The sequence below is a fragment of the Streptomyces coryli genome, assembly GCF_011044975.1.
GTDB lineage: Bacteria > Actinomycetota > Actinomycetes > Streptomycetales > Streptomycetaceae > Streptomyces > Streptomyces coryli.
Genome location: NZ_JAAKZV010000021.1, coordinates 1 through 54,575 on the forward strand (window position 1 = coordinate 1; position 54,575 = coordinate 54,575).

General features: G+C 67.7%; 62 protein-coding genes (1 of these 62 running past the window's edge). 5 read left to right on the forward strand and 57 right to left on the reverse strand.

Annotated elements, in window-relative coordinates; genetic code table 11:
- Positions 1–97 precede the first annotated feature (97 nt).
- Genes G5C51_RS07665 through G5C51_RS07680 form a run of 4 tightly spaced genes read right to left on the reverse strand, consistent with a single transcriptional unit; the run spans position 98 to position 3,076 of the window.
- Entirely contained in the window at positions 98–586 is a 489-nt protein-coding gene (locus G5C51_RS07665; protein ID WP_165233831.1) for an META domain-containing protein, read from the reverse strand.
- A gap of 51 nt (positions 587–637) precedes the next feature.
- Positions 638–1,006 carry a holo-ACP synthase gene (locus G5C51_RS07670; protein ID WP_165233834.1) on the reverse strand — a complete coding sequence of 123 codons (369 nt, stop codon included), beginning with the start codon at positions 1,004–1,006 and terminating at the stop codon, positions 638–640.
- Positions 1,007–1,021: 15 nt separating this feature from the next.
- On the reverse strand, positions 1,022–2,869 hold the full coding sequence (gene glmS / locus G5C51_RS07675; RefSeq protein ID WP_165233837.1) for a glutamine--fructose-6-phosphate transaminase (isomerizing): 1,848 nt from the start codon (positions 2,867–2,869) through the stop codon (positions 1,022–1,024).
- A gap of 30 nt (positions 2,870–2,899) precedes the next feature.
- Positions 2,900–3,076 (reverse strand): hypothetical protein, encoded by a 177-nt coding sequence (locus tag G5C51_RS07680; protein ID WP_165233840.1) that lies wholly within the window; start codon positions 3,074–3,076, stop codon positions 2,900–2,902.
- Positions 3,077–3,226: 150 nt separating this feature from the next.
- Here G5C51_RS07680 and coaA point away from each other — a divergent pair, with 150 nt between their 5' ends.
- The 3 genes from coaA to G5C51_RS07695 all read left to right on the forward strand — a co-directional run bounded on the left by coaA (position 3,227) and on the right by G5C51_RS07695 (position 7,319).
- Positions 3,227–4,234, forward strand: coding sequence for a type I pantothenate kinase (gene coaA / locus G5C51_RS07685; protein WP_165233843.1), 1,008 nt, complete (start codon positions 3,227–3,229; stop codon positions 4,232–4,234).
- A gap of 29 nt (positions 4,235–4,263) precedes the next feature.
- Positions 4,264–5,244: a DUF389 domain-containing protein gene (locus G5C51_RS07690; RefSeq protein WP_165233846.1), complete on the forward strand. Its 981-nt coding sequence runs from the start codon at positions 4,264–4,266 to the stop codon at positions 5,242–5,244.
- 101 nt (positions 5,245–5,345) lie between these two features.
- Positions 5,346–7,319 (forward strand): family 20 glycosylhydrolase, encoded by a 1,974-nt coding sequence (locus tag G5C51_RS07695; protein WP_165233849.1) that lies wholly within the window; start codon positions 5,346–5,348, stop codon positions 7,317–7,319.
- A gap of 4 nt (positions 7,320–7,323) precedes the next feature.
- On the opposite strand, the gene glmM is transcribed toward G5C51_RS07695, so the two are convergent.
- The 4 genes from glmM to G5C51_RS07715 form a co-directional block, all read right to left on the reverse strand.
- Positions 7,324–8,682: a phosphoglucosamine mutase gene (gene glmM, locus G5C51_RS07700; protein WP_165233852.1), complete on the reverse strand. Its 1,359-nt coding sequence runs from the start codon at positions 8,680–8,682 to the stop codon at positions 7,324–7,326.
- Between the two features lie 154 nt (positions 8,683–8,836).
- Complete coding sequence (gene rpsI, locus G5C51_RS07705; protein WP_165233855.1) at positions 8,837–9,355, reverse strand: 30S ribosomal protein S9; 519 nt, start codon at positions 9,353–9,355, stop codon at positions 8,837–8,839.
- A 41-nt stretch (positions 9,356–9,396) separates the two neighbouring features.
- Complete coding sequence (gene rplM, locus G5C51_RS07710) at positions 9,397–9,840, reverse strand: 50S ribosomal protein L13 (protein ID WP_165234005.1); 444 nt, start codon at positions 9,838–9,840, stop codon at positions 9,397–9,399.
- A gap of 214 nt (positions 9,841–10,054) precedes the next feature.
- On the reverse strand, positions 10,055–11,674 hold the full coding sequence (locus G5C51_RS07715) for an ABC-F family ATP-binding cassette domain-containing protein (RefSeq protein ID WP_165233858.1): 1,620 nt from the start codon (positions 11,672–11,674) through the stop codon (positions 10,055–10,057).
- Positions 11,675–11,752: 78 nt separating this feature from the next.
- On the opposite strand from G5C51_RS07715, the gene G5C51_RS07720 reads away from it, so the two are divergent.
- Complete coding sequence (locus G5C51_RS07720; RefSeq protein WP_165233861.1) at positions 11,753–12,562, forward strand: hypothetical protein; 810 nt, start codon at positions 11,753–11,755, stop codon at positions 12,560–12,562.
- Positions 12,563–12,566: 4 nt separating this feature from the next.
- On the opposite strand, the gene G5C51_RS07725 is transcribed toward G5C51_RS07720, so the two are convergent.
- Positions 12,567–13,124, reverse strand: a complete 558-nt coding sequence (locus G5C51_RS07725; RefSeq protein WP_240929465.1) for a PadR family transcriptional regulator — start codon at positions 13,122–13,124, stop codon at positions 12,567–12,569.
- Between the two features lie 47 nt (positions 13,125–13,171).
- Between G5C51_RS07725 and G5C51_RS07730 the strand changes: the two genes are divergently transcribed.
- On the forward strand, positions 13,172–14,584 hold the full coding sequence (locus G5C51_RS07730; RefSeq protein ID WP_165233864.1) for a carotenoid oxygenase family protein: 1,413 nt from the start codon (positions 13,172–13,174) through the stop codon (positions 14,582–14,584).
- 30 nt (positions 14,585–14,614) lie between these two features.
- On the opposite strand, the gene G5C51_RS07735 is transcribed toward G5C51_RS07730, so the two are convergent.
- The 48 genes from G5C51_RS07735 to nusG form a co-directional block, all read right to left on the reverse strand.
- On the reverse strand, positions 14,615–16,447 hold the full coding sequence (locus G5C51_RS07735; RefSeq protein ID WP_240929466.1) for a glycoside hydrolase family 3 protein: 1,833 nt from the start codon (positions 16,445–16,447) through the stop codon (positions 14,615–14,617).
- Between the two features lie 296 nt (positions 16,448–16,743).
- Entirely contained in the window at positions 16,744–17,589 is an 846-nt protein-coding gene (gene truA / locus G5C51_RS07740) for a tRNA pseudouridine(38-40) synthase TruA (protein WP_165233867.1), read from the reverse strand.
- A gap of 79 nt (positions 17,590–17,668) precedes the next feature.
- Positions 17,669–18,175 carry a 50S ribosomal protein L17 gene (rplQ, locus tag G5C51_RS07745; protein ID WP_165233870.1) on the reverse strand — a complete coding sequence of 169 codons (507 nt, stop codon included), beginning with the start codon at positions 18,173–18,175 and terminating at the stop codon, positions 17,669–17,671.
- Between the two features lie 177 nt (positions 18,176–18,352).
- Positions 18,353–19,375 (reverse strand): DNA-directed RNA polymerase subunit alpha, encoded by a 1,023-nt coding sequence (locus G5C51_RS07750; protein ID WP_165233872.1) that lies wholly within the window; start codon positions 19,373–19,375, stop codon positions 18,353–18,355.
- 123 nt (positions 19,376–19,498) lie between these two features.
- Positions 19,499–20,125: a 30S ribosomal protein S4 gene (gene rpsD, locus G5C51_RS07755; RefSeq protein ID WP_165233879.1), complete on the reverse strand. Its 627-nt coding sequence runs from the start codon at positions 20,123–20,125 to the stop codon at positions 19,499–19,501.
- Between the two features lie 30 nt (positions 20,126–20,155).
- Complete coding sequence (gene rpsK / locus G5C51_RS07760) at positions 20,156–20,560, reverse strand: 30S ribosomal protein S11 (RefSeq protein WP_165233882.1); 405 nt, start codon at positions 20,558–20,560, stop codon at positions 20,156–20,158.
- Between the two features lie 62 nt (positions 20,561–20,622).
- Positions 20,623–21,003, reverse strand: coding sequence for a 30S ribosomal protein S13 (rpsM, locus tag G5C51_RS07765; protein WP_165233885.1), 381 nt, complete (start codon positions 21,001–21,003; stop codon positions 20,623–20,625).
- A gap of 241 nt (positions 21,004–21,244) precedes the next feature.
- Complete coding sequence (gene rpmJ, locus G5C51_RS07770) at positions 21,245–21,358, reverse strand: 50S ribosomal protein L36 (RefSeq protein ID WP_003956441.1); 114 nt, start codon at positions 21,356–21,358, stop codon at positions 21,245–21,247.
- Between the two features lie 57 nt (positions 21,359–21,415).
- The gene (infA, locus tag G5C51_RS07775) at positions 21,416–21,637 is read right to left on the reverse strand and encodes a translation initiation factor IF-1 (protein ID WP_003948620.1); all 222 of its coding nucleotides are present in this window, start codon (positions 21,635–21,637) and stop codon (positions 21,416–21,418) included.
- 149 nt (positions 21,638–21,786) lie between these two features.
- Positions 21,787–22,623 (reverse strand): type I methionyl aminopeptidase, encoded by an 837-nt coding sequence (gene map, locus G5C51_RS07780; protein WP_165233888.1) that lies wholly within the window; start codon positions 22,621–22,623, stop codon positions 21,787–21,789.
- Between the two features lie 74 nt (positions 22,624–22,697).
- Positions 22,698–23,348, reverse strand: coding sequence for an adenylate kinase (locus tag G5C51_RS07785; protein ID WP_165233891.1), 651 nt, complete (start codon positions 23,346–23,348; stop codon positions 22,698–22,700).
- Positions 23,348–24,661: a preprotein translocase subunit SecY gene (gene secY, locus G5C51_RS07790; RefSeq protein WP_165233894.1), complete on the reverse strand. Its 1,314-nt coding sequence runs from the start codon at positions 24,659–24,661 to the stop codon at positions 23,348–23,350. The genes G5C51_RS07785 and secY overlap by 1 nt, the downstream gene beginning before the upstream one ends.
- Before the next feature lie 219 nt (positions 24,662–24,880).
- Positions 24,881–25,339, reverse strand: a complete 459-nt coding sequence (rplO, locus tag G5C51_RS07795) for a 50S ribosomal protein L15 (protein ID WP_165233897.1) — start codon at positions 25,337–25,339, stop codon at positions 24,881–24,883.
- Position 25,340: 1 nt separating this feature from the next.
- Positions 25,341–25,523 (reverse strand): 50S ribosomal protein L30, encoded by a 183-nt coding sequence (rpmD, locus tag G5C51_RS07800; protein WP_165233901.1) that lies wholly within the window; start codon positions 25,521–25,523, stop codon positions 25,341–25,343.
- A complete protein-coding gene (gene rpsE / locus G5C51_RS07805; RefSeq protein ID WP_165233904.1) occupies positions 25,523–26,128 on the reverse strand; it encodes a 30S ribosomal protein S5 in 606 nt (201 codons plus the stop codon). Before rpsE ends, rpmD begins: the two co-directional genes overlap by 1 nt.
- Before the next feature lie 14 nt (positions 26,129–26,142).
- Positions 26,143–26,526 (reverse strand): 50S ribosomal protein L18, encoded by a 384-nt coding sequence (gene rplR / locus G5C51_RS07810; protein ID WP_165233907.1) that lies wholly within the window; start codon positions 26,524–26,526, stop codon positions 26,143–26,145.
- Between the two features lie 3 nt (positions 26,527–26,529).
- Positions 26,530–27,069 (reverse strand): 50S ribosomal protein L6, encoded by a 540-nt coding sequence (gene rplF, locus G5C51_RS07815; RefSeq protein ID WP_165233910.1) that lies wholly within the window; start codon positions 27,067–27,069, stop codon positions 26,530–26,532.
- 21 nt (positions 27,070–27,090) lie between these two features.
- The gene (rpsH, locus tag G5C51_RS07820; protein ID WP_165233913.1) at positions 27,091–27,489 is read right to left on the reverse strand and encodes a 30S ribosomal protein S8; all 399 of its coding nucleotides are present in this window, start codon (positions 27,487–27,489) and stop codon (positions 27,091–27,093) included.
- Between the two features lie 154 nt (positions 27,490–27,643).
- Positions 27,644–27,829: a type Z 30S ribosomal protein S14 gene (locus G5C51_RS07830; protein WP_165233919.1), complete on the reverse strand. Its 186-nt coding sequence runs from the start codon at positions 27,827–27,829 to the stop codon at positions 27,644–27,646.
- A gap of 2 nt (positions 27,830–27,831) precedes the next feature.
- Positions 27,832–28,392, reverse strand: coding sequence for a 50S ribosomal protein L5 (rplE, locus tag G5C51_RS07835; RefSeq protein WP_165233922.1), 561 nt, complete (start codon positions 28,390–28,392; stop codon positions 27,832–27,834).
- Entirely contained in the window at positions 28,392–28,715 is a 324-nt protein-coding gene (gene rplX / locus G5C51_RS07840) for a 50S ribosomal protein L24 (protein WP_165233925.1), read from the reverse strand. The genes rplE and rplX overlap by 1 nt, the downstream gene beginning before the upstream one ends.
- 2 nt (positions 28,716–28,717) lie before the next feature.
- Positions 28,718–29,086, reverse strand: a complete 369-nt coding sequence (gene rplN / locus G5C51_RS07845; protein ID WP_165233927.1) for a 50S ribosomal protein L14 — start codon at positions 29,084–29,086, stop codon at positions 28,718–28,720.
- A gap of 94 nt (positions 29,087–29,180) precedes the next feature.
- Entirely contained in the window at positions 29,181–29,468 is a 288-nt protein-coding gene (rpsQ, locus tag G5C51_RS07850; protein ID WP_165233929.1) for a 30S ribosomal protein S17, read from the reverse strand.
- Positions 29,468–29,692 (reverse strand): 50S ribosomal protein L29, encoded by a 225-nt coding sequence (gene rpmC, locus G5C51_RS07855; RefSeq protein ID WP_165233931.1) that lies wholly within the window; start codon positions 29,690–29,692, stop codon positions 29,468–29,470. The genes rpsQ and rpmC overlap by 1 nt, the downstream gene beginning before the upstream one ends.
- Positions 29,692–30,111 (reverse strand): 50S ribosomal protein L16, encoded by a 420-nt coding sequence (rplP, locus tag G5C51_RS07860; protein ID WP_165233933.1) that lies wholly within the window; start codon positions 30,109–30,111, stop codon positions 29,692–29,694. Before rplP ends, rpmC begins: the two co-directional genes overlap by 1 nt.
- A gap of 5 nt (positions 30,112–30,116) precedes the next feature.
- On the reverse strand, positions 30,117–30,968 hold the full coding sequence (gene rpsC, locus G5C51_RS07865) for a 30S ribosomal protein S3 (RefSeq protein WP_165233935.1): 852 nt from the start codon (positions 30,966–30,968) through the stop codon (positions 30,117–30,119).
- Positions 30,968–31,315 carry a 50S ribosomal protein L22 gene (gene rplV / locus G5C51_RS07870; RefSeq protein ID WP_165233937.1) on the reverse strand — a complete coding sequence of 116 codons (348 nt, stop codon included), beginning with the start codon at positions 31,313–31,315 and terminating at the stop codon, positions 30,968–30,970. Before rplV ends, rpsC begins: the two co-directional genes overlap by 1 nt.
- A 43-nt stretch (positions 31,316–31,358) precedes the next feature.
- Positions 31,359–31,640: a 30S ribosomal protein S19 gene (gene rpsS, locus G5C51_RS07875; RefSeq protein WP_165233939.1), complete on the reverse strand. Its 282-nt coding sequence runs from the start codon at positions 31,638–31,640 to the stop codon at positions 31,359–31,361.
- Positions 31,641–31,652: 12 nt separating this feature from the next.
- A complete protein-coding gene (rplB, locus tag G5C51_RS07880; protein ID WP_165233941.1) occupies positions 31,653–32,489 on the reverse strand; it encodes a 50S ribosomal protein L2 in 837 nt (278 codons plus the stop codon).
- Positions 32,490–32,528: 39 nt separating this feature from the next.
- Complete coding sequence (gene rplW / locus G5C51_RS07885) at positions 32,529–32,948, reverse strand: 50S ribosomal protein L23 (protein WP_165233943.1); 420 nt, start codon at positions 32,946–32,948, stop codon at positions 32,529–32,531.
- Positions 32,948–33,625, reverse strand: a complete 678-nt coding sequence (gene rplD, locus G5C51_RS07890) for a 50S ribosomal protein L4 (protein ID WP_165233946.1) — start codon at positions 33,623–33,625, stop codon at positions 32,948–32,950. Before rplD ends, rplW begins: the two co-directional genes overlap by 1 nt.
- A gap of 8 nt (positions 33,626–33,633) precedes the next feature.
- On the reverse strand, positions 33,634–34,278 hold the full coding sequence (rplC, locus tag G5C51_RS07895; protein WP_165233949.1) for a 50S ribosomal protein L3: 645 nt from the start codon (positions 34,276–34,278) through the stop codon (positions 33,634–33,636).
- Positions 34,279–34,296: 18 nt separating this feature from the next.
- Positions 34,297–34,605, reverse strand: a complete 309-nt coding sequence (gene rpsJ / locus G5C51_RS07900; protein ID WP_014054162.1) for a 30S ribosomal protein S10 — start codon at positions 34,603–34,605, stop codon at positions 34,297–34,299.
- A gap of 381 nt (positions 34,606–34,986) precedes the next feature.
- On the reverse strand, positions 34,987–36,180 hold the full coding sequence (tuf, locus tag G5C51_RS07905; RefSeq protein ID WP_165233952.1) for an elongation factor Tu: 1,194 nt from the start codon (positions 36,178–36,180) through the stop codon (positions 34,987–34,989).
- Between the two features lie 161 nt (positions 36,181–36,341).
- Entirely contained in the window at positions 36,342–38,465 is a 2,124-nt protein-coding gene (fusA, locus tag G5C51_RS07910) for an elongation factor G (protein WP_165233955.1), read from the reverse strand.
- Positions 38,466–38,503: 38 nt separating this feature from the next.
- Entirely contained in the window at positions 38,504–38,974 is a 471-nt protein-coding gene (gene rpsG / locus G5C51_RS07915; protein WP_165233958.1) for a 30S ribosomal protein S7, read from the reverse strand.
- Between the two features lie 2 nt (positions 38,975–38,976).
- The gene (rpsL, locus tag G5C51_RS07920; RefSeq protein ID WP_003948652.1) at positions 38,977–39,348 is read right to left on the reverse strand and encodes a 30S ribosomal protein S12; all 372 of its coding nucleotides are present in this window, start codon (positions 39,346–39,348) and stop codon (positions 38,977–38,979) included.
- 236 nt (positions 39,349–39,584) lie between these two features.
- Positions 39,585–40,067 (reverse strand): DUF1707 and DUF4190 domain-containing protein, encoded by a 483-nt coding sequence (locus G5C51_RS07925; protein ID WP_165233961.1) that lies wholly within the window; start codon positions 40,065–40,067, stop codon positions 39,585–39,587.
- A 206-nt stretch (positions 40,068–40,273) separates the two neighbouring features.
- Positions 40,274–44,173 (reverse strand): DNA-directed RNA polymerase subunit beta', encoded by a 3,900-nt coding sequence (locus G5C51_RS07930; RefSeq protein WP_165233963.1) that lies wholly within the window; start codon positions 44,171–44,173, stop codon positions 40,274–40,276.
- A gap of 92 nt (positions 44,174–44,265) precedes the next feature.
- Positions 44,266–47,751 (reverse strand): DNA-directed RNA polymerase subunit beta, encoded by a 3,486-nt coding sequence (gene rpoB, locus G5C51_RS07935; RefSeq protein ID WP_165233965.1) that lies wholly within the window; start codon positions 47,749–47,751, stop codon positions 44,266–44,268.
- A gap of 603 nt (positions 47,752–48,354) precedes the next feature.
- Positions 48,355–48,741: a 50S ribosomal protein L7/L12 gene (gene rplL, locus G5C51_RS07940; RefSeq protein WP_165233967.1), complete on the reverse strand. Its 387-nt coding sequence runs from the start codon at positions 48,739–48,741 to the stop codon at positions 48,355–48,357.
- Between the two features lie 96 nt (positions 48,742–48,837).
- Positions 48,838–49,368 (reverse strand): 50S ribosomal protein L10, encoded by a 531-nt coding sequence (gene rplJ / locus G5C51_RS07945; RefSeq protein WP_165233969.1) that lies wholly within the window; start codon positions 49,366–49,368, stop codon positions 48,838–48,840.
- Positions 49,369–49,642: 274 nt separating this feature from the next.
- Entirely contained in the window at positions 49,643–50,536 is an 894-nt protein-coding gene (locus G5C51_RS07950) for an SCO4651 family lipoprotein (RefSeq protein WP_165233971.1), read from the reverse strand.
- 14 nt (positions 50,537–50,550) lie between these two features.
- Positions 50,551–51,438 carry an SCO4651 family lipoprotein gene (locus tag G5C51_RS07955; RefSeq protein WP_165233979.1) on the reverse strand — a complete coding sequence of 296 codons (888 nt, stop codon included), beginning with the start codon at positions 51,436–51,438 and terminating at the stop codon, positions 50,551–50,553.
- 79 nt (positions 51,439–51,517) lie between these two features.
- Complete coding sequence (locus G5C51_RS07960; RefSeq protein WP_165233981.1) at positions 51,518–52,444, reverse strand: SCO4651 family lipoprotein; 927 nt, start codon at positions 52,442–52,444, stop codon at positions 51,518–51,520.
- Between the two features lie 133 nt (positions 52,445–52,577).
- Positions 52,578–53,294, reverse strand: a complete 717-nt coding sequence (gene rplA, locus G5C51_RS07965) for a 50S ribosomal protein L1 (RefSeq protein ID WP_165233983.1) — start codon at positions 53,292–53,294, stop codon at positions 52,578–52,580.
- A gap of 92 nt (positions 53,295–53,386) precedes the next feature.
- A complete protein-coding gene (gene rplK / locus G5C51_RS07970) occupies positions 53,387–53,821 on the reverse strand; it encodes a 50S ribosomal protein L11 (protein ID WP_165233985.1) in 435 nt (144 codons plus the stop codon).
- A 161-nt stretch (positions 53,822–53,982) separates the two neighbouring features.
- Positions 53,983–54,575, reverse strand: the 3' portion of a protein-coding gene (gene nusG, locus G5C51_RS07975) for a transcription termination/antitermination protein NusG (RefSeq protein WP_165233987.1). The gene runs 268 nt beyond the window's last position; 593 of the gene's 861 nt are visible here — the last part of the coding sequence; the start codon falls outside the window, past its right edge; its stop codon occupies positions 53,983–53,985.

Below are 54,575 nucleotides of genomic sequence, written 5' to 3' on the forward strand. Positions count from 1 at the left end.
CCCGCAGCCCGGCAGCCCAAGGCCCCCCGCCTCACCCTCTCCCGTAGCCAGCCAACCAACCGGCACCGAGCCCATCCGCAGCCCGGCGACGCGAAGCTCACCCCGCCGCGGTGAACCGCACTACATCGCCGCCCGTGCCCTTCAGCGTCAGCTCGTTCCCATCACCGGCGATCTCGAGCTTCCCCTTCAGCACCTTGTGCAGCGTGCTCTCCAGCCGGTCCGCGGTCCCCCCGCAGGCCATCTTGGTCGACATCCAATTCCCGTCGAAGTCGACCGAGTCCGGGCCGACCTTCACCGCCGAGCCGGCGCCATTGCACACCCGCAGGCTGGCCTGGTCGCCCTTGATCTCGAGGGTCGCCGGCTTGCCCCGTACGGGCTCCGCCTTGAGCTCCTTGCCGCCGGCCGCCGTGACGCTCTGGATCTCCCATACGGTCCCGGCCACCGGCCGGGCCGGCTTCTCGCTCGCCGCGCCGACCGCGCCCTTGTCCTTGCCGCCGCTGCCGGCGCCGCCATCCACCTTCTCGTCCCCGCACCCGGCCAGCGACAGGGTCACCGCGCCGACGGCCGCGAGAACTGCACATGTCATCTTCCGCATGCCGCTGTGACGTACGCGCCCCGCTGCGGGTTCCACCCGGACTCAGCCTTCCGCGATGACCACCGCGGAGGCGATCCCCGCGTCATGACTCAACGACACATGCCACGCCCGCACCCCGAGCTCCGCCGCCCGCGCGGCCACCGTCCCGCGCACCCGCAGATACGGCCGGCCCCCGGCCTCCGAGCACACCTCGGCGTCATGCCAGTGCAGCCCGGCCGGCGCCCCCAGCGCCTTGGCCAGGGCCTCCTTCGCCGCGAATCGCACCGCCAGCGACGCGACCCCGCGCCGCTCCCCGCTCGGCAGCACCTGCTCCGAGGGCAGGAACAGCCGCTCGAGCAGCTCCGGCGTGCGCTCCAGCGCCGCGCCGAAGCGCTCGACCTCGGCGACGTCGATCCCCACCCCGATGATCACAGCTACGGCTCCAGCTCACTCCACCGTCACGGACTTGGCCAGATTACGCGGCTGATCAACCTCGTTCCCCCGAGCGGTGGCGAGCTCGCACGCGAACACCTGCAACGGCACCGCCGCCACCATCGGCTGCAGCAGCGTCGGCGTGCGCGGCACCCGCACCAGGTGATCGGCGTACGGCACCACCGCCTCGTCGCCCTCCTCCGCGATGACGATCGTCATGGCGCCCCGGGCCCGGATCTCCTGGATGTTCGACACGATCTTGTCGTGCAGCACCGACCGCCCGCGCGGCGACGGTACGACCACCACCACCGGCAGCCCGTCCTCGATCAGCGCGATCGGCCCGTGCTTCAGCTCCCCGGCCGCGAATCCCTCGGCGTGCATGTACGCCAGCTCCTTGAGCTTCAGCGCACCCTCCAGCGCTACGGGGTACCCCACGTGCCGCCCCAGGAACAGCACCGTCCCCTTGTCCGCCAAGCCCCGCGCCAGCTCCCGTACCGGCTCCATCGTCGCCAGCACCTCGTCGACCTGCTCGCCGATCCGCGCCAGCTCCCCGACGACCTCGCCGATCTCGTCGCCCCACTTGGTGCCGCGCACCTGCCCCAGATACAGCGCCACCAGATAGCAGGCCACCAGCTGCGTCAGAAACGCCTTCGTCGACGCGACCGCGACCTCCGGCCCGGCATGCGTGTACAGCACCGCATCCGACTCCCGGGGGATCGTCGACCCGTTCGTATTGCAGATCGCCAGCACCTTCGCGCCCTGCTCGCGCGCATGCCGTAGCGCCATCAGGGTGTCCATCGTCTCGCCGGACTGGCTGATGGCCACCACCAGCGTCCGCCCGTCCAGGATCGGATCCCGGTACCGGAACTCCGACGCCAGCTCGGTCTCGCACGGAATCCGGGTCCAGTGCTCGATGGCGTACTTCGCGATCATCCCCGCGTGATACGCGGTCCCGCACGCCACCATCACGATCTTGTCGACCTCGCGCAGCTCCGCGTCGTCGATCCGCAGCTCGTCCAGCGTGAGCTGCCCCTCGGCGTCGATACGGCCGAGCAGCGTGTCGGCGACCGCCTTCGGCTGCTCGGCGATCTCCTTGAGCATGAAGTAGTCGTAGCCGCCCTTCTCGGCGGCCGAGGCGTCCCAGTCGACGTGGTACGCCCGCACCTCGGCCGGCTCCCCGTCGAAGCCGGTGACCGAGACACCCGCCCGGGTCAGCTCGACGACCTGGTCCTGCCCGAGCTCGATGGCCTCCCGGGTGTGCGCGATGAAGGCCGCCACGTCGGACGCGAGGAAGGCTTCCCCCTCCCCGACGCCCACCACCAGCGGTGAGTTACGGCGCGCCCCCACGACCACGTCCGGCTGGTCGGCATGCACCGCGACCAGCGTAAAAGCGCCTTCGAGCCGCCCGCACACCTCCCGCATCGCCGCCGCGAGATCGCCGCACTCGCCGTACGACTCGCTCAGCAGATGCGCGACCACCTCGGTGTCGGTCTGCGAGCTCAGCTCGTGGCCGCGGTCGGTGAGTTCGGCCCGCAGCCGGGCGAAGTTCTCGATGATGCCGTTGTGCACGACCGCGACCCGCCCGGGGTTGTCCAGGTGCGGGTGGGCGTTGGCGTCGGTGGGCGGGCCGTGGGTGGCCCAGCGGGTATGGCCGAGGCCGCACGACGACTCCGGGAGCGGGCGCTCGCCGAGCTCCTTCTCCAGGTTGGCGAGCTTTCCGGCCTTCTTCTCCGCGGCCAGGCCGCCGTCCGCGAGGACGGCGACGCCCGCCGAGTCGTAACCGCGGTACTCCAGCCTGCGCAGCCCGTTCAGGACGACATCAAGGGCATCCTGATTTCCGACATACCCCACAATTCCGCACATAAAGTGAGGGTACGACGCACGTCCCGCAAGTCAGCGGCCCCACGCCAGACGCTCTATCGCGTCCTCGACGAGCTCGAGGTATTCCACCTCCTCGCAGCGCGGCTTGCTCCCCATCTCGTAGAGATCGAGCGACTCGACGAGGTTCTCCTCCAGGTCCTCGTCCGGCAGCTCGCCGGCGAGATCCTCCAGTACGTCGTGACCTGACATAAGCGCCCCCCTGGCGATTTTTCGGTGAGGGGAACGTATACGGAACAACCCCGGCAGGTATATACCTCCGGGACCATCGCTTCCCCTGCACCCCGTCCGGGCCGGGTACCCGAAGTGAGGTCGCTGATCGCCTCAGGCAGACTGGAGGCCGTGACCTCGCCCCCCACCGCCGCGTCCGCCGGGCATGCGCACCACCGCCGCCGGTCCGCAGAGACCACGCCGTACGTCGACCTCTCCCGCGCGGAGTGGAGCGCCCTGCGCGAGAAGACGCCGCTGCCGCTGACGGCGGAGGAGGTCGAGCGGCTGCGCGGCCTCGGCGACGTCATCGACCTGGACGAGGTCCGGGACGTCTACCTCCCGCTCTCCCGCCTCCTCAACCTCTACGTCGGCGCCACCCACGGCCTCCGGCACGCGGTGAACACCTTCCTCGGCGACACCGCGGGCGGCCGCGCCCAGTCCGGCACCCCCTTCGTGATCGGCATCGCGGGCAGCGTGGCGGTCGGCAAGTCCACCACCGCCCGCCTGCTGAAGGCCCTGCTGGCCCGCTGGCCCGAGCACCCGCGGGTGGAGCTGATCACCACCGACGGCTTCCTGCATCCCAACGCCGAGCTGCACCGCCGCGGCCTGATGTCGCGGAAAGGTTTCCCCGAGTCGTACGACCGGCGCGCCCTCACCCGCTTCGTGGCGGACGTGAAGGCGGGCAAGGAGGAGGTCACCGCCCCGGTCTACTCGCACCTGATCTACGACATCGTCCCCGGCGAGCGGCTGACGGTGCACCGCCCCGACATCCTGATCGTCGAGGGCCTGAACGTCCTGCAGCCCGCCCTCCCCGGCAAGGACGGCCGCACCCGGGTGGCCCTCGCCGACTTCTTCGACTTCTCGGTGTACGTGGACGCGCGGGCCGAGGACATCGAGACCTGGTATCTGCAGCGCTTCAAGAAGCTGCGGGAGACCGCCTTCCAGAACCCCTTCTCGTACTTCAGGAAGTACACCCAGGTCTCCGAGGAGGAGGCGCTGGCGTACGCCCGTAACATCTGGCGCACGGTGAACGAGCCGAATCTCCGCGAGAACGTCGCGCCGACGCGCGGCCGGGCGACGCTCGTACTCCGCAAGGGGCCGGACCACAAGGTCCAGCGGCTCTCCCTGCGCAAACTCTGAGGACCGCCGGGGCGGCTACGCTCGGCCGCATGCTGCACGTCCGTATCCAGACGCCGTCCGAGCGCACCGAGGAAGTCCTCGGCCTCATCCAGAAGACCGTGGGCACCACGCACGTGGGCCTGCTGCCCGGCGCCTCCCTCGACCCCGAGGGCGACATCGTCATGTGCGACATCGCCCGCGAGGCCGCGGACGTGCTGCTGCACCAGCTGCGCGAGCGCGGCCTGTGCGACGAGGGCGCGGTGATGGTGGACCACGTCGACCTCAGCCTGTCCAAGCGCGCCGACCAGGCGGAGAAGGACGCCCCCGGCGAGGGCGCGGACGCGGTGGTGTGGGAGTCGCTGGTCGAGGAGACGCACGAGGAGTCGACGCTCTCGGTCACCTTCGTCGCGATGCTGACGCTCGCCACGCTGCTGGCGGCGTGCGGCGTGATGATCGACAGCGCGATTCTGATCGTGGGCGCGATGGCGGTGGGTCCGGAGTTCGGGCCGGTGGCCGGGATGTGCGTGGCGCTGGTGCAGCGGCGGCCGCGGCTGGTGGGGCGGTCGCTGCTGGCGTTGCTGGTGGGGTTCGCGGCGGCGATGGTGCTGGCGATCGGCTTCAGTCAACTGATGGACGCCTTCGGGTACTTCACCGAGACAAGGCTGGACGGCAAGCGCCCGCAGACGGAGTTCATCTGGCACGCCGACGCCTTCTCCTTCATCGTCGCCCTCCTGGCCGGCGCCGCCGGCACCCTCTCCCTCACCTCGTCGAAGTCCGGCGCCCTGGTCGGCGTAGCGATCTCGGTGACCACGGTCCCGGCGGCCGCGAACGCGGCCATCGCCCTGAGCTACGGCGACTTCAGCCAGGCCCAGGGCTCCACCGAACAGCTCCTGCTCAACCTGCTCGGCATCGTGGTCGCGGGCACGCTCACGCTCCTGATCCAGAAGGCCTACTGGTCCTTCCAGCACGAGACGGTGGTCCAGCACCTGCGCAAGGCCGCCGTGCACCGCAAGTCCCACGGTCACCTCTAGCCACGAAAGTCCAACCCCCGCCCGCCTCCGGTGCATGGCCCCCGCGCCAACCCCCCTGATAATCCTGGTCGTTGCCGTGTCCACGACACCGGGAGCAGCCCATGCCCGCCGTACGCCTCGCCCTCGCCGCCGGCGCTCTGCTGGCCACCGCCGTCATCGCGCCGCCCGCACAGGCGGAGCCGGCCGCGTCACCCGCTCCCGTCACGGTCCCCGCCGTACGCCACTGGGAAGCCGCCGCGGGCACCTGGGAGTTGACCCCCGGCAGCCGGATCGTGGTGGCCGACCGGGCCCTCACCGGCGTGGCCGAGCAGCTCTCCGGCGAGCTTGCCGACCAAGAAGGAGTACGCCCCCGGATAGCGACCGGCGCCGCGCCCCGCCCCCACGACATCGCCCTGGCCCTCGGGGGCAAGGCCCCCGGCGACAGCCCCGAGGGCTACGAGTTGCGGCTCGCCGACGCCGCCCGCATCTCCGCCGCCGACCGCCGCGGCGTCCTCTACGGCACCCGCACCCTGCTCCAGGCGCTGCGCACGGCCAAGACCCCGCACACCGTCGCCCGCGGCACCATCCGCGACTGGCCCACCCAGGGCTCCCGCGGCCAGATGCTCGACGTGGGCCGCCGCTATTTCCCGGTCAGCTATCTGAAGCAGCAGATCCGCCAACTCGCCTGGTACAAGCTCAACACCTTCCACCTGCACCTCAGCGACTGGAACGGCTACCGCGTCGAGAGCGCCGAGCACCCGGAGATCGTCGCCGCCGAGCACTACACCAAGGCGGAGCTCCGCGACCTGGAGGCGTACGCCGCCCGCTACGGCATCACGATCGTCCCGGAGATCGACCTCCCCGGCCACGCCGTAGCCATCGGCGACGCCCGCCCCGACCTGGCCTTCGGCTGCGAGTCGATGTCCCGCCCCAACAACAGCTGGGAGGGCTCCGACCGCGGCCACTGGACCCTCGACTACACCAAGCAGGAGACCCGGGCCTTCGCCCGCGACCTGGTCGGCGAGGTCGCGGACATCTTCACCGACAGCCCGTACGTCCACATCGGCACCGACGAAATCCCGCTGACCGACGCGCAGAACACATGCCCGGAGCTGGTCGCATACCAGAAGCGGCAGGGCTATCCGCACCCCGGCGACGTCCTCGTCGAGTTCATCAACGACCTCGACGCCGCCGTCCGCGCCCAGGGCAAGACCACCCAGATCTGGCAGTGGTGGGACTACCAGCAGACCACCAGCATCGACCCCGACAAGCGCATCGTCGTCAACGAATGGCTGTCCCCGCCGGAGGAGCGCGCCAAGCAGGGCTATCCGACCATCGGCACCCAGGACGGCCAGCTCTACGTCTCCCCCGGCTTCGGCGCCAAGCCCGGCGACTACGGCTTCTTCGACATCCGCACCACCTACCGCGACTACGCCTTCACCGCCGCCCCCGGCATCCTCGGCTACCGCGTCTCCCGCTGGTCGGACCGCACCCAGACGCTGCCGCTGACCTGGGTGGACTACTTCGCCCGCCGCCCCGTGGCCGTCGTCGCCGACCGCACCTGGGCGACTCCGGCGGGCTCGGACGTACGCCCCTTCCTCGACCGCTACGACCAGGTCGGCGACGCGGGCCCGGTGGACGTCCACGCGGCGACCGGCGCCAATCCGGGCATGCTCTCCCAGGACGGCTGGGGCGCGAGTGCTACGAGCGAGGAGTCCGCCGCCGAGCCGGGCCAGGCGGCCCGCGCGCTCGACAACGCCCCGTACACCCACTGGCACAGCGCCTACGGCGCGAAGCTGCCGCAGCAGTTGAGCGTCGACCTGGGAGCCGGGCAACGTATCGCGGGCGTGCGCTACATGCCGCGCCAGGACGGCGGGATCAACGGCCGGGTGAAGGACTACGAGATCCTCGTCTCGGACGACGGCAAACAGTGGCGCAAGGTCGCCGCGGGCGCCTTCCCGGAGGAGCGGACGGAGCATCAGGTGCCGTTCGCGGCGACCGCGGCCCGACATGTGGCGCTGCGCGTGCTCAGCGAGCACGGCTCCTCGGGGACTTTTGCCTCGGTGGCAGAGCTCGATGTGATCCGCGCCCGCTGACGTACTAGCCGAGCGCGGACTTCACCACGTCGGCGAGCCGACCGGCGACCGACCGCGCCTGATCGATGTCGGCAGCCTCGACCATCACCCGTACCAGCGGCTCGGTCCCGCTGGACCGCAGCAGCACCCGCCCGGTCTCCCCGAGCTCCCGCTCCGCCTCCGCGACCGCCGCGCCCACCTCGGGCGAGGAGCCGACGCGCGACTTGTCCACGTCGGGGACGTTCACCAGCACCTGCGGCAGTCGCTCCATCACCCCGGCCAGCTCGGCCAGCGACCGTCCGGTCGCGGCCACCCGGGCCGCCAGCAGCAGCCCGGTCAGCGTCCCGTCGCCGGTCGTGGCGTGGTCGAGGACGATGACGTGCCCCGACTGCTCGCCGCCCAGCGCGTAGCCGCCGCGCTTCATCTCCTCCAGCACATAGCGGTCGCCGACCGCGGTCTGCAGGATCTCCACGCCCTCCCGCTCCAGCGCCAGCTTGAAGCCGAGGTTCGACATCACGGTCGCGACCACGGTGTTCTTACGGAGGGTGCCGGCGTCGCGCATCGCCAGGGCCAGTACGGCCATGATCTGGTCGCCGTCGATCTCCTGACCGGCGGCGTCCACGGCCAGGCACCGGTCGGCGTCGCCGTCGTGGGCGATGCCCAGGTCCGCACCGTTCTCGACCACGGCGGCCTGCAGCTTCTCCAGGTGCGTGGACCCGTACCCGTCGTTGATGTTGAGCCCGGTCGGATCCGTCCCGATGGTGATGACCTCGGCCCCGGCCCGCTGGAACGCCTCCGGCGACACCCGCGCCGCCGCGCCGTGCGCGCCGTCGATGACGATCTTCAGCCCGTCCAGCCGGTTCGGCATGACCCCGAGCAGGTGGGCCACGTACCGGTCGAAGCCCTCGTCGTACTTCCGCACCCGCCCCACACCCGCGCCGGTCGGCCGCGCCCACGGCTCGCCGTGCTCGTGCTTGTGGTACAGCTCCTCGATCCGGTCCTCGAGGTCGTCGGACAGCTTGTGCCCGCCGCGCGCGATGAACTTGATGCCGTTGTCGGGCATCGGGTTGTGCGAGGCGGACAGCATCACGCCCAGGTCCGCGCCCAGCGCGCCCGTCAGATACGCCACCGCCGGCGTGGGCAGCACGCCCACCCGCAGCACGTCGACACCGGCGCTCGCCAGACCCGCGACGACGGCCGACTCCAGGAACTCTCCGGACGCCCGCGGGTCGCGACCGACCACCGCCTTCGGGCGGTGATCGCCCTGCGCGTCGCTCTTGCCGAGCACATGCGCCGCGGCGACCGACAGGCCGAGCGCCATCTCGGCGGTCAGGTCGGCATTGGCGACCCCGCGCACGCCGTCGGTTCCGAAGAGTCGAGCCACTGGTGTTCCTCCGAGATCAGCTCGCGACAGGTTTTGATTACCTTCTGACAGATATACGCCCTTGAAGACCATACGCGAACGCCCCGGCGGCACTGAGGAGTGCCACCGGGGCGGTACGCGATAGGGACGCGCCTGATACAGCCAGTCGCTGGAATTAGCGCTTGCTGTACTGCGTGCCCTTACGGGCCTTCTTGAGACCGGCCTTCTTCCGCTCCACCGCACGGGCGTCACGGGTCAGGAAGCCGGCCTTCTTCAGCGGGCCGCGGTTGTTGTCGACGTCCGCCTCGTTCAGCGCACGGGCAACGCCCAGGCGCAGCGCGCCGGCCTGGCCGGAGATGCCGCCGCCGGAGATGCGGGCGACGACGTCGTAACGGCCGTCGAGCTCGAGCACCTTGAAGGGCTCGTTGACTTCCTGCTGGTGCACCTTGTTCGGGAAGTAGCCGTCCAGCGTACGGCCGTTGACCTTCCACTTGCCGGTGCCCGGGATGATCCGGACGCGGGCGATGGCGTTCTTACGACGGCCGGTGCCGGCGGCGGGCTGCGGGTCGCCGAAGCGGCCCGCGAGGGACTCGGACGTGTAGTCCGTAGCGGCCTCGGCCGGGGTCTCGGTCGTGTACTCCTCGGGAGCCTCGACGGGCTCCTCGATGGTCTCCTCGGCAGTGGTCTCAGCCACGAATGCTCCTCAGATTCTTTTCGTCTAGGGGGTGGCCGGACTTACTGCGCGACCTGGGTGATCTCGAACGGAACCGGCTTCTGAGCACCGTGCGGGTGCTCGGAGCCGCGGTAGACCTTCAGCTTCGAGAGCATCTGACGGCCCAGGGTGTTCTTCGGGAGCATGCCCTTGACGGCCTTCTCGATGGCCTTCTCCGGGGACTTCTCCAGCAGCTCCTCGTAGCGCATGGAGCGCAGACCACCCGGGTAACCGGAGTGGCGGTAGGCGAGCTTCTGGGTCCGCTTGTTGCCGGAGAGGTGCACCTTGTCGGCGTTGATGATGATGACGAAGTCACCAGCGTCGATGTGGGGCGCATACACCGGCTTGTGCTTGCCGCGGAGAAGCGTGGCGGCCTGGGTGGCCAGGCGGCCGAGGACAACGTCCTCGGCATCGATGACGTGCCACTGGCGCTCGACGTCGCCGGGCTTGGGGCTGTACGTACGCACGGTCGTAGCCTTCACTTCTTCAATGAATGGGTCCTGACAAGGCCACCAGGTGATCGAGACAGCCGTGGCGGCACGCGCGGGTGACGCAACCCGGGTGCACGCGGCTGTGATCAGCTGGTGAGCCGGTGTAAGGGCCCCTCACGTGAGAATGACAAGCCAATACACACAACGAACTGGCAGGATACCGGCTGTCCGCCAGGCAGGTCAAAACCGGTCAGCGGGACCGGGCCACCCGCCCCTCGTCCCACACCGCCTCGGACGTCTCGCGCACCTTCCCATCAGCCCCGAAGACCAGGAACCGGTCAAAACTGCGGGCGAACCACCGGTCATGTGTGACGGCGAGCACAGTCCCCTCGTACGCCTCAAGACCCTCTTGCAGCGCCTCGGCGCTCTCCAGGTCCAGGTTGTCCGTCGGCTCGTCCAGCAGCAGCGCCGTCGTGCCCTGCAGCTCCAGCAGCAGGATCTGGAACCGGGCCTGCTGGCCGCCCGACAGGCGGTCGAAGCGCTGCTCTGCCTGCTTGGTCAGCTCGTAGCGGCGCAGCGCGCTCATCGCGGCGCCCCGGTCCTTGGCGTGCTCCTTCCACAGGATGTCGAGCAGCGTCCGCCCCATCAACTCCGGATGGGCATGCGTCTGCGCGAAGTGCCCGGGCACCACCCGCGCCCCCAGCTTCCAGGCCCCGGTGTGAGCGACGTCATCGCCGGCCAGCAGGCGCAGGAAGTGTGACTTCCCCGACCCATTGCTCCCGAGGACGGCGACCCGCTCCCCGTAGAAGACCTCCAGCGAGAAGGGCTTCATCAGCCCGCTCAGCTCAAGGTTCTCGCAGGTCACCGCCCGTACGCCGGTGCGTCCGCCGCGCAGCCGCATCTTGATGTCCTGCTCGCGCGGGGGCTGCTGCGGCGGGCCCGCCTCCTCGAATTTCTTCAGCCGGGTACGGGCGGCCTGCAGCCGCGAGGCCATGTCGGAGTTGAAGGCGGCCTTCTGCTTGTACATCAGCACGAGCCGCTTCAGCTTCGCGTGCTCCTCGTCCCACCGCTTCCGCAGCTCCTCGAAGCGCTCGAAGCGCTCCTTGCGGGCCTCGTGGTACGTGTCGAAGCCCCCGCCGTGCACCCACACATCGCTGCCCGCGGCCCCCGGCTCCACACTCACGATCTTCTCCGCCGACCGCGCCAGCAGCTCCCGGTCGTGCGAGACGAAGAGCACGGTCTTCGGCGTCTCCCGCAGCCGCTCCTCCAGCCACCGCTTGCCGGGGACATCCAGATAGTTGTCCGGCTCGTCGAGCAGCAGCGTCTCGTCGGTCCCCCGCAGCAGCGCCTCCAGCACGAGCCGCTTCTGCTCGCCCCCGGACAGCGTGGACACCTCGCGCCACTGCGCCCGCTCGTACGGGGTCCCGAGCGCGGCCATCGTGCACTTGTCCCACAGCGTCTCGGCCTCGTACCCGCCGACCTCGGCCCAGTCCGCGAGCGCCTGCGCGTATTGCATCTGCGCGGCTTCGTCATCGCGGGTCATGATCCCGTGCTCGGCGTCGTCGACCGCCTTCGCCGCCACCTGGATCCGCGGCTGCGATACGGAGACCAGCAGGTCCCGCACCGTCCGCTCATCCCGTACGGACCCCACGAACTGCGGCATCACCCCGAGCCCGCCGCTCGCGGTCACGGTCCCGCCGTGCGGCTCCAGCTCCCCGCTGAGCAGCCGCAGCAGCGTGGTCTTCCCGGCACCGTTCGCCCCGACCAGGGCATACGCGGCACCCTCCCCGACCCGGAAGGAGACGTCGGCGAGCAGCGGCCTGCCGTCGGGCAGGTAGTACTCGAGGTGCGCGGCTTCCAGGTGACCCATGGGCGCGATTCTCCAGGGGGCGGATGCTCACGGCCACCGAATTCCGGGCGCCTCGGCCCAGCCGCTACAGTTCCGCCCATGAGTTTCGGGTACGGCGGGGGCCCGGCCCCCGACTGGGAGCAGCTGGCCTCGCAGGCCGAGGCCGCGCGCAAGCGCAAGCGCGCGATCCTCCTCATCGTCTCCGCCGTCGTCGCCACCCTCGTGGTCGCCGGCGTCGTCGCCGCCGCCGTGGTCACCTCGGGCGACGGCAGCCCGTCCGCCGACGACAGCAGCCTGCCGTCGCCGCAGAAGCTGGACGACAAGGACGCGGATCCGACGTTCTCCGACGTGAAGCCGCCGCCCGACCCGATGGACTTCATCTCCACCGCGAAGAACGACAAGGCGCCGCTCTCCGTCGGCAGCCTCTTCCCGGACAAGAAGGCCGACATCGCGGGCCGCGGCTACACCCGCGGCGCCACGTCCACCAGCAAGGACTGCGCGAAGGCCGGCCAGGAGGGCCTCGGCCCCGTACTCAAGAAGAACGGCTGCGACACCGTCTACCGCGTCACCTACACCCGCTCCGGCGTCGCCGTCACCATCGGCGTCGCGGTCTTCGACGACGCGACCAAGGCGGGCGCCGCCGCGAAGCAGGCGAAGGGCAACATCACCCCGCTCTCCGGCTCCGGCGTCCCGCAGTTCTGCCGCGGCACCGCCTGCCGGCTGACCGGCAACTCCCTCGGCCGGTACGCGTACTTCACCATCGCCGGCTACACCAACGGGAAGTCCGTCGTCGTCGGCGAGACCAAGTCCAAGACCGCGGTCAAGGACGCCGGCGAGCTGGTCAACGAGCGGCTGATGGACCGCGGCCGCACCCAGGCGAGCGCGGCCGCCGAGGCCGAGGACCAGTAGGCGCTCAGCGCTCCTCGAGGATCGCGGGCAGCTCGTCCATCCAGGCCAGGACCCCTTCCTCGTAACGGATGCCGAACGCGAGCGTGGCCTCCGTGAAGCGGTCGGGGCAGCCCGCGGCCCGCTGCTCCCGGTAGCCCGCGAGCCGCTTCTCGTGCACCGTGCGGTGCTCCGCGATGAACCCCATCAGCCGGTCCCGGTCCAGGGCCGAGCCGAAGGCGAGGGTGAGCAGCAGCGGGTAGCGGATCTGCTCGGTGCCGGGCGGCTCGGCGAGCCAGGCGCCGAAGGCGGCCCGGCCCTCGTCGGTGAGCCGGTACGGCTGCCGCGACCGGGGCCCGGCGGGTCCGGCCTCGACGAGGCCGCGCCGGTCGAGTGCGGCGAGCTCCCGGTAGACCTGGCTCCTGGTGAGGCTCCAGAAGTCGCCGATGAGCTGCTGCGCGGTGTGCACCAGCTCGTATCCGCTGGCCTCCCCGGCGTGCAGGAAGCCGAGCAGCGAGGCCGCGGTGGGGTTGAGGTCTGCCATCAGGTTCTTTCGCTTGACATTCCACTGTGGACGGTGTGCCATGAAAAGCACAGTCCACTGTGTCATGTCGACACAAGGAGGCGAAGACCATGAGCCCACCGGATCACGGCATCGGGTTCCGCACCCTGGACGCCGAGACCACCGTCGCGGAGCTGCCGGTCAAGGGCGCGCTCCCCGGCTGGCTGGAGGGCAGCCTGCTGCGCAACGGCCCGGCGCGCTACGACGCGGGGGACCGCTCCGTGCGGCACTGGTTCGACGGCCAGGCGATGCTGCACCGCTTCACCCTCGCCGACGGCAAGGTCTCCTACGCGAACCGGTTCCTCGACACCCCCGCCAACCGCGCCATCGCGGCGGGACGGATCTCCTACCCCGAGTTCGCCACCGACCCGTGCCGCTCGCTGTTCGCCCGCTTCTTCACCCGCTTCACGCGCAAGCCCAACGCGAACGCGAACGTCAACGTCACCCGCTTCGGCGACCGTTACGTCGCCCTGACCGAGACGCCGCTGCCGGTCGCGTTCGACCCGGACACGCTGGCGACGGCTGGAGTGGTCGGCTACGAGGACTCGCTGAGCGGCCAGTTGACCACCGCGCATCCGCACCAGGACCCCGCCACCGGCGACCTGGTGAACTACCTGCTGCATTTCTCGCGCACCAGCGAGTACCGCGTCTACCGGCAGCCGGCCGCCGGCACCACCCGCGAGCTGATCGGCAGCCACCAGGTCGCCCGCCCGTCGTACATGCACAGCTTCGCGATCACCCGGCGGCACGTCGTCCTGGCCGAGTTCCCGCTCGTGGTGAACCCGCTGAGCATCGTCCTCAGCGGCCGCCCGTTCATCGAGAACTACCGCTGGGAGCCGGAGCGCGGCACCCGCTTCACGGTCATGGACGCGCGCGACGGCACCGTGCGCGGCACGTACGAAGGGCCCGCCTTCTTCGCCTTCCACCACATCAACGCCTTCGACGACGGCGACGACGTGGTGCTCGACATCTGCTCGTACGAGGACGCCTCGGTCATCGACGCCCTGTACCTGGACCGGCTGCGCGCGGGCGGCGGCATCCCGGTCGCGCTCCCCACCCGCTACCGGATCAGCCTCGGCAGCGGCGAGGTCGGGGTGGAGCGGCTGGCGGAGGAGCCGCTGGAGCTGCCGCGCATCGCCTACGAGCGGCACAACGGCTCCCCGTATCGCTACGCGTACGGCGTGGGCGCCGGCGACCGCGACGGCGGCGGCTTCATCGACCGGCTCGTGAAGCTCGATGTGACCACCGGGGACACCCTGCTCTGGTCCGGGGAGGGCTGCTATCCGGGCGAGCCGGTCTTCGTGGCGGCGCCGGACGCCGCGGGCGAGGACGACGGCGTCGTGCTGTCGGTGGTCCTCGACGCGGCGGCGGACTCGTCGTTCCTGCTGGTGCTGGACGCGCGGACGTACGAGATGCTGGCGCGGGCGGAGGTGCCGCACGCGGTCCCGTTCGGCTTCCACGGGATGTTCAGCGGCCGCTCGTAGCGGATCAGTACGGCTGCCGCCCGTAGCGGATCAGTACGGCTGCCGCCCGTGCCCGTACTTGAACAGCGGCTCGCCCTCGCCGGTGCCGGCCTGAGCCTGCGCCACCGGCCCCGCCGCCGCCGTCCGCGGCCACGCCACCGGCAGCCGCCCGCTGAACCCGGCGCCGAAGAGCGCGTCCGTGATCCCCTGCCCCTCGGTGCCGGGCAGCCAGGAGGCCACAAAGGCGTCCGTCTGCTTCAGCTGCTCCCCGACCGCCAGCGGCCGCCCGGAGTACAGCACCCCGACGCACTTCTCCGCCCGCTCGCAGACTCCCGCCAGATCCCGCTCGTTCTCCGCCCCCAGCGACAGATCCTTCGCGTCGCCGAACCACTCCGCGTACGGCTTCTCCCCGCCGACCCAGATCCCGACGTCACCCCGCCCCTTGGTGACGACCTCGATCCCGGTCCCCCTGGTGGCCTTCCGCAGCGCCTCCAGGAAGGTCGTCCCCTCGGTGGTGTCGCCCTTGCCGCCCTGCCACCCCATTGACCATCCGCCGAGCTGCCGCCCGAGATCATCGGCGCCATTGCCGCCCACGACGATCCGGTACGACCCGCGCTTCTTCAGCGGCAGCACCCCGTCGTTCTCCAGCAGCACCTGCGACCGCCGCACCGCCTCCCTGGCCACCTTGCGATGCCCGGCCGAGCCCACCGCGCGGGTCAGCTTCCGGTCGGCGACGGGCTGCTCGAAGAGCCCCATCCGCTCCTTTACGGAGAGAATCCGCCGCACCGCGTCGTCGACCCGCTTCTCGGGGATGCTGCCGTCCTTCACCCCGCCGACGATGGCGTCCCGCACCCCGCGGTAGTCCTTGGACACCATCACCATGTCGATCCCGGCGTTGACCGCCCGGGCCACCTGCTCGGGCAGCCCGTTGCCGGGCAGCTGCTGCACGGCGTCGTAATCGCTGACCACGAAGCCCTTGAAGCCGAGCTCCCCCTTCAGCACCCCGCTGATCAGCTTCTTGTCCCCGTGCGTCTTCACCCCGTCCACGCTCGAATACGAGGCCATCACCGACCCGACCCCGGCCTCGACCGCCTCCCGGTACGGCGCCAGGTGGACGTCCCGCAGCTCCTTCTCCCCCACCCGCACATCACCCTGGTCGATGATCTTGTCGCCCTCGGCCGACCCGTACGCGGTCGCCCCGTCACCCACGAAATGCTTGGCGGTGGCCAGCACGGACCCGCGCCACAGCCGCTCCCCCTGCGTCGCCTTCACCGACGCCGCCCCGAGCTTCCCGACGACCGCCGGGTCCTGCGCGTATCCCTCGTACGTCCGCCCCCACCGCACATCGCGCGGCACGCACAGGCAGGGCGTGAAGTTCCAGTTCACCCCGGACCCGAGCACCTCGTCGCGGGTGACCCGCTCGGCCCGTGCGACCAGCCCGGCGTCCCGGGTGGCCCCCATCCCGATCCGGTGCGGGAAGATCACGGCACCCTTGACCCCGCTCATGCCGTGCACGGCATCGGCCCCGTAAAGGAGCGGAATCCGCAGCCGGCTCCGCATGGCCGCCCGCTGATATCCCTCGACCATCCCGGCCCACTCGGCCGCGGTCCCGCGCTTGCCCATGGGCCCGCCGTCATCGCCCCCGCTGAGCATGGCCCCGATGCCGAGCCGCCCCAGATCCTGCTCGTCCTCGAGGAAGGCGTTCTGCAGCTGGATCATCTGCCCGGCCTTCTCGCCGAGCGTCATCCGCTCCAGGCAGTCGTCGGCATCGGAGCAGCGGGACCGGGGAGCGGTGGTCCGCTCCCCGTCCGGCTCGGGGGTCCCGGCGCAGCCGCCGGCGACGAGAGCGAGCAGAACGGCACCAAATACGGATGGGACGCGCATATCACCATGGAACCGCCCCGCCGCGCCCGAGCGGCCGCGGCGCGCGGGGGGCATATGCCCGTCGTTGCCAAGCCGTCAAATTTTGAACAGAACCCTGTGACGTGTCCACCGCAACCCACTCGACCGCCGCCGGTGTCTCTATCCCCGTCCGCACCACCGCGGCCAAGCCGTACGGGGACTGGCTGACGAACTACTCCAGGCACCTCCCCGGCTGATCCGGCCGCACCGGCCGCGTAAAAGCCGACGGGCCCGCTCTCCCCGGGGGAAGAGCGGGCCCGTCACCTGTGCGGCCCCGGTCAGTCGCGCGGCAGCGTCCGCAGATTCCGGGCCTCGGCGTTACGGGCCGCCAGCTGCTCGTCCGCCGGGTAGCCGACCTCCTCGAGCGTCAGCCCGTGCGGCCGTACGACCTGCACCGACGAATCCCGCACCGCCGCCACCAGCACCTTCCCCGCCCACTCCGGCGGCCGGTGCCCGTCGCCGACGAAGAGCATCGCGCCGACCAGCGCCCGCACCATGTTGTGGCAGAAGGCGTCCGCCTTCACCGTGGCCTCGAGGATCCCGTCGGGGCGGCGCTCCCAGCGCAGCTCCTGCAGCGTGCGGATGGTGGTCGCGCCCTCGCGCTTCTTGCAGAAGGCGGCGAAATCGTGCTCGCCGAGCAGCCGGTCGGCCGCGGCGTTCATGGCCTCGAGGTCCAGCGTCCAGTTGTGCCAGAGGACGTGGTTGCGCAGCAGCGGATCCACCCCGCCGGGGTGATCGCTGACCCGGTACGCGTACCGCCGCCAGATCGCCGAGAACCGCGCGTTGAAGTGCGCCGGCGCCTCGCTGATCCGCCAGATCCGGATGTCCTGCGGCAGCTTCCCCGCCAGCCGCCGCAACAGATGCGGCCCGTGCTCGTCCCACAGCTCCCGCGGCAGATCCACATGGGCGACCTGCCCACGGGCGTGCACCCCGGCATCGGTCCGCCCCGCGACCGTCAGCTCAAAGCTCCGCTGCTCCCGCATCACCACCGGCAGCGCGGCCTCGATCTCCCCCTGCACGGTCCGCTGCCCGCGATTCTGCTTGGCCCACCCGGAAAACCCGCCCCCGTCATACGCCAGATCCAGCCGCACCCGCACAAACCCGGGCTCCACCTCGTCACTCACGCTGGCGATCCTCTCACTGCCGGCATACGCAAAAGGGCGGACCCGGCTCGTAATGAACCGGATCCGCCCCTGCGAAGGACTACGCGTCCTTGGACTCCTCGGCCGGGGCCTCGGCGGCGTCCGCCGGGGTCTCGTCCTTGGTGAGGTCGGCCTTGGGGGCCTCCTCGGCGTCCTTGGCAGCCCGCTTGGTCGCAGCGCTGGCCTCGGCCACCGTCTCCGACTTGGCGGTCATCGCCTCGACCAGCTCGATCACGGCCATCGGCGCGTTGTCGCCGCGGCGACCGCCGATCTTGGTGATCCGGGTGTAGCCACCCGGGCGGTTCTCGTACCGCGGGCCGATCTCGGTGAACAGGGTGTGCACGACACCCTTGTCCGAGATCAGCTGCATGACCTGACGGCGGTTGTGAAGGTCGCCCTTCTTCGCCTTGGTCACCAGACGCTCGGCGTACGGACGCAGACGGCGGGCCTTGGCCTCGGTCGTCGTGATGCGGCCGTGCTCGAAGAGCGCGGTGGCCAGGTTACGCAGCATGAGGCGCTCGTGTGCAGCGCCGCCGCCCAGACGGGGGCCCTTGGCGGGCTTCGGCATGATCTTTCTCCTCTGTCTCCGTACGCGGCCGTATGAGGTACCGGTACGGTCCTGCGGGAATCCGGGGATTCCCGTCGCGGACCCTGGAGGCGGTCGCCTCCCAGGGGATCCTCCGGCCTGCGGCCGGGGGGTTCCGGGGCGGCAGCCCCGGACGTTTTCTCACCTCACCGGAGGTGATCAGTACTGCTCGGTCTCCACGAAACCGGCGTCCGCGTCGTCGTCGGCGCCGAAGGCGTCGGCGGCGGCGGTCGGGTCGAAGCCGGGAGGCGAGTCCTTCAGCGCCAGGCCCATGCCGGCCAGCTTCGCCTTGACCTCGTCGATCGACTTCGCACCGAAGTTACGGATGTCGAGCAGGTCCGCCTCGGAGCGCGCCACGAGCTCACCCACGGAGTGGATGCCCTCACGCTTGAGGCAGTTGTAGGAACGGACCGTGAGCTCCAGCTCCTCGATCGGCAGCGCCAGATCGGCGGCGAGCGCGGCGTCCGTCGGGGACGGACCCATGTCGATGCCCTCGGCGTCGATGTTCAGCTCACGCGCGAGACCGAACAGCTCGACGAGCGTCTTACCGGCGGACGCCATCGCGTCACGCGGACGCATGGCCTCCTTGGTCTCGACATCGACGATCAGCTTGTCGAAGTCGGTGCGCTGCTCGACACGGGTCGCCTCGACCTTGTACGTGACCTTGAGCACCGGCGAGTAGATCGAGTCGACCGGAATCCGGCCGATCTCCTGGCCCACCTGCTTGTTCTGCACCGCGGAGACGTAGCCGCGACCGCGCTCGACGGTCAGCTCCATCTCCAGCTTGCCCTTGCCGTTCAGCGTGGCCAGGACCAGGTCCGGGTTGTGGACCTCGACACCGGCCGGCGGGGCGATGTCAGCAGCGGTGACCACGCCGGGGCCCTGCTTGCGCAAGTACATCACGACGGGCTCGTCGTGCTCGGACGAGACGACCAGCTGCTTGATGTTCAGGATGAGGTCGGTCACATCCTCCTTGACGCCCGGCACGGTGGTGAACTCGTGCAGCACGCCGTCGATCCGGATGGACGTCACAGCGGCGCCCGGGATCGAGGAGAGAAGGGTCCGACGCAGGGAGTTGCCGAGGGTGTAGCCGAAGCCCGGCTCCAGCGGCTCGATGACGAACCGGGACCGGTATTCCTCGACGACCTCTTCGGTCAGAGAGGGGCGCTGAGCAATCAGCATGAGGTGTAGTCCTCCAGTTTTGGGCGACCGCTATTTGACGCCCTAGACACTGCAAGGGTACGGGCGGAGACGTGCTGATCGCACGCCCCCGCCCGTATCCGTAATACCCGCAGGCCCTACCTACTACTTGGAGTAGAGCTCAACGATCAGCTGCTCCTGCACCTGGGTGTCGATCACCTGGCGCTCGGGCAGCGAGTGCACGAGGATCCGGAGCGAACCGGGGATGGCCTCGAGCCACGCCGGAACGGTCTTGTCGCCGGCCTCGCCCTGCGCCACCGCGAACGGGGTCAGGTTCTTCGAGCCGTCGCGGACCTCGATGATGTCGTTCGGAACGACACGGGCCGAGGGGATGTCGGTCTTGCGACCGTTCACCTGGATGTGGCCGTGCCGGACCAGCTGACGGGCGTGGTCGCGGGACTTGGCGAAGCCGGCCCGGTAAACCACGTTGTCGAGACGGGACTCGAGGATGCGCAGCAGGTTCTCACCGGTCTTGCCGGACTGCCGGTTGGCCTCGTTGTAGTACCCGCGGAACTGCTTCTCGAGAATGCCGTAGATGCGCGCGCACTTCTGCTTCTCGCGCTTCTGCAGCAGGTACTCGGAGTCCTTCGTGCGCCCGCGACCGTGCTCACCCGGGGGGTAAGGACGGATCTCGATCGGGCACTTTGCGCTCTCGCACTTAGCTCCCTTGAGAAAGAGCTTCTGCTTCTCCCGACGGCAACGCTTGCAGTCGGCCCCGGTGTAACGCGCCATTGTCTTTACTCTCCTACTTCAGCTGGGTCGTCAGACGCGGCGGCGCTTGGGCGGGCGGCATCCGTTGTGCGGGGTGGGGGTGACGTCCTGGATCGAACCCACCTCGAGGCCGGTGGCCTGGAGGGAGCGGATCGCGGTCTCGCGGCCGGAGCCGGGACCCTTGACGAAGACGTCAACCTTGCGCATGCCGTGCTCCTGCGCCCGGCGGGCGGCGGACTCGGCGGCCATCTGCGCCGCGAACGGCGTGGACTTACGCGAGCCCTTGAAGCCCACGTGCCCGGCCGAGGCCCAGCTGATCACGTTCCCGGTCGGGTCAGTGATCGAGATGATCGTGTTGTTGAACGTGCTCTTGATGTGGGCGTGCCCATGAGCGACGTTCTTCTTCTCCTTGCGGCGCACCTTCTTGGCGCCGGCCGTACGGCTCTTCGGAGGCATTCGGTATTAACTCCCGTGGAGGTGGTCGGTCCTACAACAGCAAGTGGGACCGCTGCTGTGGACTACTTCTTGCCCGGCTTCTTCTTGCCGGCGATCGCGCGACGCGGGCCCTTGCGGGTGCGAGCGTTCGTCGAGGTGCGCTGGCCGTGGACCGGCAGCCCGCGACGGTGGCGGAGACCCTGGTAGCAGCCGATCTCGACCTTGCGGCGGATGTCGGCCTGGATCTCGCGGCGAAGGTCACCCTCGACCTGCAGCTGGTTGTCCACGTAGTCGCGGATCTTGACGAGGTCCTCCTCCGCCAGGTCGCGGACCCGGGTGTCCGGGTTCACGCCGGTGGCGGCGAGGGTCTTCTGAGAGAGGGTGCGCCCAATGCCGAAGACGTAGGTGAGGGCGACCTCCACGCGCTTTTCGCGCGGGATGTCGACACCTGCAACGCGTGCCATGGGATGTGGCTCCTGATTGCTATGTCGGAGGTCTGACGCAGCACCATTCCCGTAACTGGATCCTCTGGGGCTTCGCCCCAGACCCCGGGCCCTGTGTGGAGCCTTACGAGTCGGGTCCCCAGCCTCCGAGCCGGGGGTGTCGTCCCACACACACGTGCACTGTGGGGGTCGGGTGTCTGCGTATCTGTCGTATTCGCTTATGCGTCGCGCGAGATCTGCGAAGAGTGCAGGTCGGCGTGCGTCAGCCCTGGCGCTGCTTGTGGCGCAGGTTGTCGCAGATGACCATGACCCGGCCGTGACGGCGGATCACCTTGCACTTGTCGCAGATCTTCTTGACGCTCGGCTTGACCTTCATTGGTTCGGAGGTCCTCCGGGTCAGTGCCCACCCCACGGGAGCGGGGTGGAGCAAGATCTACTTGTAGCGGTAGACGATCCGTCCGCGCGTCAGGTCGTAAGGAGAGAGCTCCACCACGACCCGGTCGTCGGGAAGGATACGGATGTAGTGCATCCGCATCTTGCCGCTGATGTGCGCGAGGACCTGGTGCCCGTTCTGGAGCTCCACCTTGAACATGGCGTTCGGCAGAGACTCGACGACGGTGCCCTCGATCTCGATGGCCCCTTGTTTTTTGGCCATACCTGAGTGCTACACCTTCCGGATTGGCTACCTGGATGGTCCGTGAGCGCGCCTGAACGCACACATGGACCGACGAGCCAGTCTAAGCCACGCGGGGTGAAAAGGGGAAATCGTGATACTGCCCCGAGATCAAGATCATTATGCCCGGGTTAGGCCAGCGGGTCCGGAGCGGCCGTAATGCCCAGCTCAGCCAGCTTTGCCTTGCCGCCGTCCGGAGCGGTCAGGACCAGCGGGCCCTGCTCGGTGAGCGCCACCGAGTGCTCCCAGTGCGACGACCAGGTGCCGTCGTCGGTCTTCACCGTCCACTCGTCCTCGAGGACGTGGGTCTTCGGTGTGCCGAGGCTCACCATCGGCTCGATCGCCAGGCAGAAGCCGGGCACCAGCTTCGGGCCCTTGCCGCGGCGCCGCTCGACGTAGTTCAGCAGGTGCGGCTCCATGTGCATCTGCGAGCCGATGCCGTGGCCGCCGTAGTCCTCGATGATCCCGTACTTGCCGGAGGCGGGCCGGGGCTGGCGGCGGATGTAGCCCTCGATGGCCTTGGAGACATCGACCAGCCGGGCGCCCTTGCGGACGGCGGCGAGGCCGGCCCACATGGACTCCTCGGTGACCCGGCTGAGCTCGATCAGCTCGGGCGCGTGGCCCGTACCGACGAAGACGGTGAGCGCCGCGTCACCGTGCCAGCCGTCGACGATCGCGCCGGCGTCGATGGAGATGATGTCGCCGGACTTCAGGACGGTCTCGCGGTCCGGGATGCCGTGCACGACGACGTCGTTCACCGAGGTGCAGATGTTGCCGGGGAAGCCGCCGTAGCCCAGGAAATTCGGCTTGGCGTTGTGCTCGGCGAGCACTTTTGCCGCGATCTCGTCCAGATCCTTGGTCGAGGCTCCGGGGACGGCCGCTTCGGCGCAGGCCTTGTGCATGGCGGCGACGACAAGCCCGGCCTCCCGCATCTTCGCGATCTGCTCGGGGGTCTTGATCTCCACCATGGCGGGGTGCGCCTCCTGGTCTGCTTCGTGGGTTCCAGCAGACCAGGATACGCGCACACCGAGCCCGCCCGGGCTCAGCGCGAGGGCAGCGCCTCCATGGCCCGCTGGGTGACCTCGGCCACCGGGCCCATCGCGGAGATGGTGGTGACCAGGCCCTGCGCCTTGTAGTAATCGATGATCGGCTCGGTCTGCTGGTGGTAGACCTCGAGCCGGCGCCGGACAGTGTCCTCGCTGTCGTCGTCGCGCTGGTACAGCTCGCCGCCGCACTGGTCGCAGACGCCGTCCTTGACCGGCGGGCTGTACGTGACGTGGAACACGTGCGACGAGTCGTTACGGCAGATGCGCCGGCCGGCGATCCGCTTCACGACCTCGTCCTCGGGGACCTCCAGGTCCAGCACCGCGTCGAGCTCCATCGACGCGGCCTGCAGCATCTCGTCCAGCGCCACGGCCTGCGAGACATTCCGCGGGAAGCCGTCCAGCAGGAAGCCGTTCGCGGCGTCCTCCTGCTCCATGCGGTCCTTCGCCATGCCGATCGTGATCTCGTCGGGCACGAGCTGGCCGGCGTCCATGTACGACTTGGCCTCGAGCCCGAGCTCCGTCTCCTGGCTGATGTTCGCGCGGAACAGATCGCCGGTGGAGATGTGCGGGATCGACAGGTTCTTGGCGAGGTACGCGGCCTGCGTGCCCTTGCCCGCACCGGGCGGCCCGACGAGGACGATTCGCATCAGCGGAGGAACCCTTCGTAATTACGCTGCTGAAGCTGACTCTCGATCTGCTTCACAGTCTCAAGACCGACACCCACGATGATCAGGATGCTCGTGCCACCGAACGGGAAGTTCTGATTGGCATTGAAGAGCACCAGGGCCACCGTTGGCACCAGCGCGATGAGTCCCAGGTACATCGCTCCCGGCCACGTGATCCGGTTCAGCACGTAGCTCAGGTATTCCGCCGTAGGACGCCCCGCCCGGATGCCAGGGATGAAGCCACCATACTTCTTCATGTTGTCGGCGACTTCCTCGGGGTTGAACGTGATCGCCACGTAGAAGAAGGCGAAGAACACGATGAGGAGGAAGTACGTGATGATGTAGTACGGGTGGTCGCCCTTGACGAAGTTCTTCGAAATCCACTGTGCCCAGCCGGACTGCGAGTTCGTGAACTGCACGATGAGCGCCGGGATATACAGCAGCGAGGACGCGAAGATGACGGGAATCACACCCGCCTGGTTGACCTTCAGCGGGATGTAGGTCGACGTACCGCCGTACGACCGGCGGCCGATCTGGCGCTTCGCGTACTGCACCGGAATGCGCCGCTGCGCCTGCTCGACGAAGACGACCAGGCCGACCATCGCCAGGCCGAGCGCGATGACGATCGCGAACTCGCCCCAGCCGCTCATGATCTCGCCGCCGGTCTTGATGGCCCACAGCGAGCCCGGAAAGCCGGCCGCGATCGACACGAACATCATCATCGACATGCCGTTGCCGATGCCGCGGTCGGTGATGAGCTCACCGAACCACATGATCACGGCACAGCCGGCGGTCATGGTGATGACCATCGTGATGATGGTGAAGATCGAGTCGTTCGGAATGATCTGGTTGTTGACGGTGCACTGCGGGAAGAGCGAGCCGCTGCGCGCCGTGGCCACCAGGCCGGTGCCCTGCAGCACGGCGAGGGCGACCGTCAGGTAACGGGTGTACTGCGTGATCTTCGCGGTGCCCGACTGGCCTTCCTTCTTCAGCTGTTCCAGTCGTGGGATCACAACGGTCAGCAGCTGCAGGATGATGCTCGCCGTGATGTACGGCATGATCCCGAGCGCAAAGATGGTGAGCTGCAGCAGGGCTCCGCCGCTGAACATGTTGACGAGCCCGAACAGCCCCTGCTGGCTGCTGGCCTGGTCCATACACGTCTGGACGGCCTCGTAGCTGACTCCGGGGAGCGGCACATGCGCACCGAGCCGGTAGATGACGATGATGCCCAGTACGAAGAGCAGCTTCTTGCGCAGGTCGGGTGTCTGGAACGCCCGGGCGAACGCGGTGAGCACGGTGCCTCCTGCGACCCTCACGCAGCCGCGCGAGAGGTGACGGTCTCAATGATCAACGGATAAGTACGGTCAAAGCCCGGCAGATCGGCTCGTCCAACTCGTCGAACCTGCCCACCCGGAAGTCAACAGTGCCAGCCACCTTACCGGCGACCTGGCCCCCCGTGGAACGACCAACCGGGGATGCCCATGTCGAGCATCCCCGGTTGTTCGTCACACTGCTCAGACAAGCTCCGTGACGGAGCCGCCCGCAGCGGCAATCTTCTCCTTGGCGGAGCCCGAGACCTTGTCCACGGTCACGGTCAGCGCCACGGTGATCTCGCCCTGGCCAAGGACCTTGACGAGGCTGTTCTTGCGAACGGCACCCTTCGCGACCAGGTCCGCCACCGTGACCTCGCCACCCTCGGGGTAGAGGGAGGCGAGCTTGTCCAGGTTCACGACCTGGTACTCGGTGCGGAACGGGTTCGTGAAGCCCTTCAGCTTCGGGAGACGCATGTGGAGGGGCATCTGCCCGCCCTCGAAGCGCTCCGGAACCTGGTAACGGGCCTTGGTGCCCTTGGTACCACGACCGGCCGTCTTACCCTTCGACGCCTCACCACGACCCACACGGGTCTTGGCGGTCTTGGCGCCCGGAGCCGGACGGAGGTTGTGGACCTTCAGCGGCTTGTTCTCTTCCGCCATGTCAGTCGACCTCCTCGACGCTCACGAGGTGGCGGATGGACTGAATCTGTCCACGCACCACGGGAGAGTCCTCACGGGTGACGCTGTCGTGCAGCCGGCGCAGGCCGAGCGTACGGAGCGTCTCCCGGTGGTTCTGCTTGCTCCCGATGTAGGACTTGGTCTGGGTGATCTTGAGCTGCGCCATTACGCGTTCACCCCAGCCCGCGCCCGCAGCAGAGCGGCGGGAGCAACGTCCTCCAGCGGCAGGCCACGGCGGGCGGCGATCTCCTCGGGGCGCTGCAGGCCCTGAAGAGCGGCCACCGTGGCGTGCACGATGTTGATCGGGTTCGAGGAACCGAGCGACTTGCTCAGCACGTCGTGGATGCCGGCGCACTCGAGCACGGCACGCACGGGACCACCGGCGATAACACCGGTACCCGGCGAAGCCGGCTTGAGCAGGACGACGCCCGCGGCCTCTTCACCCTGGATCGGGTGCGGAATGGTGCCCTGGATACGCGGGACCTTGAAGAAGTTGCGCTTGGCCTGCTCAACGCCCTTGGCGATGGCGGCCGGCACCTCCTTGGCCTTGCCGTATCCGACACCCACGGTGCCGTCACCATCGCCCACTACGACCAGCGCAGTGAAGCTGAAGCGACGACCACCCTTCACAACCTTGGCGACACGGTTGATCGCGACAACGCGCTCAACGTATGCGGTCTTGTCGGCGCCGGCGTTGGCACCGTCACGGCCCTTCCGGTCCCGCCGCTCGCCGCCGCCGGCGCCGCCACCGCGGCGCTGGGGTCCAGCCATTGGTCTACCCTCTCTCAGAACTTGAGCCCGGCTTCGCGGGCCGCGTCGGCCAGAGCAGCGATGCGCCCGGCGTACTTGTTGCCGCCGCGGTCGAACACGACGGCCTCAACGCCCGCCGACTTCGCCCGCTCGGCGACCAGCGCGCCGACGGCCTTGGCCTGAGCGCTCTTGTCGCCCTCGGCGCCACGGATGGACGTGTCCAGCGACGACGCCGAGGCCAGCGTGTGGCCCTTGAGGTCGTCGATGACCTGCGCCACCATGTGGCGGTTCGAGCGCGTCACGACGAGGCGCGGACGCTCCGCCGTACCGGAGACCTTCTTACGGACCCGGATGTGGCGGCGCTTCGTGGCGGCACGCTTGTACGCGTCACCCTTGGCGATCTTCACACCGTATGTCATGGCTTACTTACCAGCCTTTCCGACCTTGCGGCGGATGACTTCGCCCTCGTACTTGACGCCCTTGGCCTTGTACGGGTCGGGCTTGCGCAGCTTGCGGATGTTCGCGGCGACCTCGCCGACCTTCTGCTTGTCGATGCCCTCGACGCTGAAGTGCGTCGGGTTCTCGACCTTGAAGGTGATGCCCTCGGGGGCCTCGATGAGGATCGGGTGGCTGTATCCCAGCGAGAACTCCAGGTTGGAGCCCTTCGCCAGCACGCGGTAGCCGACGCCGCTGATCTCGAGCTTCTTGACGTAGCCCTGGGTCACGCCGGTGACCATGTTCGCCACCAGCGTGCGGGACAGGCCGTGCAGGGCCTTGTTCTTGCGCTCGTCGTTCGGGCGGGAGACGACGATGGAGCCGTCCTCACCCTTGGCGACGTCGATGGGCGCAGCGACGGTGTGCGAGAGGGAGCCCTTGGGGCCCTTCACCGCGACCGTACGGCCATCGATGGTGACGTCCACACCGGCGGGAACCTGAACGGGCAGCTTGCCAATACGCGACATTGCTATTTCCTCCGTTCCCGGTTACCAGACGTAGGCGAGGACTTCCCCACCCACGCCCTTCTTCTGTGCCTGCTGACCGGTGAGGAGACCGTGGGACGTGGAGATGATCGCCACGCCCAGGCCGCCCAGCACGCGGGGCAGGTTGGTGGACTTTGCGTAGACCCGCAGACCCGGCTTCGAAATCCGCTTGATGCCGGCGATCGAGCGCTCACGGTTCGGGCCGAACTTCAGCTCGAGGATGAGGTTCTTGCCGACCTCGGCGTCCTCGGTGCGGTAGCCGGTGATGTAACCCTCCTGCTGGAGGATTTCCGCGATGTGCGACTTGATCTTGCTGTGCGGCATGGCGACGGTGTCGTGGTACGCCGAGTTAGCGTTCCGCAGACGAGTCAGCATGTCTGCGATCGGATCGGTCATGGTCATGTGATGGCCTTCGGCCTCTCTCGCCGCGGTTTCCTGATGCTCCGTCCCTCTCCCCTTACTCCTCTTATGACAAGAGAGAGGGGCGGGTGTGGTGCGGTGGACCTACGGCGTAGTAGTTCGGTCTTTGCCGAGAACTACTAGTAAGCGGTGATGCTTACCAGGAGCTCTTGGTCACGCCCGGCAGCTCGCCACGGTGCGCCATCTCACGGAGGCACACGCGGCACAGGCCGAACTTGCGGTACACGGAGTGCGGCCGGCCGCAGCGCTGGCAGCGCGTGTAGCCACGCACCCCAAACTTGGGCTTGCGGTTGGCCTTAGCGATCAGAGCCTTCTTCGCCACGGTCAGTTCTCCTTGAACGGGAAGCCGAGGTGACGAAGGAGAGCACGGCCCTCGTCGTCGTTGGACGCCGTGGTCACCACGGTGATGTCCATGCCCCGCGTCCGGTCGATCTTGTCCTGGTCGATCTCGTGGAACATGACCTGCTCCGTGAGACCGAAGGTGTAGTTGCCACGGCCGTCGAACTGCTTCGGCGACAGACCGCGGAAGTCGCGGATGCGCGGCAGCGCGAGCGACAGCAGCCGGTCCAGGAACTCCCACATGCGGTCACCACGGAGGGTGACGTGGGCGCCGATCGGCTGACCCTCACGCAGCTTGAACTGCGCGATGGACTTCCGGGCCTTGGTCACGGACGGCTTCTGGCCGGTGATCGTGGCGAGGTCCTTGATGGCACCGTCGATCAGCTTGGAGTCGCGGGCGGCGTCGCCCACACCCATGTTGACCACGATCTTGGTCAGGCCGGGAATCTGCATGACGTTCTCGTACGAGAACTCGTCCTTCAGCTTGCCGGCGATCTCTTCGCGGTAGCGCTGCTTGAGCCGCGGCGCGTTGGTGGTGGCAGTCATCAGATGTCCTCACCCGTCCGCTTGGCAACGCGAACCTTGTTGCCTTCGTCGTCGAAGCGGTAGCCGACACGGGTCACGACCTTGTTCCCGTCCTTCTCCACGACCAGCTGGACGTTGGAGACGTGGATCGGGGCCTCGGTGGTGATGATGCCGCCGGTCTTCGAACCGCGGGCGGTCTGGCCGGCCTTGGTGTGCTTCTTGACCCGGTTGACACCCTCGACCAGGACGCGCTCATCGCTGGGGTAGGCCTGAATGACCTTGCCCTGCTTGCCGCGGTCCTTGCCGGTGATGACCTGAACCAGGTCGCCCTTCTTGATCTTCATGCTTACAGCACCTCCGGCGCGAGCGAGATGATCTTCATGAACTTCTTCTCGCGCAGCTCACGGCCGACCGGGCCGAAGATACGGGTGCCACGGGGGTCGCCGTCGTTCTTCAGAATGACGGCGGCGTTCTCGTCGAAGCGGATGTACGAACCGTCGGGACGCCGGCGCTCCTTCACGGCGCGCACGATGACGGCCTTGACGATGTCGCCCTTCTTCACGTTGCCACCGGGGATCGCATCCTTGACGGTGGCGACGATGACGTCACCGATGCCCGCGTAGCGACGGCCGGAGCCACCGAGAACACGGATGCAAAGGATTTCCTTCGCACCGGTGTTGTCGGCGACCTTGAGCCGCGACTCCTGCTGGATCACGTCTATCTCCTGGATTGTCTGCCGGTTCCCGGCAGGGGTCTTGCGAACCCCTGCCGAGCCTGGCGGAACGAACCTGAGGGAATGCCCTCAGGAATTACTTGGCCTTCTCGAGGATCTCGACGACGCGCCAGCGCTTCGTCGCGGACAGCGGCCGGGTCTCCATGATGAGGACACGGTCGCCGACACCCGCGGCGTTCTGCTCGTCGTGCGCCTTGAGCTTGTTGGTACGGCGGATGACCTTGCCGTACAGCGCGTGCTTCACCCGGTCCTCAACGGCGACGACGACGGTCTTGTCCATCTTGTCGCTGACGACCAGACCCTCGCGGGTCTTGCGGAAGCCACGGGCCTCGGTCTTCTCTGCAGTCACATTCGTCTCGCTCATCAGGCGCTCTCCACCGTCTCGATGCCCAGCTCACGCTCGCGCATCAGGGTGTAGATCCGGGCGATGTCCTTACGGACCGCCTTCAGACGGCCGTGGTTCTCCAGCTGCCCGGTCGCCGCCTGGAAGCGGAGGTTGAACAGCTCTTCTTTGGCCTCACGCAGCTTGCCGACGAGGTCCTCGTCGTTCAGCTGGCGCAGCTCGCTCGGCTTCGTGCCGGCAGCCATTACGACTCACCGCCTTCGCGCCGCACGATGCGGCACTTCATCGGAAGCTTGTGAGCAGCGCGGGTGAGCGCCTCACGCGCAGTCTTCTCATTCGGGTAGGACAGCTCGAACATCACGCGTCCGGGCTTAACGTTCGCAACCCACCACTCCGGCGAACCCTTACCGGAACCCATGCGGGTCTCAGCAGGCTTCTTCGTCAGCGGACGGTCCGGGTAGATGTTGATCCACACCTTGCCGCCACGCTTGATGTGACGCGTCATGGCGATACGAGCTGCCTCGATCTGCCGGTTCGTCACGTACGCCGGGGTCAGGGCCTGGATGCCGTACTCGCCGAAAGCGAGCTCGGTGCCACCCTTGGCCATGCCCGAGCGTCCCGGGTGGTGCTGCTTGCGGTGCTTGACCCGCCTAGGGATCAGCATGTCGGTCAGGCCTCCGTTCCGGTGCTCTCAGCAGCGGGAGCGGCGGCGGGAGCCTCGGCCTTGGGGGCCTCGGCAGCCGGAGCCGACTGCTGCTGCGGACGACGGCCACCACCGCGGCCACCACGCTCGCCGCCCCGGCCGCCACCGCGGCCGCCCGGACGGTCGTTGCCGCCACCGCGCGCCGGGCGGTTACCCGCACGGGCGGCAGCGTTCTCAGCGCGGACCTCGGCGATGTTCTTCACGTCGCCCTTGTAGATCCAGACCTTCACACCGATGCGGCCGAAGGTCGTACGGGCCTCGAAGAAGCCGTAGTCGACGTTCGCGCGGAGCGTGTGCAGGGGCACACGGCCCTCGCGGTAGAACTCCGAGCGCGACATCTCGGCACCGCCGAGACGCCCGCCGCACTGGATCTTGATGCCCTTGGCGCCGGCCTTCATGGCGGACTGCATGCTCTTGCGCATGGCCCGACGGAAGGAGACGCGGGAGGAGAGCTGCTCGGCGACGGCCTGCGCGACGAGCTGAGCATCGGTCTCGGGGTTCTTCACCTCGAGGATGTTCAGCTGCACCTGCTTGCCGGTGAGCTTCTCCAGCTCGCCACGGATACGGTCGGCCTCCGCACCACGGCGGCCGATGACGATGCCCGGCCGGGCGGTGTGGATGTCCACGCGGACGCGGTCACGGGTGCGCTCGATCTCCACCTTCGAGATGCCGGCGCGCTCCATGCCCTTCGTCATCATGCGACGAATGGCGACGTCTTCCTTGACGTAGTCCTTGTACAGCTTGTCGGCGTACCAACGCGACTTGAAGTCGGTGGTGACACCCAGCCGGAACCCGTGCGGGTTTACCTTCTGGCCCATTACCGGGTTCCTTCCTTGCTGCCGAGAACCACGGTGATGTGGCTGGTGCGCTTACGGATCCGGTAGGCCCGGCCCTGGGCACGCGGACGGAACCGCTTCAGGGTCGGACCCTCGTCGACGTAGGCCTCCTTGATGAAGAGGTCGTCGACGTCGGTCATCTCGTAGTTGTGGGCGGCGTTGGCAATGGCGCTGTCCAGCACCTTGCCGACAGGCTCACTCGCGGCCTGCGGGGCGAAACGCAGGACGGCCTGAGCCTCCGTGGCATCCATGCCACGGATAAGGTCCACCACCCGGCGGGCCTTCATGGGCGTGACGCGGATGTACCGCGCCCGTGCCATGGCTTCCATGGTTGTCCCTTCGGAATTAGTCATAGTCTTCGCACCCCGCTCGTCAGCGACGCTTCGACTTGCGGTCGTCCTTGACGTGGCCGCGGAAGGTGCGGGTCGGCGCAAACTCGCCGAGCTTGTGGCCGACCATCGACTCAGTGACGAACACCGGGACGTGCTTACGGCCGTCGTGCACCGCGATGGTGTGACCCAGCATCGCCGGGACGATCATCGAGCGGCGGGACCAGGTCTTGATGACGTTCTTGGTGCCTGCATCGTTCTGAACGTCCACCTTCTTGGAAAGGTGGTCGTCGACGAAGGGCCCCTTCTTGAGACTGCGCGGCATCTAAACCCGCTCCTAGCGCTTCTTGTTCGTCTTGCGGCGGCGGACGATGTACTTGTTGCTCGCCTTCTTCGGCGAACGCGTACGACCTTCCTTCTGACCCCAGGGGGACACCGGGTGGCGACCACCCGAGGTCCGGCCCTCGCCACCACCGTGGGGGTGGTCGACCGGGTTCATGACGACACCACGCACGGTCGGGCGGACGCCCTTCCAGCGCATACGGCCGGCCTTACCCCAGTTGATGTTCGACTGCTCGGCGTTGCCGACCTCGCCAACGGTGGCGCGGCAGCGGACGTCGACCAGGCGGATCTCACCGGACGGCATACGCAGGTGGGCCATCTGGCCCTCCTTCGCCAGCAGCTGCACGGAGGCACCCGCGGAGCGGGCGAACTTCGCGCCGCCGCCGGGCCGCAGCTCGATGGCGTGGATGGTCGTACCCACCGGGATGTTGCGCAGCTGCAGGTTGTTGCCCGGCTTGATGTCGGCCCCAGGGCCGTTCTCGACGCGGGCACCCTGCGACAGCCCGGCCGGAGCCAGGATGTAGCGCTTCTCGCCGTCTGCGTAGTGCAGCAGCGCGATGCGCGCGGTGCGGTTCGGGTCGTACTCGATGTGCGCGACCTTGGCCGGCACGCCGTCCTTGTCGTGCCGACGGAAGTCGATCACGCGGTAGGCGCGCTTGTGGCCACCGCCCTGGTGGCGGGCAGTCACACGACCGGCGTTGTTACGGCCGCCCTTGCTGTGCAGCGGGCGAACCAGCGACTTCTCCGGCGTGGACCGCGTGACCTCGACGAAGTCGGCGACCGAAGAGCCACGACGGCCCGGGGTCGTCGGCTTGTACTTGCGGATTCCCATTTCTCAGTCCTCGTCCGTATCCGGACGATCCCGTCTCCGTTAGGAGACCGGACCGCCGAAGATGTCGATGCGGTCGCCTTCAGCGAGGGTCACGATGGCGCGCTTGGTGTCCGCGCGCTTCCCGAAACCGGTGCGGGTGCGCTTGCGCTTGCCCTGCCGGTTGATCGTGTTGACCCCGGTGACCTTGACCGTGAAGACCGTCTCGACGGCCTGCTTGATCTGGGTCTTGTTCGCACGCGGGTCGACGATGAACGTGTACTTGTTGTCGTCGAGCAGCGCGTAGCTCTTCTCCGAGACGACCGGCTTGAGCAGCACGTCACGGAGATCCGTGAAGGACTTGCTCAGCGGGGTCTCGACGGTGACCTTGCCGTCCGCGGCGTGCCGCGCGGCCTTGGCCTTACGAGCAGCCTTGGCGGCCTTGGCGGCCTTCGAGGCGATGCTCGGGTGACGCGTAGCCATCAGGCCTCGCTCCCTTCGAGCTCGCTCTCGCTCGCGACAGCCTTGCCGGCCTTGGCCGGACCGGTCACGAAGGACTCGAAGGCGGCCTGAGTGAAGACCACGTCGTCGGAGACGAGCACGTCGTAGGTGTTCAGCTGACCCGGCTCCAGGATGTGCACCTGGGGCAGGTTGCGGGCGGAGAACACCGCGGCCTCGTCGGCCCGGTCCACGACCAGGAGCACGTTCTTGCGCTCGCTGACCTTGGCCAGCAGGGCCTTGGCGGCCTTGGTGGACGGCGTCTCACCCTCGACCACGCCGGTGACGACGTGGATGCGGTTGTTGCGGGCCCGGTCGGTGAGGGCGGCGCGCAGGGCGGCGGCCTTCATCTTCTTGGGCGTCCGCTGCGAGTAGTCGCGCGGCACGGGACCGTGCACGACGCCACCACCGGCGAACTGCGGAGCGCGGGTCGAGCCCTGGCGGGCGCGGCCGGTGCCCTTCTGGCGGTACGGCTTCTTGCCACCGCCGCGGACCTCGCCGCGCGTCTTCGTCTTGTGCGTGCCCTGGCGGGCAGCGGCCAGCTGGGCGACGACGACCTGGTGGATCAGCGGGATGCTGACCTTGGCGTCGAAGATCTCCGCGGGGAGCTCGACGCTACCGGTCTTGTCGCCGGCCGGCGAAAGAATGTCAATGGTGCTCATCGGTTACCTCAGGCCCCCTTGGCCGCGGTACGGACCAGGACGAGGCCGCCGTTCGGACCGGGAACCGCGCCCTTGATGAGCAGCAGACCCTTCTCCGCGTCAACGGCGTGGACGGTCAGGTTCTGGGTGGTCACGCGCTCGTTGCCCATCCGGCCGGCCATGCGCATGCCCTTGAAGACACGACCCGGGGTGGCGCAGCCACCGATCGAGCCGGGCTTGCGGTGCACGCGGTGGGCACCGTGGGATGCCTTGCCGCCGTGGAAGCCGTGGCGCTTCATGACGCCGGCGAAGCCCTTGCCCTTGCTCTTGCCGGTGACGTCGACCTTGACGCCGCCCTCGAAGGTCTCCGCGGTGAGCTCCTGGCCGAGGGTGTACTCGGAGGAGTCCGGGGTGCGGACCTCGACGAGGTGGCGGCGGGGGGTGACGTCGGCCTTGGCGAAGTGGCCCTTGAGGGGCTTGTTCACCTTGCGCGGGTCAATTTCGCCGAACGCGATCTGGACGGAGTCGTAACCGTCCTGGTCGTTGGTGCGGACCTGGGTAACAACGCAGGGCCCGGCCTTGACGACGGTCACCGGAACGATGCGGTTGTTCTCGTCCCAGACCTGCGTCATGCCGAGCTTCTCGCCCAGGAGGCCCTTGATCTGCTTAGCCATCTCTCAGATCACCGGCCTTCAGAGCTTGATCTCGATGTCGACACCGGCCGGGAGGTCGAGTCGCATCAGAGAGTCAACGGTCTTGGGGGTCGGGTCGAGGATGTCGATGAGGCGCTTGTGCGTGCGCATCTCGAAGTGCTCGCGAGCATCCTTGTACTTGTGCGGCGACTTGATGACGCAGTACACGTTCTTCTCAGTGGGCAGCGGCACCGGGCCCGCGACCGACGCACCAGTACGCGTCACCGTCTCGACGATCTTCTTCGCCGAGGAGTCGATGACCTCGTGGTCGTAGGCCTTGAGCCGGATGCGGATCTTCTGTCCCGCCATGGCTTCTCAGCAGTCCTGTTCTCTCATTACGCTCTGGCTTCCCCTCCGACCCACGCGGTCGGGCGTGTCGCAACCCTTCCCGCAATAAGCTGCGGAATTTTCCTGCTGGAGGGAGTGCCGTGGCTGGCGCCCCGCATACGCTTCCCGGAAGATTCCCGTACTTCCGTCCCTGATGAGGGACGACGAATACCTGGGACTCGCTTCCAGTCCTCCCGGCGGGAGGCGCGCAGCATCGGCTACACAACCGAGCAACCCCGACAGTCTGCCATATCAGGACGGGCCGACGCCAATCGAGGCCGGGGCCCCCTAAACGCCCCCGGAAAAACGTGAGCGGCCTCACCCCGAAACGGGGTGAGGCCGCTCACAGAGCGATTGCTCAGGTCACTTGGTGATCTTGGTGACCTGGCCGGCGCCCACGGTCCGGCCACCCTCACGGATGGCGAACTTCAGGCCCTCTTCCATCGCGACGGGCTGGATGAGCTCAACGGTCATCTCAGTGTTGTCGCCCGGCATGACCATCTCGGTGCCCTCGGGGAGGGTCACGACGCCGGTCACGTCGGTGGTGCGGAAGTAGAACTGCGGACGGTAGTTGTTGAAGAACGGGGTGTGACGGCCACCCTCGTCCTTCGACAGGATGTAGGCCTGGGCCTCGAACTCGGTGTGCGGCGTAACCGAACCGGGCTTGATGATGACCTGGCCGCGCTCGACGTCCTCGCGCTTGATGCCACGAAGCAGCAGACCGACGTTCTCACCGGCCTGACCCTCGTCGAGCAGCTTCCGGAACATCTCGATGCCGGTGACCGTGGTGGTGGTCTTCTCGGTCTTGATGCCGATGATGTCGACGGTCTCGTTGACCTTGAGGATGCCACGCTCGATACGACCGGTGACGACGGTGCCACGACCGGTGATCGTGAAGACGTCCTCGATCGGCATCAGGAACGGCTTGTCGACGTCACGCTCGGGCTGCGGGATGGACTCGTCGACGGCCTTCATCAGGTTGAGGACGGACTCACCCCACTCCTTGTCGCCCTCGAGGGCCTTCAGAGCAGAGACCTTGACGACCGGAACGTCATCGCCCGGGAACTCGTACTCGGAGAGCAGCTCGCGGACCTCGAGCTCGACGAGCTCCAGGATCTCCTCGTCGTCCACCATGTCGGCCTTGTTCAGCGCGACAACGATGTACGGCACGCCGACCTGGCGGGCCAGGAGCACGTGCTCCTTGGTCTGCGGCATCGGGCCGTCGGTCGCGGCGACCACCAGGATCGCGCCGTCCATCTGGGCGGCACCGGTGATCATGTTCTTGATGTAGTCCGCGTGACCGGGGCAGTCGACGTGCGCATAGTGACGCGACTCGGTCTGGTACTCGACGTGCGCGATGGAGATGGTAATACCACGCTGGCGCTCTTCCGGCGCCTTGTCGATCATGTCGAAGGCCGAGGCCTCGTTCAGGTCGGGGTACGCGTCGTGCAGCACCTTGGTGATCGCAGCGGTAAGAGTGGTCTTACCGTGGTCGATGTGACCGATGGTGCCGATGTTGACGTGCGGCTTAGTCCGCTCGAACTTCGCCTTCGCCACGGGATCCTCCTGTGGAGTGGTTCTGTACGCCTTTACTCATCGGCGCCAGGTGAACTTTTGCTTGGGGCCGGCCGCGGGGGCCCCGCCGCATCCCCTCTGGCATGAGACCGGAGGATATGCGACGGGATGCCCCGTAAGCCCTTTGTGCTACAGCCTACGGGTTACTCGCCCTTGGCCTTCGCGATGATCTCCTCTGCCACGGCCTTGGGGACCTCGGCGTAGGAGTCGAACTGCATGGAGTAGCTCGCGCGACCGGAGGTCTTGCTGCGCAGGTCGCCCACGTAGCCAAACATCTCGGACAGCGGAACCAGGCCGGTGACCAGCTTGGCGCCACCGCGGTCCTCCATGGACTGGATCTGACCGCGCCGCGAGTTGATGTCGCCGATCACATCGCCCATGTAGTCCTCGGGCGTGGTGACCTCGACCTTCATCATCGGCTCGAGCAGGGCCGGGGAGGCCTTGCGGGCGGCCTCCTTGAAGGCCATCGAACCGGCGATCTTGAAGGCCATCTCGGACGAGTCGACCTCGTGGAACGCGCCGTCGAGCAGGGTGACGCGGACACCCGTGAGCGGGTAACCGGCGAGCACGCCGAACTCCATGGCCTCCTGCGAGCCCGCGTCCACCGAGGGGATGTACTCCCGGGGGATGCGGCCACCGGTGACCTTGTTGACGAACTCGTAGCCGTCGCCCTCGAGCGGCTCGAGCGCGATGATCACGCGCGCGAACTGACCGGAACCACCGGTCTGCTTCTTGTGCGTGTACTCGTGCTTCTCGACCGGCTTGCGGAGGGTCTCGCGGTAGGCCACCTGCGGCTTACCGACGTTCGCCTCCACCTTGAACTCGCGCTTCATGCGGTCGACGAGGACGTCCAGGTGAAGCTCGCCCATGCCGGCGATGATCGTCTGGCCGGTCTCCTCGTCGGTGTGCACCTTGAAGGACGGGTCCTCCTCGGCGAGGCGCTGGATCGCCGTGCCCAGCTTCTCCTGGTCGCCCTTGGACTTCGGCTCGATGGCGACCTGGATCACCGGGGCCGGGAAGTCCATGGACTCGAGGATGACGGGGTTCGACGGGTCGCAGAGCGTCTCACCGGTGGTGGTCTGCTTCAGGCCCATGACGGCGACGATGTCGCCGGCACCCACCGACTCGATCTCCTCACGCTTGTTCGCGTGCATGCGGTAGATCTTGCCGATGCGCTCCTTCTTGCCCTTCACCGAGTTCTGCACCTGGGTGCCGGCGGTGAGCCGGCCCGAGTACACGCGGATGAAGGTGAGCTTGCCGAGGTGCGGGTCCGCAGCGATCTTGAAGGCCAGAGCCGACATCGGCTCGTCCTCGGACGGCTTGCGGACGATGACCTGCTCCGGGTCGTTGACCGCGTGGCCCTCGATCGCGTCGACGTCCAGCGGCGACGGCAGGTAGCGCACGACCGCGTCGAGCAGGGGCTGCACGCCCTTGTTCTTGAACGCGGTGCCGCAGAACACCGGGGTCACCGTGGTGCCCTCGGTGGTACGGCCGGAGGCGATGGTCACGCGGCGGATGGCCGCGTACAGCTGGTCCTCGGTGGGCTCCTGGCCCTCGAGGTACAGCTCCATCATCTCCTCGTCGTTCTCGGCCACGGCCTCGAGGAGCTTGCCGCGGTACTCCGCGGCGGCCTCGGTGTGCGTGTCCGGGATGTCGACGATGTCGTACGCCTCACCCAGCTTGGTGTCGGCGGACCAGACGAAGGCCTTCATGGTGACGAGGTCAACGACACCCTTGAAGTCCATCTCGGTGCCGATCGGCAGCTGCATGACCAGCGGCTGAGCGCCCAGACGGTCCTCGATCATGTCGACGCAGCGGTGGAACTCCGCGCCGGTACGGTCGAGCTTGTTGACGAAGCAGATACGCGGAACGCCGTAGCGGTCCGCCTGACGCCACACCGTCTCGGACTGCGGCTCCACACCGGCGACACCGTCGAACACCGTCACGGCACCGTCCAGGACGCGCAGCGAGCGCTCCACCTCGACCGTGAAGTCGACGTGACCCGGGGTGTCGATGATGTTGATGGTGTGATCGGTGTCGTTCAGCGGCCAGTGGCAGGTCGTCGCGGCAGACGTGATCGTGATGCCGCGCTCCTGCTCCTGGGCCATCCAGTCCATCGTGGCAGCGCCGTCGTGGACCTCACCGATCTTGTAGCTCACACCGGTGTAGTACAGGATCCGCTCGGTGGTGGTCGTCTTGCCCGCGTCGATGTGGGCCATGATCCCGATGTTGCGGACCTTGGCCAGGTCAAGCGAAGTGGTGGCCATGTTGGCTCAGTCTTCTCTCTCGTTAACGGGGGTGTCGACTACCAGCGGTAGTGCGCGAACGCCTTGTTCGCCTCGGCCATCTTGTGGGTGTCCTCGCGTCGCTTGACGGAGGCGCCCAGGCCGTTCGAGGCGTCCAGCAGTTCGTTCATGAGCCGCTCGGTCATGGTCTTCTCGCGACGGGCGCGCGAGTAGCCCACGAGCCAGCGCAGCGCCAGCGTGGAGGAGCGGCCGGGCTTGACCTCGACCGGGACCTGGTAGGTCGCGCCACCGACACGGCGGGACTTGACCTCGATGGCCGGCTTGACGTTCTCGAGGGCGCGCTTGAGGGTGATGACCGGGTCGTTGCCGGTCTTCTCGCGCAGGCCTTCCATGGCGCCGTACACGATGCGCTCAGCGGTGGAGCGCTTGCCGTGCAGGAGCACCTTGTTGATGAGGGACGTCACCAGAGGAGAGCTGTAGACCGGGTCGATGATGACCGGGCGCTTCGGGGCGGGGCCCTTACGAGGCATGCTTACTTCTCCTTCTTGGCGCCGTAGCGGCTGCGAGCCTGCTTACGGTTCTTGACGCCCTGCGTGTCCAGGGAACCGCGGATGATCTTGTAACGAACACCCGGCAGGTCCTTCACTCGGCCACCACGCACGAGCACGATGGAGTGCTCCTGCAGGTTGTGGCCCTCACCCGGGATGTAAGCGGTGACCTCGATGCCGGAGGTCAGGCGAACACGCGCGACCTTCCGCAGCGCCGAGTTCGGCTTCTTCGGGGTGGTGGTGAAGACACGCGTGCAGACGCCGCGGCGCTGGGGGGAACCCTCGAGCGCGGGCGTCTTGTTCTTCTCGACCTTGTCCTGCCGGCCCTTACGGACCAGCTGCTGGATCGTAGGCACTACTTCTCCGGTTTCTGTGTGCCGATCTCGATACTTCTAACCTGGGGTTCCTGCGACGGTCCCCGACCCACGCGGTCGGGTGTGTCGCAAGCCCTGGAAATCTCCCGCGCGATTTGCTTCGCAGCGGGGGAATGTGCTCCAGCGTGGCGGAGACTTCCGCGCACACGGGAACCCGGGGACACCCCAGGCACAAGGTCAGAGCCTACCTATAGCATTCGCTCCGGTCAAAACAAGCCCTAAGCCGACGAGGACGCGACCATCGCCACGATCAGCAGGATGAAGGCCACCGTGCCGATCGCCAGATAGCCGATCACCATGCCGGCCACGGCCATGCCGTCGCCGCTCTCCCCCGTGCGCTTGATCTCGGCCCGCGCCTTATGGCCCAGGATCACCGCCGGAATGCAGGTGATGCCCACCATGGGCACCAGCGCCCCGCAGACGAGCGAAGCCACCGCCGAGCTATTGGTGGGCGGGGCCGGGGTCGGCAGGAAGGTCTGAGGCACGGCAGGGGCCATCGGCGGGCCGAAGCCGCGCGGCGTCTGCGGGTGGTGAATGCCCTGTGGCAGATCTCCCACGAGCAGGTGCAGCTCGCCATACGTCTGGGCCTTGTACGCACGCGTCATCCGCGTCTCGTACTCCGGCTGGGTGAGCCGCCCCTCAGCGAACCCGGCCTTGAGCACATCCACCGCCCGCTCGCGGTCCGCATGAGACACACGCATGGTGGGCGGACGCCCCTGATCCCACGGCTGCATGGACAAAGCAAGCACCTCCCCACCGAACGGCGCAGCAACGCACCTACACCATTGTGCTTGACGCGTGGCGCTTACGCCGAGTTCCCGGCCGTTACGGACCGGTGTAGCCCAGGAAACGCCGCAGGGCGGCCCTCCCGTACGGGAAGACCGCCCTGCGGTGCGTTCTGGACGCCCTACTGGTTGTACGGACCGTAGTCGTAGTCCTCCAGCGGAACGGCCTGGCCTGAACCGGTGCCGAAGGGCGAGTAGTCGATCTCGTCGTAGCCGACGGTCGAGTACATCGCGGCCTTCGCCTCCTCGGTGGGCTCCACCCGGATGTTGCGGTAGCGGGACAGGCCCGTACCGGCCGGGATGAGCTTACCGATGATCACGTTCTCCTTGAGGCCGATGAGGCTGTCGGACTTGGCGTTGATCGCCGCGTCCGTCAGCACCCGGGTCGTCTCCTGGAAGGAGGCGGCCGACAGCCAGGACTCCGTGGCCAGCGAGGCCTTGGTGATACCCATCAGCTGCGGACGGCCGGAGGCCGGGTGGCCGCCGTCCGCCACGACCCGACGGTTCTCGCCCTCGAACTTGGTGCGCTCGACGAGCTCGCCCGGCAGCAGCTCCGCGTCGCCGGACTCGATGATCGTCACGCGGCGCAGCATCTGCCGGATGATGATCTCGATGTGCTTGTCGTGGATCGACACACCCTGCGAGTTGTAGACCTTCTGCACCTCGCCGACCAGGTGGACCTGGACGGCCCGCTGGCCCTGGATGCGCAGCACGTCGTGCGGGTTGATCGCACCCGCGGTGAGCGCCTGGCCGACCTCGACGTGGTCGCCCTCCTTCACCAGCACCTTGGAGCGCTTGGAGATGGGGAAGGCGGTCTCGTCGGAGCCGTCGTCGGGGGTGACGACGAGCTTCTTGGTCTTCTCGGTCTCCTCGATACGGACCCGTCCTGCGGCCTCCGAAATCGGCGCGACGCCCTTGGGCGTACGGGCCTCGAAGAGCTCGACGACACGCGGCAGACCCTGGGTGATGTCGTCGCCCGCCACACCACCGGTGTGGAAGGTACGCATCGTCAGCTGGGTGCCGGGCTCACCGATGGACTGGGCGGCGATAATGCCGACCGCCTCACCGATGTCGACCAGCTTGCCGGTGGCCAGCGAACGGCCGTAGCACATCGCGCAGGTGCCGACGGCGGACTCGCAGGTCAGGACCGAGCGGGTCTTGACCGTCGAGACGCCGTGCTTGACCAGCTCGTCGATGAGCACGTCGCCCAGGTCGGTGCCGGCCGGGGCCAGCACCTTGCCGTCGACGACGATGTCCTCGGCGAGGCAGCGCGCGTACACGCTGGTCTCGGCGTCCTCCGCCTTGCGCAGCACGCCGTCCTCGCCCTTGGCGGCGAATTCCAGCTTCAGGCCGCGCTCGGTGCCGCAGTCCTCCTCGCGGATGATCACGTCCTGCGAGACGTCCACCAGACGACGGGTCAGGTAACCCGAGTCGGCGGTACGCAGCGCGGTGTCCGCCAGACCCTTACGGGCACCGTGCGTGGAGATGAAGTACTCCAGCACGGAGAGACCCTCGCGGAACGACGCCTTAATCGGCCGCGGGATGGTCTCGTTCTTGGCGTTGGACACCAGACCACGCATACCCGCGATCTGACGCATCTGCATCATGTTTCCGCGAGCACCCGAGTTCACCATCATGAAGATCGGGTTGGTCTTCGGGAAGTTGGCGTTCATGGCCTCGGCGACCTCGTTGGTCGCCTTGGTCCACAGGGCGATGAGCTCCTGCGAACGCTCGTCCTTCGTGATCAGACCGCGCTCGTACTGCTTCTGGATCTTCTCGTCCTGGGCCTCGTACCCGGTGATGATCGCCTTCTTCGCCTCCGGGACGACGACGTCCGAGATGGCGACGGTGACGCCGGAACGGGTGGCCCAGAAGAAGCCGGACGCCTTCAGGTTGTCGAGCGTCGCCGCCACGATGACCTTCGGGTAGCGCTCGGCGAGGTCGTTGACGATCTCGGAGAGCTGCTTCTTGCCGACCGAGTAGTCGACGAACGGGTAGTCCTCGGGGAGCAGTTCGTTGAACAGCGCCCGGCCGAGGGTGGTCGTGAGGCGGAAGGGGTCACCCTGCTGCCACTCGCCCTCGCCCTCCTCGGCGACCGGCGGGGTCCAGCCGCGCGGCGGGACGGTGCCGACCGGGAAGCGGATGTCGATCTTCGCCTGCAGCGACAGCTCGCCGGCGTCGAACGCCATGATCGCCTCGGCGACCGAACCGAAGGCCCGGCCCTCGCCCTTGACCTCGCGCTCGTCCTCGTCCGTGGTGAGGAAGAACAGACCCAGGACCATGTCCTGCGTCGGCATCGTCACCGGACGGCCGTCGGCGGGCTTGAGGATGTTGTTCGAGGAGAGCATCAGGATGCGCGCCTCGGCCTGCGCCTCCGCGGAGAGCGGCAGGTGGACGGCCATCTGGTCACCGTCGAAGTCCGCGTTGAACGCGGTGCAGACGAGCGGGTGAATCTGAATGGCCTTGCCCTCGACCAGCTGCGGCTCGAAGGCCTGGATGCCGAGGCGGTGCAGCGTGGGCGCACGGTTCAGCAGAACCGGGTGCTCCGCGATGACCTCTTCCAGGACGTCGTACACGACCGTGCGGCCGCGCTCGACCATGCGCTTGGCGCTCTTGATGTTCTGCGCGTGGTTCAGGTCGACCAGGCGCTTCATCACGAACGGCTTGAAGAGCTCCAGCGCCATGGCCTTGGGAAGACCGCACTGGTGCAGCTTCAGCTGCGGGCCGACGACGATGACCGAACGGGCCGAGTAGTCGACACGCTTACCGAGCAGGTTCTGACGGAAACGACCCTGCTTGCCCTTGAGCATGTCGCTCAGGGACTTCAGCGGGCGGTTACCGGGACCGGTGACCGGGCGACCACGACGACCGTTGTCGAAGAGGGCGTCCACGGCCTCCTGGAGCATGCGCTTCTCGTTGTTCACGATGATCTCGGGCGCGCCGAGGTCGAGAAGCCGCTTCAGGCGGTTGTTGCGGTTGATGACGCGGCGGTACAGGTCGTTCAGGTCGGAGGTCGCGAAGCGGCCACCGTCCAGCTGCACCATCGGACGCAGGTCCGGCGGGATGACCGGCACGCAGTCCAGCACCATGCCCATCGGGCTGTTGGTGGTGGCCTGGAACGCCGAGACGACCTTGAGCCGCTTCAGGGCACGGGTCTTCTTCTGGCCCTTGCCCGTACGGATGATCTCGCGGAGCTTCTCGGCCTCCTCCTCCAGGTCGAAGGACTCGAGGCGCTTCTGCAGCGCCGCGGCGCCCATGCCACCGGAGAAGTAGGTGCCGAAGCGGTCGCGCAGCTCGCGGTAGAGCAGCTCGTCGCCCTCGAGGTCCTGGACCTTGAGGTTCTTGAAGCGGGCCCACACCTCGTCGAGGCGGTCGATCTCGCGCTGGGCGCGGTCGCGGATCTGCTTCATCTCGCGCTCGCCGCCCTCGCGCACCTTGCGGCGCACGTCGGCCTTGGCGCCCTCGGCCTCGAGCTCGGCCAGGTCGGTCTCGGCCTTCTTGGCGCGGGCCTCGAGGTCCGCGTCACGGCGCTGCTCGACCTGCTGGCGCTCGACGGAGACCTGGGCCTCCAGCGACGGCAGATCGCGCGTACGGCGCTCCTCGTCCACCCACGTGATCATGTAGGCGGCGAAGTAGATGACCTTCTCGAGGTCCTTCGGGGCGAGGTCGAGCAGGTAGCCCAGCCGCGACGGAACGCCCTTGAAGTACCAGATGTGCGTGACGGGAGCGGCCAGCTCAATGTGGCCCATCCGCTCACGGCGCACCTTGGCGCGAGTGACCTCGACGCCACACCGCTCACAGATGATGCCCTTGAACCGGACACGCTTGTACTTGCCGCAGTAGCACTCCCAGTCCCGGGTCGGACCGAAGATCTTCTCGCAGAAGAGCCCGTCCTTTTCCGGCTTGAGGGTGCGGTAGTTGATCGTCTCCGGCTTCTTTACCTCGCCGTGAGACCAGGTTCGGATGTCGTCCGCGGTGGCAAGGCCGATCCGCAGCTCGTCGAAGAAGTTGACGTCGAGCACTGTGTCGTCAATCCCTCTCAGGGTTGTGTCTAGATGGTCTGAACGGGGTCCGGGGGACGGGGGCTGCCGCTAGGGGCAACCCCCGAACCACGTCAGACCTCTTCGACGCTGCTCGGCTCGCGCCGGGACAGGTCGATGCCGAGCTCCTCCGCCGCGCGGAAGACGTCCTCGTCGGTGTCGCGCATCTCGATGGACATGCCGTCCGAGGACAGCACCTCCACGTTGAGGCACAGGGACTGCATCTCCTTGATGAGGACCTTGAAGGACTCCGGGATGCCGGGCTCGGGGATGTTCTCGCCCTTGACGATGGCCTCGTAGACCTTCACGCGGCCGGTCACGTCGTCGGACTTGATCGTCAGCAGCTCCTGGAGGGCGTAAGCGGCGCCGTACGCCTCCAGCGCCCACACCTCCATCTCACCGAAGCGCTGACCACCGAACTGAGCCTTACCACCCAGCGGCTGCTGGGTGATCATGGAGTACGGACCGGTGGAACGGGCGTGCAGCTTGTCGTCCACCAGGTGGTGCAGCTTGAGGATGTACATGTAGCCGATCGAGATCGGCTCCGGGAACGGCTCGCCGGAGCGGCCGTCGAACAGGCTCGCCTTACCGGTCTCCTTGACCATCCGCTCGCCGTCCCGGTTCGGGATCGTCGACTCGAAGAGTCCGGAGATCTCGTCCTCGCGGGCACCGTCGAAGACCGGGGTCGCGACGTTCGTACCCGCGGCGACCTCGTCCGCGCCGATGGCCTGCAGCCGGCGCATCCAGTCCTCGCTGCCCTCGACCTTCCAGCCCTGGGAGGCCAGCCAGCCGAGGTGGATCTCGAGGACCTGTCCCGGGTTCATCCGGGACGGGACACCCAGCGGGTTGAGGATGATGTCGACCGGAGTGCCGTCCTCCAGGAACGGCATGTCCTCGACCGGCAGGATCTTGGAGATGACGCCCTTGTTGCCGTGCCGGCCCGCGAGCTTGTCACCGTCCGTGATCTTGCGCTTCTGCGCCACGTAGACACGGACCAGCTGGTTCACGCCCGGCGGCAGCTCGTCGCCCTCTTCACGGTCGAAGACGCGGACGCCGATGACCTTGCCGGTCTCGCCGTGCGGCACCTTCAGGGAGGTGTCGCGGACCTCGCGCGCCTTCTCGCCGAAGATCGCGCGGAGCAGGCGCTCCTCCGGGGTCAGCTCGGTCTCACCCTTGGGCGTGACCTTGCCGACCAGGATGTCGCCGGCCTCGACCTCGGCACCGATCCGGATGATGCCGCGCTCGTCGAGGTCGGAGAGAACCTCCTCGGAGACGTTCGGGATGTCCCGGGTGATCTCCTCCGGGCCGAGCTTGGTGTCACGGGCGTCGACCTCGTGCTCCTCGATGTGAATCGAGGAGAGGACGTCGTCCTGCACGAGGCGCTGCGACAGGATGATCGCGTCCTCGTAGTTGTGACCCTCCCACGGCATGAACGCCACGAGCAGGTTCTTGCCCAGCGCCATCTCGCCCTCTTCGGTCGAGGGGCCGTCGGCGAGGACCTGGTCCTTGATGACGCGCGCACCCTCGTCCACGAGCACCTTCTGGTTGAAGGAGGTGCCCTGGTTGGAGCGGGAGAACTTGGCGATCCGGTACGTGGTGTAGGTGCCGTCGTCGTTGGCGACGGTGACGTAGTCCGCGGAGACCTCCTGGACCACGCCCTCCTTCTCCGCCTTGATGACGTCGCCGGCGTCGACCGCGCAGCGGTACTCCATGCCGGTGCCGACCAGCGGCGCCTCGCTCTTAATGAGCGGGACGGCCTGGCGCATCATGTTGGAGCCCATGAGCGCGCGGTTGGCGTCGTCGTGCTCGAGGAACGGAATCATGGCGGTCGCGACCGACACCATCTGGCGCGGCGAGACGTCCATGTAGTCGACCTCGGTGCCCGGCACGTAGTCGACCTCGCCGCCACGGCGGCGGACGAGGACGCGGGCCTCGGCGAAGTGCTGGTCGTCGGTGAGCGGCGCGTTCGCCTGCGCGATGACGAAGCGGTCTTCCTCGTCAGCGGTGAGGTAGTCCACCTCGTCGGAGACGACACCGTCGGAGTCGACCTTGCGGTACGGCGTCTCGATGAAGCCGAAGGCGTTGACCCGGCCGTACGAGGCGAGCGAACCGATCAGACCAATGTTCGGGCCTTCAGGCGTCTCAATCGGGCACATGCGGCCGTAGTGCGACGGGTGCACGTCTCGCACCTCGAAGCCCGCCCGCTCACGGCTCAGACCACCCGGGCCGAGGGCGTTCAGACGACGCTTGTGCGTCAGCCCCGACAGCGGGTTCGTCTGGTCCATGAACTGGGACAGCTGGCTGGTGCCGAAGAACTCCTTGATGGAGGCGACGACCGGCCGGATGTTGATCAGGGTCTGCGGCGTGATCGCCTCGACGTCCTGAGTCGTCATCCGCTCGCGGACCACGCGCTCCATACGGGCGAGACCCGTACGGACCTGGTTCTGGATCAGCTCGCCGACGTTACGGATGCGGCGGTTGCCGAAGTGGTCGATGTCGTCGGTCTCGACGACCACGGACTGGCCGTTCTCACCGACGGTCTCGGTCTCACCGGCGTGCAGCTTCACCAGGTACTTGATCGAGGCGATGATGTCCTCGACCGTGAGTACGCCGGCGTCCAGGCCCGCGGTCGAACCCAGCTTCTTGTTCACCTTGTAGCGGCCGACCTTCGCGAGGTCGTAGCGCTTCGGGTTGAAGTAAAGGTTCTCGAGCAGGGTCTGCGCGGCCTCACGGGTCGGCGGCTCGCCCGGACGCAGCTTGCGGTAGATGTCGAGCAGCGCGTCGTCCTGGCCCTGGGTGTGGTCCTTCTCCAGGGTGGCGCGCATGGACTCGTACTCGCCGAACTCCTCGAGGATCTGCTCGGTGGTCCAGCCGAGCGCCTTGAGTAGGACGGTGACGGACTGCTTGCGCTTACGGTCGATGCGGACACCGACCATGTCGCGCTTGTCGATCTCCATCTCCAGCCAGGCACCCCGGGACGGGATGACCTTGACCGAGAAGATGTCCTTGTCGGACGTCTTGTCGATGGAGGAGTCGAAGTAAACGCCCGGCGAGCGGACGAGCTGCGAGACCACGACACGCTCGGTGCCGTTGATCACGAAGGTGCCCTTGTTGGTCATGAGCGGGAAGTCGCCCATGAAGACCGTCTGGGACTTGATCTCGCCGGTCTCGTTGTTGGTGAACTCGGCGGTGACGAAGAGCGGAGCCGCGTACGTGAAGTCGCGCTCCTTGCACTCGTCGATGGAGTTCTTCGGAGGCTCGAATCGGTGATCGCGGAAGGTCAGCGACATCGACCCGGAGAAGTCCTCGATCGGGGAGATCTCCTCAAAGATCTCCTCGAGGCCGGACTTCCTGGGGACGTCCTGTCCACTGTCCAGGGCCGCCTCGACGCGAGCCTTCCAGTCCTCGTTACCGAGGAGCCAGTCAAAGCTCTCGGTCTGCAGGGCAAGGAGGTTCGGAACCTCGAGGGGCTCCTTGATCTTCGCAAAAGAGATACGCAGCGGGGCGGTGCTGGCGCCGTTGTTCGTGTTTCCAGTCGAGGCGGTGCGCGAGGCGGCCAAGAGGGGGTCCTTCCGAGGGCTCGGACTCACTACGCGCGTACCGGTCCCCCGGGCCGTACACACCGGACATCAGCCCTGGTCAGGGCGGACGCGACGGCAATGCATGACCTTGGGTATGCCCCTGGTGACGGGCAGGAGGCAGCTAACAGGCAGCGCAAAGGGTCAGTGTAGCCACTCGCCACACTGATGTCCAGAGCGGATTCTCGAGATCGGCTTCGGCAGAGCCAACCTCTCCCCTCTTCTGCTTCTACGGCCCCTCTGCGGCCGGGCTGCGCCGCCGGGGCGGCCTGTTCGTACAAGGCCTTCCCACTCATCCATCGATCCATGCCTCGGATCCGGACCGATGTGACGACCTGAGAATTGCGCGCTGCGTGCGGTTCGTCAAGGCCCCCCACTCCGGACAGGGTCTCCCGGAACGGCGAAGATCACCATACCTGTCGGGCCACACGGGGCAAGGAGCCCTGCTCGGCCGCGTTGCCGATACGCCGAAGGGCGACCACCCGGCTGGGTGATCGCCCTGTGACGCTGTGCCCCCGACAGTGTTCTTCCGGGGGCGTGCCCCCGGACCCCCGGGGGCTCAGGAAGTGCTCAGGAGAGCTGAGGTCACTTGACCTCGACGGAGGCGCCGGCGCCCTCGAGGGACTCCTTGGCCTTCTCCGCGGCCTCCTTGGCAACCTTCTCCAGGACCGGCTTCGGGGTGCCGTCGACGAGGTCCTTGGCCTCCTTCAGACCCAGGGAGGTCAGCTCACGCACGACCTTAATGACCTGGATCTTCTTGTCGCCGGCGCCGGTGAGGATGACGTCGAACTCGTCCTGCTCCTCGGCGGCCTCGGGGGCAGCGGCGCCACCGGCCGGGCCGGCGACGACGGCGGCCGGGGCGGCGGCCTCGACGTCGAACTTCTCCTCGAAGAGCTTCACGAACTCGGAGAGCTCGATGAGGGTCATCTCCTCGAACTGCGCGAGCAGGTCTTCCTGGCTGAGCTTCGCCATGATGGGCGTCCTTCCATTAAGTCGGCTGGGGTGCCGGATGTGTGGTTCGGCGGGCTGACTGTCCGGCCCGCTGGGTTGAGCGCGGAGTAGTGGGGATTACTCCCCGGCACCGCCCTGCTCGACCTTGCTGCGAAGAGCGTCCGCGGTGCGGACCATCTTCGTGAGCGGGGCCTGGAAGGTCGCCGCGGCCTTGGCCATGGACGCCTTCATGCCACCTGCCAGCTTGGCCAGCAGCACCTCGCGGGACTCGAGGTCCGCAAGCTTCTTGATCTCGTCGGCGGACAGCGCCTTGCCGTCAAGGACACCGCCCTTGATGACGAGAGCGGGGTTGTCCTTGGCGAAGTCACGAAGACCCTTGGCCGCCGTAACCGGGTCACCGGTCACAAAGGCGACAGCGGTCGAGCCGATGAGGTGCTCGTCCAGCTCGTTGACCCCGGCCTCCTTGGCCGCGATCTTGGTCAGCGTGTTCTTCACCACACGGTACTGAGCGTTGTCGCCGAGCGAACGGCGCAGCTCCTTGAGCTGCGCAACGGACAGTCCGGTGTAAGCGGTCACGACAGCCGCGTTGGAGTTACGGAACTTCTCCGTGATCTCCTCGACTGCGTCGACCTTGTCGGGCGTCGCCATGAGCCTCGGCCTCCTTCCGGTGATGAGGACCGCTCGGAAGGGGCTGAAAAACGAAACGCCCCGGGCGCAGGCGCACGGGGCTGAACTCGGCCGTCATATCCGTAAAGACATGAGCCGGAAAGCTCTTCCACAGTCACCTGCGCGGGCCGTCCGCCTATAAGCGGATCCTTCGGCCGCCACGCCCGGGAGGGCAGGCAGCAACCAGCGGTCTTTGGCTTCTGTGGAAGAGTACGCGAACTCCCCCCGGCCGGGCAAATTCACCCCGGGGCCGGAATCAGCCCTGGCCCTGCAGCTCCGTGAAGTCCACGGTCTCGGCGGCCGGCGGCTCCTCGGCCGACACCTTGGTGCCGTAATCCGAGTAGTACGCCTCCATCCGGTACGGGCCCTGCTTGGTCTCGCCGGACTCCAGGCGCTTGATCATCAGGTCCTTGCCGTCCACCCAGATGTCGACCTTCTGCGTGGTGATGCCGGCGGACTTCAGCTGCCGCTCGACGGCCCGCAGCTGCTCCTCGGTGAGCTCCTTGGAGGACTTGCGGGTCATGTCGGCGACGTCCACGGTGCCCGCGTAATGCGTGGTCTTCACGCCCCGCACGGTCTCGGTGCCGACCCGCTTGACGTCCTTGGAGGCCAGCAGCAGCTTCACCGCCTGACCGGGGGTGGAGTTCTGCATCTGGTCCTTCATGTAGTCCCCGGAGGGGCCCATGAACTTCGACAGGTCGTCGTAGCCGTAGCGGATCCAGCTCTTGTCCGGGAAGCGGCTCTGGAAGGCGCCCTCGACCTGCGCGTAGTACGCGTCCGGGAGATAGCGGGCCGGCAGCACGCCGTCCGCGTCGATCGCCTTCGTCGCCTGGGCCATGCTGCCGCCGGTGTACGTCACCGTGGCGGTGCCGGTGGTGCCGTCCGACCAGTCCAGGGCGCCGTCGTTCTTCGTGGCCAGGGCGCTGCCCATGGTCATGGTGGAGGTGAACTTCGAGGAGTTCGCGCCCGCGGTCTTCTCGTCCACCGTCTTCAGCGCGGCGATCGGGCTCAGCTTCTGGGCGCCCTCGCCGATGCCCTTGGCGCCCCGGTCCTTCTTCCCGGAGCCGCCGCCGACGCCGTCGCCACCGCAGGCCGCCGCCCCGGCGAGCAGCGCCGCCATCGCTATCGCGACGCCGGTGCGCCGTGCCATCCGCTGCACTGTCATCAGCTCTCGCCGCCCATTTCCTTGCTCAGGTCCATGACCTCGGCGGCGGGCGGGGCCGTGATGCTCACCGGCTTGTTGATCTCGCCGAAGGTCATCGTGACGTCCATCGGGCCCTTGTTCGTCTTGCCGGAGGTGCGGAACTGCTTGGTCATGTCGTTCTCGTCGATCCACATGTCCATCGACAGCTGGTCGAGGCCGAGCTCGCGGAATTCCTTGAGCTTCTTCTTCTTGCGCTCGCGCTCGGCCGCGTCCGCTTCCTTGATGCTGTCCTCGAGCTGGTCGAGCGTGAGGGTGCCGGAGTAGTGCGTGGTGGCGACGCCGTCGATCTTCTCTTCGCCGACCTTCTTCAGGCCCTCGGCCTGGAGCATGTCCTCGACGTCCTTGCTCGGGTCCTCCTGGGCGGCGCTGCCGCCGAGGGCCGAGCCCGCGCCCGGCTTGCCGCCGTCCGCGCCCAGCTCCGAGAGGTCGAACTTCATCCAGCGCTTGCCGTCCATCTCGGCGGCCGCCGCTTCGCCGCTGCTCATGTACATGGCCTCATCGACCATCCGCAGCTCGAACCTGCCGCCCTCCGCACCCCCGCTGATCTGCATCTTCATCCGCATCGCGGCGGGCTTGCGGGTCATCGCGGCATCGCCGGTGAAGGTGCCCTCGCCGGGCGCGGTGCCGCGCATCCGGAAGGTCATCGAGTCGATCTTCCGCTGCTTCGTCACCGCCTTCTTGATGGCCACGGCGGGCGTCACCTCGGCAGGCTTGCCGCCCGTCCCGCCCGCTTTCGAGCCGCCGGAGCCGGACCCCGTACCACCGTCGGAGCCGCAGGCGACGGCGCCGCCGAGCAGCACGGCGCTGAGCAGCGCCGCGGACGCGCGGACGCGCAGGGCGTTGGACATGATCCCCCCACAGGAACGTATGAACGAGTGAGAAAAGACCATATCCCACGCCCCGCGCGGCGCAGCGGGACTCAGCGGCTCAGCCGCCCTGCTGCTGGGCCTTCTTCAGCATCTCCATGAGGTCGACGGTGTCGGTCGCCGCCGGCGCCTGGGCGTTCACCTTCGCGCCCCAGTCGGAGAAGCGCATCTGGACCGAGGTGGGGCCCTGGGTGGTGTTGTACGACTGCTTGAACTGGACCGGGTACTGGTCGCCGTCCACCCACACGTCGACGTTGTACTTCTCGACGCCCTGCTTCTTCATGGCGTCGACCAGCTGCTTGCGCTCGGCCTTGCTGAGGTACTCCAGGCTGCCGTTCTGCTTCGCGGCCTGCTCCAGCGAGACGGTGCCCTTGTAGTGGGTGGCCTGGACTCCGGCGACCTCGCCGGAGCCGACCTTCTTGATGTCCGGGGAGTCCAGGAACATCGCCATCTGCTTGGCCGGGTCCTGGTTCTTGCCCTGCTCGTCCAGGCCGCCGGTGATCGCGTCGGCCATGGACTTGTCGCCGGACTGCTCGGCGACCGCCTTCGGATCGATCTTGATCCAGTGCTTGCCGTCCAGCTGCTTGGCGGCTTCCGCGCCGCCGTTCATGTACATCACGTCGTCGACCATGACCATCCGGGCCGACTTCAGGCCGCCGGAGCCGCCGCCCATGGCGGAGCCGCTGAGGGTCATGTCCATCTCCAGCGGGTCCCAGCTCATCACGCCGGAGGACTTCATGCTGCCGCCCGCGCCCGCGGCGCTGGGGACCTTCATGGTCATCTCGAACTTGGCCGACTTGGCCTCGGTCGTCTTCTTCGCGGCGGCCTCGATCGCGGCGGCCGGGGCGACCTTGGCCGCTCCCCCGCCGGCCTTGGACCCGCCATTGGCGTCGTCCTTCTTGTCGTCGCCGCCGCAGCCCGCCACGGCGGCCAGGGCGAACGCGACCGCGCCGAGGGCGGCTCCGCCACGTATGAATTTGGTGCGCATGGTGTCCCTTCCCCCCGCTTCGGTTACGGGAAAGGCCCCACGCTAATGCACTGCCCGCACACCCGAAACGACCGGACCCGGCAACCCCTGCCGAAGCAGGGTTGCCGGGTCCGGTCGCGAAATCTGGCGTCCGTCAGACCGCCGCGTCCTCGTTGAGGAGGTTGCGGGTGCGGTTGGCGTCCAGCGGAATGCCGGGGCCCATCGTGGTGGTGATGGTGGCCTTCTTGATGTACCGGCCCTTCGCCGCAGACGGCTTCAGACGGTTGATCTCCTCCAGCGCTGCCGCGTAGTTCTCCACCAGCTTGGTCTCGTCGAAGGAGACCTTGCCGATGATGAAGTGCAGGTTGGAGTGCTTGTCGGTACGGAACTCGATCTTGCCGCCCTTGATCTCGGTCACGGCCTTGGCCACGTCCGGGGTCACGGTGCCGGTCTTCGGGTTCGGCATCAGACCACGCGGACCGAGCACGCGGCCGAGGCGGCCGACCTTGCCCATCAGGTCCGGGGTGGCGACGACGGCGTCGAAGTCCAGACGGCCCTTGGAAACCTCGTCGATGAGCTCGTCGGCGCCGACGATGTCGGCTCCGGCGGCCTCCGCGGCCGCAGCACGGTCGCCGGTCGCGAAGACCAGGACCCGGGCGGTCTTACCGGTGCCGTGCGGAAGGTTCACGGTGCCGCGGACCATCTGGTCGGCCTTGCGCGGGTCGATGCCCAGGCGGAAGGCGACCTCGACGGTGCCGTCGAACTTCGTGGCGGAGGTTTCCTTGGCGAGGCGGATGGCCTCGAGGGGGGCGTACTGCCGCTCCCGGTCGATCTTTGCGTCGCCGGTGCGGAGAGTCTTGCTGCGCTTCACTGCAGTCTCCTGTGTCGTGTGGAGTCGTGGTGCGGGCCAGCGCGTGGCCCTTCCACGGGGTGTGGCGTGAGGGGGTCAGCCCTCGGGGGGCGTCAGCCCTCGACCGTGATGCCCATGGAGCGGGCGGTGCCAGCGATGATCTTCGACGCGGCGTCGATGTCGTTGGCGTTCAGGTCGGGCATCTTGGTCTCGGCGATCTCCTTGACCTGGGCAGCCGTGATCTTGGCGACCTTGGTCTTGTGCGGCTCGCCGGAGCCCTTGTCCACACCAGCGGCCTTGAGGATCATCCGCGAGGCCGGCGGAGTCTTGGTGATGAAGGTGAAGGAACGGTCCTCGTAGACCGTGATCTCCACCGGGATCACCCAGCCACGCTGCGACTCGGTCGCGGCGTTGTAGGCCTTGCAGAACTCCATGATGTTGACGCCGTGCTGACCCAGCGCCGGGCCGACCGGCGGAGCCGGGTTGGCGGCGCCGGCCTGGATCTGGAGCTTGATCAGCCCCGTGACCTTCTTCTTCTTGGGAGGCATGCTCTCTCCGGGTCCTTGAATAGAGAGGGTTTCGGCCTCGATCCGTCATCCGGATGGAGGCATACCGCACCACGATAGCTGTTCATGGTGCGAGTCCTGAAACCGCGCAGGTCAGGAGGGCTGCAGCAGCCCGCCTGACCTGGTCGGAAGTGTGTGTTCGATCAGTTCTTCTGGATCTGGTCGAAGCTCAGCTCGACCGGGGTCTCCCGGCCGAAGATCTCGACGAGGCCCTTGACCTTCTTCGAGTCGGCGTTGATCTCGTTGATCGTGGCCTGGAGGGTGGCGAACGGGCCGTCCGTGACCGTGACCGAGTCGCCGACCTCGAAGTCCAGCACCTGGACCTCGACCTTGCGGGCCGGAGCCGGCTTGCCCTCGGCCTCGGCGGCCTCGCGGGCGGCCTTCTCCTCGGCCTCCGGGGCGAGCATCTTGACGATCTCGTCCAGGGTCAGCGGGTACGGGTCGTAGGCATTGCCGACGAAGCCGGTGACGCCCGGGGTGTTGCGGACGACGCCCCACGACTCGTTCGTCAGGTCCATGCGGACGAGGACGTAGCCGGGGAGCTTGTTCTGCCGGACGTTCTTGCGCTCGCCGTTCTTGATGACGGCGATCTCTTCCTCGGGGACCTCGGCCTGGTAGATGAAGTCCTCGACGTTGAGCGAGACGGCGCGCTGCTCGAGGTTGGCCTTCACGCGCTTCTCGTAGCCCGCGTACGTGTGGATCACGTACCAGTCGCCGGGCAGCCCGCGCAGCTCAT

Excerpts from the sequence above, each read along its gene's own strand:
- G5C51_RS07665 (WP_165233831.1), bottom strand. The coding sequence starts at position 586 with ATGACATGTGCAGTTCTCGCGGCCGTCGGCGCGGTGACCCTGTCGCTG.
- glmS (WP_165233837.1), bottom strand. The coding sequence starts at position 2,869 with ATGTGCGGAATTGTGGGGTATGTCGGAAATCAGGATGCCCTTGATGTC.
- G5C51_RS07680 (WP_165233840.1), bottom strand. The coding sequence starts at position 3,076 with ATGTCAGGTCACGACGTACTGGAGGATCTCGCCGGCGAGCTGCCGGAC.
- G5C51_RS07690 (WP_165233846.1), top strand. The coding sequence starts at position 4,264 with ATGCTGCACGTCCGTATCCAGACGCCGTCCGAGCGCACCGAGGAAGTC.
- G5C51_RS07695 (WP_165233849.1), top strand. The coding sequence starts at position 5,346 with ATGCCCGCCGTACGCCTCGCCCTCGCCGCCGGCGCTCTGCTGGCCACC.
- G5C51_RS07715 (WP_165233858.1), bottom strand. The coding sequence starts at position 11,674 with ATGGGTCACCTGGAAGCCGCGCACCTCGAGTACTACCTGCCCGACGGC.
- G5C51_RS07720 (WP_165233861.1), top strand. The coding sequence starts at position 11,753 with ATGAGTTTCGGGTACGGCGGGGGCCCGGCCCCCGACTGGGAGCAGCTG.
- G5C51_RS07725 (WP_240929465.1), bottom strand. The coding sequence starts at position 13,124 with ATGGCACACCGTCCACAGTGGAATGTCAAGCGAAAGAACCTGATGGCA.
- G5C51_RS07730 (WP_165233864.1), top strand. The coding sequence starts at position 13,172 with ATGAGCCCACCGGATCACGGCATCGGGTTCCGCACCCTGGACGCCGAG.
- G5C51_RS07735 (WP_240929466.1), bottom strand. The coding sequence starts at position 16,447 with ATGCGCGTCCCATCCGTATTTGGTGCCGTTCTGCTCGCTCTCGTCGCC.
- rplQ (WP_165233870.1), bottom strand. The coding sequence starts at position 18,175 with ATGCCGAAGCCCGCCAAGGGCCCCCGTCTGGGCGGCGGCGCTGCACAC.
- G5C51_RS07750 (WP_165233872.1), bottom strand. The coding sequence starts at position 19,375 with ATGCTGATTGCTCAGCGCCCCTCTCTGACCGAAGAGGTCGTCGAGGAA.
- rpsD (WP_165233879.1), bottom strand. The coding sequence starts at position 20,125 with ATGGCGCGTTACACCGGGGCCGACTGCAAGCGTTGCCGTCGGGAGAAG.
- rpsK (WP_165233882.1), bottom strand. The coding sequence starts at position 20,560 with ATGCCTCCGAAGAGCCGTACGGCCGGCGCCAAGAAGGTGCGCCGCAAG.
- rpsM (WP_165233885.1), bottom strand. The coding sequence starts at position 21,003 with ATGGCACGCGTTGCAGGTGTCGACATCCCGCGCGAAAAGCGCGTGGAG.
- rpmJ (WP_003956441.1), bottom strand. The coding sequence starts at position 21,358 with ATGAAGGTCAAGCCGAGCGTCAAGAAGATCTGCGACAAGTGCAAGGTG.
- infA (WP_003948620.1), bottom strand. The coding sequence starts at position 21,637 with ATGGCCAAAAAACAAGGGGCCATCGAGATCGAGGGCACCGTCGTCGAG.
- map (WP_165233888.1), bottom strand. The coding sequence starts at position 22,623 with ATGGTGGAGATCAAGACCCCCGAGCAGATCGCGAAGATGCGGGAGGCC.
- G5C51_RS07785 (WP_165233891.1), bottom strand. The coding sequence starts at position 23,348 with ATGCGAATCGTCCTCGTCGGGCCGCCCGGTGCGGGCAAGGGCACGCAG.
- rplO (WP_165233897.1), bottom strand. The coding sequence starts at position 25,339 with ATGGCGGAAGAGAACAAGCCGCTGAAGGTCCACAACCTCCGTCCGGCT.
- rpmD (WP_165233901.1), bottom strand. The coding sequence starts at position 25,523 with ATGGCGCAGCTCAAGATCACCCAGACCAAGTCCTACATCGGGAGCAAG.
- rpsE (WP_165233904.1), bottom strand. The coding sequence starts at position 26,128 with ATGGCTGGACCCCAGCGCCGCGGTGGCGGCGCCGGCGGCGGCGAGCGG.
- rplR (WP_165233907.1), bottom strand. The coding sequence starts at position 26,526 with ATGACATACGGTGTGAAGATCGCCAAGGGTGACGCGTACAAGCGTGCC.
- rplF (WP_165233910.1), bottom strand. The coding sequence starts at position 27,069 with ATGTCGCGTATTGGCAAGCTGCCCGTTCAGGTTCCCGCCGGTGTGGAC.
- rpsH (WP_165233913.1), bottom strand. The coding sequence starts at position 27,489 with ATGACCATGACCGATCCGATCGCAGACATGCTGACTCGTCTGCGGAAC.
- rplE (WP_165233922.1), bottom strand. The coding sequence starts at position 28,392 with ATGACTGCCACCACCAACGCGCCGCGGCTCAAGCAGCGCTACCGCGAA.
- rplX (WP_165233925.1), bottom strand. The coding sequence starts at position 28,715 with ATGAAGATCAAGAAGGGCGACCTGGTTCAGGTCATCACCGGCAAGGAC.
- rpsQ (WP_165233929.1), bottom strand. The coding sequence starts at position 29,468 with ATGAGCGAGACGAATGTGACTGCAGAGAAGACCGAGGCCCGTGGCTTC.
- rpmC (WP_165233931.1), bottom strand. The coding sequence starts at position 29,692 with ATGGCTGCCGGCACGAAGCCGAGCGAGCTGCGCCAGCTGAACGACGAG.
- rplP (WP_165233933.1), bottom strand. The coding sequence starts at position 30,111 with ATGCTGATCCCTAGGCGGGTCAAGCACCGCAAGCAGCACCACCCGGGA.
- rpsC (WP_165233935.1), bottom strand. The coding sequence starts at position 30,968 with ATGGGCCAGAAGGTAAACCCGCACGGGTTCCGGCTGGGTGTCACCACC.
- rplV (WP_165233937.1), bottom strand. The coding sequence starts at position 31,315 with ATGGAAGCCATGGCACGGGCGCGGTACATCCGCGTCACGCCCATGAAG.
- rpsS (WP_165233939.1), bottom strand. The coding sequence starts at position 31,640 with ATGCCGCGCAGTCTCAAGAAGGGGCCCTTCGTCGACGACCACCTTTCC.
- rplB (WP_165233941.1), bottom strand. The coding sequence starts at position 32,489 with ATGGGAATCCGCAAGTACAAGCCGACGACCCCGGGCCGTCGTGGCTCT.
- rplW (WP_165233943.1), bottom strand. The coding sequence starts at position 32,948 with ATGGCTACGCGTCACCCGAGCATCGCCTCGAAGGCCGCCAAGGCCGCC.
- rplD (WP_165233946.1), bottom strand. The coding sequence starts at position 33,625 with ATGAGCACCATTGACATTCTTTCGCCGGCCGGCGACAAGACCGGTAGC.
- rplC (WP_165233949.1), bottom strand. The coding sequence starts at position 34,278 with ATGGCTAAGCAGATCAAGGGCCTCCTGGGCGAGAAGCTCGGCATGACG.
- rpsJ (WP_014054162.1), bottom strand. The coding sequence starts at position 34,605 with ATGGCGGGACAGAAGATCCGCATCCGGCTCAAGGCCTACGACCACGAG.
- fusA (WP_165233955.1), bottom strand. The coding sequence starts at position 38,465 with ATGGCCACCACTTCGCTTGACCTGGCCAAGGTCCGCAACATCGGGATC.
- rpsG (WP_165233958.1), bottom strand. The coding sequence starts at position 38,974 with ATGCCTCGTAAGGGCCCCGCCCCGAAGCGCCCGGTCATCATCGACCCG.
- G5C51_RS07925 (WP_165233961.1), bottom strand. The coding sequence starts at position 40,067 with ATGCGTGTGTCTCATGCGGACCGCGAGCGGGCGGTGGATGTGCTCAAG.
- rplL (WP_165233967.1), bottom strand. The coding sequence starts at position 48,741 with ATGGCGAAGCTCAGCCAGGAAGACCTGCTCGCGCAGTTCGAGGAGATG.
- rplJ (WP_165233969.1), bottom strand. The coding sequence starts at position 49,368 with ATGGCGACGCCCGACAAGGTCGACGCAGTCGAGGAGATCACGGAGAAG.
- G5C51_RS07950 (WP_165233971.1), bottom strand. The coding sequence starts at position 50,536 with ATGGCACGGCGCACCGGCGTCGCGATAGCGATGGCGGCGCTGCTCGCC.
- G5C51_RS07955 (WP_165233979.1), bottom strand. The coding sequence starts at position 51,438 with ATGTCCAACGCCCTGCGCGTCCGCGCGTCCGCGGCGCTGCTCAGCGCC.
- G5C51_RS07960 (WP_165233981.1), bottom strand. The coding sequence starts at position 52,444 with ATGCGCACCAAATTCATACGTGGCGGAGCCGCCCTCGGCGCGGTCGCG.
- rplK (WP_165233985.1), bottom strand. The coding sequence starts at position 53,821 with ATGCCTCCCAAGAAGAAGAAGGTCACGGGGCTGATCAAGCTCCAGATC.